Below are 57157 nucleotides of genomic sequence, written 5' to 3' on the forward strand. Positions count from 1 at the left end.
CAGCGGATACTGAAAAAGGTTTACTTGTCCCAGTTATCAAGCATGCAGATCGCAAGTCTGTATTTGCAGTGTCAAATGAAATCAATGAGTTAGCGACTAAAGCCCGTGAAAGTAAACTTGCGCCACATGAAATGAAAGGTGCATCTATGTCTATTACGAATATTGGTTCTGCAGGAGGTCAATGGTTTACACCAGTAATTAACCATCCTGAAGTAGCAATTCTAGGTATTGGTCGAATTTCAGAAAAACCTGTAATAAAAAATGGTGAAATTGTAGCCGCACCTGTGTTAGCATTATCATTGAGCTTTGATCATCGTATGATCGATGGAGCCACTGCGCAAAATGCTTTAAATCACTTGAAGCGTTTGTTAAGTGAGCCAGAATTATTATTAATGGAGGCGTAACAAAAATGGTAGTAGGAGATTTCCCAATCGAAACAGATACTCTTGTCATTGGTTCAGGTCCTGGAGGATATGTAGCAGCAATTCGTGCAGCTCAAACTGGCCAAAAAGTAACAATCGTTGAAAAAAATGTACTTGGTGGTGTGTGCTTAAACGTAGGTTGTATTCCATCAAAAGCATTAATTTCAGTAGGTCACCGTTTTGAGCAAGCTAAACATTCAGATGACATGGGAATCATCGCTTCTGATGTGAAATTAGACTTCTCAAAAGCACAAGCATTTAAAGACAGCGTTGTTAAAAAATTAACTGGCGGTGTTGAAGGCTTACTTAAAGGGAACAAAGTTGAAATTGTACAAGGTGAAGCTTATTTCGTTGACGCTCATTCAGTGCGTATCATCAATGGTGAATCTGCTCAAACTTACACATTTAACAATGTCATTATTGCAACAGGTTCTCGTCCAGTTGAAATTCCTACATTCAAATTCTCTGAGCGCGTACTAAATTCTACTGGTGCACTTTCTTTACAAGAAGTACCTGGTAAATTAGTAGTAATTGGTGGAGGTTACATTGGTACAGAGTTAGGATCTGCTTATGCAAACCTTGGCTCACAAGTAACAATTATTGAAGGCGGAAAAGATATTTTAGCTGGCTTCGAAAAACAAATGACTCAAATCGTGAAAAAAGGCCTTAAAAAGAAAGGCGTTGAAATGGAAGTAAACGCATCTGCAAAAGGCGTTGAAGAAACAGAAAACGGCGTAGTTGTAACTTATGAAGTTGGCGGAGAAGAGAAAAAAGTTGAAGCTGATTATGTATTAGTTACTGTAGGTCGTCGTCCAAATACTGATGAAATGGGCCTTGCTGAAATCGGTGTTGAATTCGGTGAACGCGGTCTAATCAATGTTGATAAACAATGTCGTACAAATATTTCAAATATCTATGCAATTGGTGATATCGTTGCTGGTCCTCAGCTTGCACATAAAGCTTCTTACGAAGGTAAAGTTGCTGCTGAAGCAATTGCTGGTGAAAAATCAGTTGTTGATTATCTTGCTGTACCTGCTGTATGTTTCACAGATCCAGAAATGGCGACAGTTGGTTACAACGAAGAACAAGCAAAAGCAGAAGGTATCGAGTACACTGCAGCGAAATTCCCATTCGCAGCAAATGGTCGTGCTCTTGCACTAAACCAATCAGAAGGTTTCGTGAAGCTTGTTGCTCGTAAAGAAGATGGCTTATTAATCGGTGCTCAAATCGTAGGTGCTGGTGCATCTGATATGATCGCTGAAATGGGCTTAGCAATTGAAGGCGGAATGACTGCTGAAGACATCGCATTAACAATTCATGCTCACCCAACATTAGGGGAAATTACAATGGAAGCTGCTGAAGTATTACTTGGCAACCCAATTCACATTGTAGCAAAAAAATAATGTAAAACCGTTTAAACGGCTATAAAGCGAATTGCTTTGTAGCCGTTTTTTGTATATTATCTATAATTTTGTTAAAGTAAATATATTGTTAAGAATATTCGAAAATATTTGGGGTGATTATAATGGAACTAGGCTTAAAGGGGAAAGTAGCAATTATAACAGGATCGAGTAAAGGTATTGGCTATTATACGGCCATGCAACTTGTTAAAGAGAGTGCTCAGGTTGTACTTTGTGCACGTGGAGAAAAACAGCTACAGGTGGCCGCTGGGTGTATTAAAAATGAAACAGGTGTAGATGTTTTAATTGTTCCAACAGATATTACTAAGGAAAAAGATTGTAAGAATCTAATTGAGCGTACGGTCGAACATTTTGGACACGTTGATATTCTCATTAATAATGCTGGGACAGCTTCAGCAAATCCTTTTGAATCGGTGAGTAGTGAGCTGTGGCAAGCAGATTTAGATTTAAAGGTATTTGGCGCTATACATTGCTCAAAATATGCAGCACCATATATGCGTAAGGCTGGTGGGGGTGCAATCGTGAATGTGACTGCGGTGATGGCTAAGACGCCTCCTGCTAGCTCGCTTCCTACGACTGTCAGCCGTGCTGCGGGACTTGCTTTGACTAAAGCGATGAGCAAGGATTTAGGAAAGGATAATATCCGCGTCAATTCCGTATGTATTGGGCTTATTCGAAGTGATCAAATCGAAAAGAAATGGAAAAAGGAAGATCCAAGTTTATCGTGGGAAGACTATTCTCGTAAAGTAGGGCAAGCTATTCCACTTGGTCGTGTAGGTGATACGCAAGAAGCGGCCAACGTTATTACATTTTTAGTATCTGATGCAGCAAGTTATGTTACGGGGACTTCATTGAATATTGATGGTGGCTCTGGTCACGCATTATAGAGAAAAATCCACTATACTTCCATTGATAGAATGTGTAGTGGATTTTATGATTATCCTTCTTCATTAATCAGAACATTTTTACCACGCATTTTCATGAACAGTGGTATAAGTAACCACGAAATAGCAGCTACTAAAAATAGTAATGACAATGGCTTTGCTACAAATATAGAAAAGTCACCATTAGATATAGTTAATGCACGACGCATATTATTTTCAATCATTGGCCCTAGTACAAGTGCAAGTACTAAAGGTGCCACTGGATAGTCATTTTTGGCAAATAGATAGCCGAGCACACCACAAGCTAATAATAAAAATAAATCAAAAGTGGCGAATTGTACGGCATACACACCAAAAATTGAAATTGCAACAATAATGGGCAATAAATATTTTTTCGGTGTTTCTATGATTTTTGCAAAGATACGAACGAGAGGCATGTTTAATGCTAATAACATTAAGTTTCCTATAAACATACTGGCAATTAATCCCCAAGCGACTTGAGGATGCTCTTCAAATAATAATGGACCTGGCTGAATATTATACATAATAAGTGCACCCATTAAAATAGCAGTTGTACCTGAACCGGGGATACCTAATGTTAGCAATGGAATCATTGCGCCTCCTGATGCAGCATTGTTCGCTGATTCAGGTCCAGCAACACCGGCAATATGGCCTTTTCCAAACTTCTCAGGTGTCTTACTGAATTTCTTTTCGGTAATATAAGAAAAGAATGAGGCAAGTGTTGCGCCTGCACCAGGTAAAACGCCAATGAAAAATCCTAGTAGTGAACCGCGAGCAATAGGAATAGCGCTTTCCTTTAAATCCTGCTTTGTTGGTAATACACGATTAATTTTTGCTAATTGACCATCTTCTTCATCTCTTTCAAGAATCGTTTTAAATACTTCCCCTAACGCGAATAAACCAACAGCAATTGTTAAAAATTCAATACCCGAGAACAGCATGGGCTGACCAAATGTAAAGCGTTCGATACCAGATACGGCATCAATACCAACTGTCCCGAGCATCAGTCCTAAGGCGGTCATAATTAAAGCTTTTGTAATAGAGCGGCCTGCAAGTCCACTTACTGCAGCAAGCCCTAGTAGCATTAATGAAAAGTATTCTGCTGGTCCAAATTTAAGTGCTAATTTTGATAATGGATTCGCTAATAGTATTAGACCAAGTAATGCTATAACACCAGCACAAAATGAACCAATGGCTGCAATGGAAAGAGCACTTCCGGCACGTCCTTGCTTAGCCATTTGGTAGCCATCCAATGTTGTAACAACTGATGAGGATTCACCAGGTGTATTTAATAGAATCGAAGTTGTTGAACCACCATACATGGCTCCATAGTAAACCCCTGCAAGTAAGATAATTGAGCTCGTAGCGGCGGCCTCCGTAGGTAATCCCGCTGTAATGGTTGCCGTTACTGGGATTAATAAAGCAACGCCGCTCATTGGACCTATGCCAGGAAGGACACCAACCGCTGTTCCAATTATGACACCGACAAGAGCGAATAAAAGATTTTGCCATTGAAAAGCAATCGCAAATCCATCAGCTAAAAATTGCAATGTCGACATATGTTCACTCCTTTACATTAAAAAGTTGGGAAGCTAGGCAATGAACCGCCTAGTAAACTTGTAAATAAATAATAGACACCAATTGAAAATCCAGCTGCAATAATGATTGAATAAATAAGCTTTGCTCGTTCCATCGTTTGGAAGCTAATACATAAAAATAAAAACGTTGTGATCACATAGCCTATTTTTTCTAGGAAGAATACATAGGCAATCGCACTACCAAAAATGATTAAAAATTTCTTGAGCTCAGTAGAGGAGGTTTTAGAAGGTGCAGTGGGTCCTCCTATGATTCGCTCCCTTACAGCATTTTTCCATGATTCATAAAATAGTTGAAGACTTAATAAACCTAAAATAATACCTAAACCTAGTGGAAATATTTTAGGACCGACTGTAGATCCATAAGCACTATCAGAAATTTGCGTTGCTTGAAATATAAATAAAATGCTAACAGCTAATAGGATAATGCTAAATGTTTTATCAAATGTGTAATTCAATCGTTTACACCTCCGTTGATAATAAATGTAGGTTGCACAAGTAGATCTTATTGGATGGAAATACTTGTGCTCTTTTGCAACACAGTCTATTCTTTACTTTTGCATACCAAGAGCTGTCAGTAGTTCTACGATGATTTTATTTTGATTGTCTAGATATGTGGTAAATTCCTCTGCATTTCGGTATTCTGCTTGCCAGCCATTACGTGTCACCTCAGCTTGCCATTCTTCTGATTCAGACATTGCTTGTAATTTTTCGGACCAGTAGGTAACCGCATCTTCACTCATATTTTTTGGACCAAAAATACCACGCCATATAGTAAATTCTTCATCAATACCAGCCTCTTTAAATGTAGGAACTTCTGCTAGCTCACCTTCTAATCGCTCAGAGGAACTTACGGCTAATACGCGTACATCTCCTGATTTAACATAAGTAGCGATTGTGGAAGCATCTGTTGCTATGACATCAGCGTTGCCGCCTAGTAATGCGGTTACAGCTTCACCACCACCATCGTAAGAAACGTATTTAATTGTTTTTAAGTCTATACCGGCTTTATAGGCGGGGATAATCCCCACTAGATGATCCATAGAGCCTGGTGCAGAGCCACCTGCTAACGTAACATCTTTTGGCGAATCTTTTAGGGCATTTAATACATCTTCAAGCGTTTGGAATGGCGAATCCTCTTTAACAACAATTGCACCATAGTCACGCGTTAATTGTGCTAAAGGCGTAGTGTCCTTGTAGCCAAATTTACTATTTCCTTCAGCTTTTTCATGATTAATAAGAATTGGCGGTGATTTAACCATTAACATATAATCATTGCTTGCTTCCTTTGTAGCAAATGTTGCCATAAAGGCAGCGCCACCACCACCAGGCTTGTTTTCGACTTGAATCGATTTATTAATTAAACCTGTATCATTCATTGTTTTTGCTACTGCACGAGCTGTTAAATCCCAACCACCGCCCGCACCTGATGGAGCAACAATGGTAATATTACTTTTCGGATAATTACTTGCTTGCTTTCCATCAGCTGTTTCTCCATTTGATGAAGAACAACCAACTAAACTAGTAAATAGTAAGCCAGCTATCATAACTTTTGAAATCTTTCTCCACATAAAAATCCTCCTTAAAAATAAAATGATAGCGCTATCAATCGAGCGCTATCATAACTATAACTTATATCAGAATTGTTAAAATATTGTGGTGATATTGTGGATTAACGTCATTTTGTGCATAAAGTTTATGAGAAAATAAAGTATCGTCGTTCAGGACGACCAACTGTGCCATAAGTTAGCTCAATATAGGCCTGCTTTTGTGTGACTAAAAATTCTAAATAACGGCGAGCAGTGGAACGACTTACACCAATATTTTTCCCTAACAGTTCAGCTGTACTACCACCTTTCATTGTACTTAAATAGTTGATGACATGATTCATCGTTGTTAAATCAATGCCTTTTGGTAATAGTAGCTGTGTATCTTCAGAGATGGATGAAGTCGCTTTTGGCCAAAGGTATTGAAGCTTTTCTTGTGTAAATTTCTCATTATTTTGGAGTAGTAGATGTTTGTAACGGAATTTTTCTATACTTTCTTTTAATTGATCAAATGTAAATGGCTTTAAAATATAGTCTGTAACATTTTTACGATACGCTTTTTGTACAATGTGAGCCTCTGTGGCAGCAGTAATCAAAATAATGCTACTAGTTGGACTAATTGTATTGATTTTATCGATTAAATCCACACCTAATATATCTGGTAAAAATACATCGAGTAATATTAGCTGTGGTGAAAATGATTGTAGCCAATCTAAAGCTTCTTCTCCAGTGTTTGCACACGCAATTACTGTAAATCCTTCAATTTTATCTAAAAAACGACGATGTACATCTGCTACACGTACATCGTCTTCAATTACTAGTACTTCGATATTAGTCATTGTTAATAATCCCCCTTTTACTAATAGATACGATAAATAGGGCACCTCCTAAATCGCCTTCCCCAAGAGCGAGTGTGCCATTTAAATCTTGGATGCTGGAAATTACTTTCCTTAACCCATAGCCTCGATGCTTCCTATCTTTTGTTGAAATATTTTCTGAAAACAATACATCTAGTTTTTCTTGTGCTATGCCATTGCCAGAATCCTCGACCTCAAAAATGATTTCTTCTCCATTATCAAATATAAAAAGCCTTACTATAGGCCGTTGCTCTTTATTTTTTTCGACCTCTTCAAAAGCATTGGTTAGTAAATTACCCATAATCGAAATAATAAGGCCTTTTTCTATATTTTCAGGAAAGATATCTAAATAACTATCCTCATCAAATATCAGCTGAATCTTTAATTCACGCGCACGATTAAAAAATCCGATAATTAAACCATTTAAGAATGGGTCTTTAACACGATTTGTAATAAATTGTGTTAAAGAGGAATGTCCTTGTACCTCTTTATGAATAATTGTTAAAGCCTCATCGGATGCATTTAATTGAATAAGGCCAGAAACGGTATAAAGGATATTATTAAACTCATGTGTTTGTGCACGTAAAGCTTCTGTATATTGTTTTACTTGTGATAATTCAATCGCCATTTGCTCAATTTCTGATTGTAGCCGGAAACTTGCTACAGCACCGACAATTTTACCTTTCACCTTCATAGGAACGCGGTTGACAATAATTTCATCACCGTTGACAATCATCAATTTATCAAGCTGTTTTTCACCATTCATCAATACATTCAGTAGATGTGTATTTGGAATATGTTGCTTAATATTATCGCCAATAATAGAAGCAGCATCGGGTAAATTTAAGATATTGGCGGCGGCGTTGTTTAACGTTGTAATTTCACCTTTATCATTGACCGTAATAATAGCTTCCCGCACGGATTCTATTAAAGTATTTTTTTCTGTTAATAGATTGGCAATTTCATTTGGCTCCAAATTAAAAATTTGCTTTTTAATATTCCGGGATAAAATAATGGAGCCGATAATTCCAATGGTGAGTGCAATAATGATCGTATAAAAAATATTATCCAAGTATAAAAAATATAAGTTATCTAATTCACTCGTTAAATAGCCAATGGACACAACTCCTAAAATGGCTCCATTACTATCAACGATAGGCGCTTTTCCACGAATAGATTGTCCCATTGAACCATCGGCAATTGAAATATAAGATTCACCGTTGATCAATGCTTTGTCGTTATCATCACCAACCATCGATTTGCCAATACGATCGGCGAGAGGGTGGGTGTAGCGAATGCCATTTTTATCACCGATTACAACATACGTGGCTTTTGCAGCGTCCATAATATCATCGCTAATTGTTTGCAGACTTTTTGACGGGTTGTCAGTGTGAAAGGCTTCTATAACGTCGCCCCTACTAGCAGTTGTTTCCGCCAAGTATAGTGCTCGATTACCAATTTGTGTTTGCAGTGCATCAGAAATCGTTACGTAAAAAAGTAAACCAGCTAAAGTGACGATAAGAAAAATTAAAAAGCTACTGTAATAAGCAAAGCGAGTTTGGAGTTTTAATGTTTTAAGGATAATAGAAGATCCCACCTTATTGTGTATTATGGAAATTATAGTATTGTTTGAAAAATGAGTATCTTTTGTAATTTTCGATTATATATAAAATTTCTGAAATTTGCTAGCTAGTGATGAAAATTTAAAGGCGATAGGTGGTGGATATTCATAATAAGGAAAGAACGCTATTTGAATAGTCCGAGTGACAAATTACCCTAAATATCGATGAAAACACTATATATGTATACATGTGATTTTTGGGAATATGGAACTTAGCTCTTTCTGATGCTGATTATTATTTTTCTAAAATTACAATAGACAGAAAATTCCTACAGATGTAGAATGAACGATATAGGGGGTGAAAAGTAGCGAAATGTTGAACGAAAATTTTGCTGCGATGTTGTTGAGAGTTGTTCGGATTATTGTTCAAATCGGCATACTGACCATTTTTTATTATATGGGAGTAGGAATTGTTACTTATTTACACATACCGCTTCCAGGAAGTGTCATTGGATTACTGTTATTAGTACTTTCACTCATTTTTAAAATCATTAAGGTTGAATATATTCAAGATGGTGCAAGTTTTTTAATTGGCGTTTTAACGCTGTTTTTCATACCAGCAACAGTGGGCGTTATTGATTACCCAGAACTCATGTCAATCACTGGCTTGCTTATCATTCTAGCCGTTATTGCTAGTACATTAATCTCTATTTATGTCACAGGATTACTGACGCAACTAATTGAGAAGAAAGAATTAAAGAAAAAGGAAGGAACGGAGTCTATTCTTGAAGAAGGAAAGGGTGAGTTAACGGTTGATTGAAGCAATTGTTGTCCTGAGCACCATCATTATGTTCATATTATTTACGAAGCTTTATCAGCGATTTCCGCATCCTATTATGATTCCTTTAGTCACGACTACAGTTGTTAGTGCAGTGATTTTACTAATATTTAATATTCCATATTCTACATATATGGTGGGTGGAGAATGGCTTCAGAAAATGCTTGGGCCAGCTGTAGTCGCACTTGCCTATCCTCTTTATAATCAACGAGCTACTATTATCAAATATAAATATTCTATTTTATCAGGGCTCTTCATCGGCATGGTGACAGGATTAGTGACTATTTTCGTGCTGTTAAAATGGATTGGTGTAAAATCTAGTTGGATGCTGACAGCCTTGCCTAAATCTTTAACGACGCCTGTTGGAATGCAGGTCAGCGAAACAATAGGGGGTATTCCGCCACTAACAGCTGTTTTTGTCATGATAGCAGGGTTTGTAGGAGCTATTATTGGTCCTTTAGTTATTAAATATGGCAAAATCGACTCGGCCGTTAGTAGAGGGGTGGCAGTGGGCAGTGCCTCGCATGGTGTAGGACTTGTGAAATTAAGGGAATATGGAGAACAGGAATTATCAGTTGGTTCATTATCAATGGGCTTAACGGCTATTATTGGGGCATTTTTCTGTCCATTATTTGTGTATTTATTTTTATAAAAATTTTCACTTTAGGAGTTGTCTCAACTGTTTAGAGACAACTCATTTATTTTTTCTCAATAATGAATTGAATGGTATGGGCTAGTCCAGTGTGTAACGCTCCTTCATGGCGTATTTGCTCACCTGTAAAGAAATGGATAATTTTGTGTGGCTCACACCATTGCAGGATATCTTTTGGGTCATATAAAAAATCAAGCTGCTGTGGACCACCAGACGCATAGGCGAGCTGATAAATAGAATATAATTCCATCATAATCCGTCCGCCTTGCTTCACTGAATCGATAATCTTTTGGATGACTGCCTGCTGTTGTTGCAATGGAAAATGACCAAAAACCATAATAGCCGCATCATATTTCTCCACAGGAAGCTCATCCAGTAGTAAATCGGTTAGCCTAGTTTGAACTGACACATGCTGTTTCTGGGCTAATTCTTCTGTTTTCGCAAGACCACTTTGTGCATAATCATAGGCAGTGACAGTATGGCCCTTAGAGGCTAAAAAAACAGCATTGCGCCCTTCACCTTCAGCATAGGCTGCGATATTAGGGGATTCTTTCAAAAAAGATACATAATCTTTAATAAAGGCATTTGGTTGTTCGCCATAAACGTATTCAGATTCTAGAAAACGTTGATTCCATGTATTCATGAATCATTCCTCCTTTTCTCTATTGTAGATAATGTGCATTTGTTATTCTAACTTTTAGCTTATAAAATCAACTAATAAATGCTCGTTGCATATTTAATTGCGATCTATTTTGTAATAAATAATACGGATGATTTTGAAAATCGTTTAAAGAAATTAAGGGAACAGCATCACTATACTCAGGATGAAGTGGTAGAGTATTTATAATATTTCAAGGCAGGCTGTGTCTAAATGGCAGTTAGGAAAAGGTTATCCTGATATAGATAATTTTATTAAATGTGAAAGAGAAATTTTCTAAAGTAGCTACGGTTTTCGTTAAAACAGTTGGAGATTTTTTATGGCATTATTGGTAGTTAGCTTTTCCGATTATATTGATACTAACCTCTGCTTTTTATAAATAATGAAAAAGCTAGCTCTTCAAGAAGAGCTAGCTTTTAAGATTAAATAATAGGTTTTCTTTCTTTAATAACACGAATCGTTTTTAATGTTGAATCCTCTGGTCCCTGAACGGGTAAACCCGCCTCAATATTCATTTGAATATAATGAATATTTTCTTGAGTAATTATTTCCCCGGGAATAAAAATTGGAATTCCAGGAGGATATACCATAATAAATTCTGCACAAATACAGTTATCTGCTTCAGCAAGTGGAACTACCTCAGTATCAGCATAAAATGCATCACGAGGTGACATAGCTAGCGCTGGAATATCTGGGACATTCACGACAGCTTCTGTGATAGCCGCTTCTGAATCAAATGCTTTTGACATACGAGATAATGCATTGACTAAAAGATTAATTTCTTTTTTCGTATCTCCTAATGTCACTAAACATAAAATATTGTAAAGGTCAGACAATTCTACTTCGATATTGGCGTTATAACGTAACCATTCCTCAGCTCTATGCCCAGAAATACCCAAATCCTTGACGCTAATAAGAAGTTTCAAAGGGTCCATATCATAAGTAGCGGATGAATGTAGTTTTTCCTTGCCTGCACATTTTAAATGTGGGATTTGGTTGATTCGTTTACGAGCATCCTTTGCTAAACGTAATGCATCGTCAATTAAATCATATCCGTGAATCGCTAATTGACGTCGAGCTGTGTCAAGGGAAGCGAGCAATGGATAAGATGTTGATGTCGTTGTTAGCATAGAAAAAACAGCTTGTACGCGTTTTGCTGAAACAAGTCCTTCTCGAACATTTAAAATGGACGTTTGTGTCATAGAACCACCAAGCTTATGAACACTTGTAGCAGCCATGTCGGCACCTGCCTCCATTGCTGAATAGGGAAGGTCATCATGGAATTTAATGTGTACACCATGTGCTTCATCTACTACTACTGGAATATCACGGCTATGAGTGATTTCGACAATGCGTTTTAAATCTGCTGTGAAGCCATAATAAGTTGGATTAATAACTAGCACAGCTTTTGTATCAGGATAAGCATTTAATGCTTTTTCGACGGCCTCAGGGGATATGCCATGAGAAATCCCGTATTCACTATCGACTTCAGGATGAATAAAAATTGGAATTGCACCAGCGAAAACTATCGCCGACATAATAGATTTATGGACATTCCGCGGCACTAGAATCTTATCACCTGGACCAACGACGGTCAGAATCATCGTCATGATGGCGCCACTAGTACCTTGAACGGAAAAGAATGTATGATCAGCACCAAAAGCTTCTGCTGCAAGATTTTGCGCTTCTTTAATAGCACCCTTTGGTGAATGTAAATCGTCTAGTGGAGCAATATTAATTAAATCAATTGATAAAACGTTGTCGCCGACGAATTCTCGGAAAGCAGGGTCCATCCCTTGCCCTTTCTTATGGCCTGGAATATGGAACTGAATAGGATGTCTGTTCCGATGTTTAAGTAATACGTCGAACAATGGAGTCTCTAGTTGTGACAACGCAGGTACCACCTCACTTTAAATTATCTAAGAAAACAAATGAATTATAGCACCTAACGACACGAAAAAATAGACTTTTCATAAAAAATAAAAGGATTTTTTAAGGATATCGAGAAATTAATACCGAATGAAGGGGGAGGTATTATGAGTTGGAATACACGGGTGACAGAGCTTTTACAAGTGAAATACCCAATTATTCAAGGCGGTTTAGCGTATTTAGCCTATGCTGATTTAGCGGCGGCTGTGTCGAATGCTGGAGGGTTAGGTCAAATCACAGCTATGAGTTTACGAAGCCCTGACTTATTGCGAGCGGAGATTCATAAAGTACGAACATTAACAGATAAGCCTTTTGGCGTAAACTTTGCTATTGGTATGCATGGTACAGGCTATGAGGAAATGGTTGGCGTTGCAGTGGAAGAAGAAGTACCTGTTGTAACGATGACTGGTGGTAATCCTGCACCCATTTTTGATTTATTAGCAGAAACAGATATTAAAAAATTGGTACTTGTAGCTGCACGTAGACAAGCGCAAAAAGCTGAACAGCTTGGAGCAGATGCTGTAATGGTTGTTGGACAAGAGGGTGGCGGACATCTTGGTAGGGATGATGTAGGTACGATGGTGCTCGTCCCACAGGTTGTTGATAGTGTGAAAATCCCAGTGATTGCTTCAGGTGGAATTGGCGATGGCCGAGGCTGGATGGCTGCCCATGCACTGGGAGCTGAAGGAATTGAAATGGGTACTCGTTTTATTGCAACAAAGGAATGTGTTGATGCTTCCGCAGCTTATAAAGAGGCACTATTAGCAAGCACAGAGGCTGATACGACGATCATAAAACGTACTATCGGTGCACCAGCTCGTGCTTTACGTAATGAGTTTACGGCAAAAATTTTAGAAATTGAAGAAAAAGAGCCAACCTACGAAGCGTTAAAGGAATATATAAGTGGTTCAGCGAATAAGCGTTTTATTTATGATGGTGAACAAGAACAAGGCTTTGGTTGGGCTGGACAAGTGACAGGGATGATTCATGATATTCCTACTGTTGAGGAATTAATCAATCGAATGGTTGCAGAAGCGGAAAGTATCCGGTTAAAATGGGGGCAATAATGTAAAGGTGGTTTTGTCGAATGGAATATTCTTATCCGTTTTCAACAGATTGGTCTACAGAGGAGATTGTGGACGTTGTTCAATTTTTTGAAGGGATTGAACAAGCTCATGAAAAGGGCATCAAGCGTGAGGTCATGATGGCTAAATATCGTCGCTTTAAGGAAATTGTTCCTTCACAAGCGGAGGAAAAAACAATATTTCGTGAATTTGAAGAGGCGAGTGGCTATATAAGCTATCCTGTTGTTAAGCAAACAAAAGAAGCCGCAGATGGTACAATGATAAAAATAGTCCCTAAAAAAAATCGATAAAAAAGTGGATGTGAGAACAACTCACATCCGCTTTTTATTTTTTTGTGTTAAAAAACGACATTTTGCATACACTACTTCAACAAATAACATGAGATTAAAGCTTATTTTAAATCCTTACCAACAATGACGTTGTAAAAAGGTAGTAAGCTGTTGAATGTTTGCTCCGTTAACTGGTGGAATTCACTGGCTGATAATTTTATTGCTTGCTCTTTTGGAATATGACGACCAATTAAAAACTCACCTTTTTTTACATCTCGCAGACGTAAAAGTAGTGCCTCAAGCTTGTCTTCTTTCGCTTCTTCAAGTGAAATGGCCTCTGGGGACATATGGTCACCTGACACAATAAAGTCACCAGGTAGCTGCTCAAATAAGGATTGATGAGCGAGTAAACGTTCAGCCATCACATTTTTTTGAGGAGCTTCATAAATAATAGCTAAGACGATGAATAAATGTGAGTGCCATAGACCAATCTGAAAGTGAGGCAATGATTTATAACCTCTTTTATATGGTGCGAAGGCAACCCAACTATCTTTTGGAGGGTTGACAGTTCTTCTAGCGTGTTTGGCAACATGAGGGAAGAATTCTTCAACTAGCTGGCTTGAGAAATAGGCAGCAAAATCATCACCAAGCTGATGGAATTTTGGGCGTACATGATCGTTTAATGCATCCATTCTTTGTTCTAAACCATCTATTTTAAAAACATTAAAATCTTTGTTTGTCCACTTTATTTTCGGCAATTTTATTTTGCTCCTTTCGTTTTATAAGGTTTATTTTACGCTGATTTTGGGAAAAAATCTTATAACAAGAACTTTATCGAATTTGAAAAGTTTTTGTAAAAAAATTTAAAAAAGGAAGTGTTTTTATGAAACCAATCGTAAAAATTATACGTAAAGTTGACATTGAAAAGCAATATGAACACATTTTACAATTAGAATTAGATTATGAATTAGCTTCGCTTTTTGCAGCGATGAATGAAAAAAATGATATTGAAATTGAAAAAAGTAAAAAACGTCTTGGAGAAATCCAGATGGAACTTGAAAGCTTCCACGCCTATGCGTAATCAAAATTTTATACCCATTTAAAAAATCACTTGCTGAATATTCCGACAGCAGGTGATTTTTATTGTAACAAAGGGTAAAATAGATACTATATCATAGCGTAAAGAATTTCAGTATTTTTTGAAGTTCATGTTGTATATCGCATTAAAGACAATGGACAAGGTAAAATTTATGAATAAAGTGTGAGGAAAGTAAAGGCTTTTTCTTATATTCGAAGGGTGGGTTTTAATTGGATTTACAACAAATGGATGAATTTGCGAAAAGTATAATCTTTGAAGCTGGAAGACGTATTCGAGAAGCTTTTTCGTATAATTTAGTGATCGAGACAAAATCAGGTGCCAATGACCTGGTAACAAATATTGACCGAGAGACCGAGTTATTTTTTATCGACCAAATTAAAGCTTTTAATCCTGCCCACAAAATTTTAGGCGAAGAAGGAATGGGGGAAAAGGTAGAGTCATTAGATGGTGTAGTTTGGATTATTGACCCTATAGACGGCACGATGAATTTTGTTAAACAGCATCGTCACTTTATGATTTCTATTGGTATTTTTATTAATGGGGTAGGTAAGTTAGGGTACATATTTGATGTCATGCGCGAGGATTTATTTTATGCGATTGAAGGCCAAGGCGCGTGGTATAACGATTCTCCACTGCGGAAACTTCAATCTGTTACGATGGAGGAATCAGTCATTGGTATCAATGCACATTGGGTAGCTCCTAATCGACATATTCATCACGAAAAGGTCATTGAGATGGTCCGCAAAGTTCGGGGCACACGTTCATATGGCTCAGCTTGCATGGAAATCGCATTTGTTGTTAGTGGGAAGTTGGATGCTTATGTTTCCATGCGTCTATCACCGTGGGATATAGCAGGTGGTACCATTATTGCTCAAGAGGTTGGGGCCATTGCCACAAACTTGCACGGAGAAGGCTTTGACTTCTTACATCAAGATACTTTTATTATCGCCAATCCTTCCATTCACAAAGAATTATTGGAAAAATATATTGTACCTTATGAATAAAAAGGAGCCGTCTATTTACTAGACAGCTCCTTTTTTTAACTACAGTAACCCTTGCATACGCAGTTTTCGCTTCATTTTAAAGGCTGTCATGAAAATGACACAAGTAGCCACAATACCTGCTATTGCACCAAATACACTACTAGCCGCCACTGAATAGCCAATTGAGCACATTGCTAAAACAGCTGCTAATGCATAAATAGCCATTACGAATTTTGCACGATTCATAGCCTAGCCTCCTATATAAAAAATTTATAATTCATATATATTTTTTAGAATGATGTAAATTCTAATAAGGACATTTCTATCCTTCTTGTGCTATAATATCACAGTTAAACATTCGAAAAAAGAATATGGAGTGGAATAATGACAAACTTACGTCAAGATCTTCGCAATATCGCAATAATCGCCCACGTTGACCATGGTAAAACTACCCTAGTCGACCAATTACTAAAACAATCAGGTACATTCCGTTCAAACGAACGTGTTGAAGAACGTGCAATGGACTCTAATGATATTGAACGCGAACGTGGTATTACGATTTTAGCTAAAAATACAGCAGTAAACTATGAAGGAACTCGTATCAACATCCTTGATACGCCTGGACACGCTGACTTCGGTGGTGAGGTAGAACGTATTTTAAAAATGGTAGACGGCGTTTTACTAGTTGTCGATGCGTATGAAGGTTGTATGCCTCAAACACGTTTCGTATTGAAAAAAGCATTAGAACAACGTCTAACACCAATCGTAGTCGTAAATAAAGTAGACAAAGATTCAGCTCGTCCACTAGAAGTAGTAGATGAAGTACTTGAATTATTTATCGAGTTGGGTGCAGATGACGATCAATTAGACTTCCCTGTTGTTTATGCTTCAGGTGTAAATGGTACAGCTTCTTTAGACGCTGATCCATCTAAACAAGAAGAAAATATGAAATGTCTATTTGAAAAAGTTATTGAATCTATCCCAGCACCAGTTGATAACTCAGAAGACCCATTACAATTCCAAGTAGCTTTACTTGACTATAATGACTTCGTTGGACGTATCGGAATTGGTCGCGTATTCCGTGGAACAATTTCTGTAGGACAACAAGTTGCACTGATGAAGTTAGACGGTACAGTGAAAAACTTCCGTGTAACGAAAATCTTTGGTTTCTTCGGTTTAAAACGTGAGGAAGTAGAGACAGCAAAAGCTGGTGATTTAATCGCCGTTTCAGGTATGGAAGATATCAACGTAGGTGAAACAGTTTGTCCTGTTGAGCACCAAGAAGCACTTACACCATTACGTATCGATGAGCCAACTTTACAAATGACATTCTTAGTAAACAACTCTCCATTCGCTGGTCGTGAAGGGAAATGGGTTACTTCTCGTAAAGTAGAAGAGCGTTTACGTGCTCAATTACAAACGGACGTATCTTTACGTGTTGAAGATACTGATTCTCCAGATGCTTGGACAGTTTCAGGTCGTGGTGAGCTTCACCTATCAATCCTTATTGAAAATATGCGCCGTGAAGGTTTCGAATTACAAGTATCTAAACCTCAAGTAATCGTGCGTGAAATCGATGGCGTAAAATGTGAACCATTCGAACGCGTTCAAATCGATGTACCGGAAGAAAATGTTGGTTCAATTATTGAATCAATTGGTACACGTAAAGGTGAAATGCTTGATATGGTAAATAACGGAAGTGGTCAAGTTCGTTTAACGTTCTTAGTACCAGCTCGTGGTTTGATCGGTTATACGACTGAATTCATGTCGATGACAAAAGGTTTTGGTATTATTAACCATACGTTTGATTGCTACCAACCATTACTACCAGGTAAAATTGGTGGACGTCACCAAGGTGTACTAGTTTCTATGGAAACTGGTAAATCAACAACTTATGGTATGATGCAAATTGAAGATCGTGGTACACTGTTCTTAGAGCCAGGTACAGATATTTACGAAGGTATGATCGTTGGAGAAAATACTCGTGACGCTGATATCACTGTAAACATCACAAAAATGAAACAAAAAACAAACATTCGTTCAGCGAATAAAGACCAAACGAATGTTATTAAAAAACCACGTATTTTATCTTTAGAAGAAGCACTTGAATACCTAGGTGATGATGAGTATTTAGAAATCACACCAGAATCTATTCGTCTGCGTAAAAAAATTCTAGATAAAAATGAACGTGAGAAAGCAGCGAAAAAATTACGTAACGCAGAACAATAATTTTCGCTGACATGAAAGGAAGAGGAGTCTTGGATATTAAGTCCGCTTTATTGGGTGAACTAAATGTTATTCAAGTTGCTGCACAGACAAGTTCCGAGGAAACAACAAGAGTTTTTGGAAGAATGGCGGGTATAACGAGATTTTTATATGAAAATTTACCAAGCTATGAAATTGCAGGCTATGTTGTATTTCTTCTTGTATTTGCACTTTCTGCCATTGTCTATAAGCTAGGCTTTGCCAAGAAATTAAAACTATCTCAAAACATTATTATTTATGCGTTCCTCTTTGTAGGTTGTATCATGCTAACCTTCTTTGCTCTATTCTTGCCAATGATTGAAGGTTTGATTGTAGCCGCCTTAATTTTAATAGTTTATAAAACAAGATTATGGCGTGAAAAAAGAGAAGAGCAACAAGCTGCCAATCAATAAAAGGTAGTACGTATTTTATAATAAGAACTTTTATCGTTTATCAAACAGCCTTAGCGCAATAGTCGCTAAGGCTGTTTTCTTATATAACTAAAAAACTTTTTCAAAAATCCTATTTGGCATAGCTGATCCTACACAATTGTAAAATCAACATAAATTGGTTGGCACCGAATTCTTCTGATGTGAATAAGTTAATGTCGATAGGCTTATTTTCATCACATCAAGGAGGAAAGGGAATGCGTTGGCTTACAAAAGGTTTTCTATTAGGTGTCATTGCTTTGTTACTCCTTTCTTTGACGGCATGTAATAAAGCAGAGCTAGAAAAAGTCAAAGTTGGAGAAGTAACTCGTTCGATATTTTATGCGCCTCAATATGTAGCGCTTGAAAAAGGATTCTTCGAGGATGAAGGTCTTTCTGTAGAGCTACAAACGATAGCAGGTGGCGATAAAACCATGACGGCATTGCTGTCAGATGGTATTGATATTGCTTTAGTTGGTTCGGAAACTTCAATCTACGTCACATTACAAAGGGCGAATGATCCCATTCAGAATTTTGCTCAGTTAACTCAAACTGACGGTACTTTTTTAGTTGCAAGGGAAAAAACGGATAATTTTTCATGGGATCAATTGAAGGGTTCTACATTTTTAGGGCAGCGTAAAGGTGGGATGCCGCAAATGGCAGGTGAATTTGTGCTGAAGAAGCACGGCATTGACCCTGTTCATGATTTAACCCTTATTCAAAATATTGATTTTGCAAATATAGCCACTGCTTTTGCTTCAGGTACTGGTGATTATGTACAGTTATTTGAACCAACTGCTAGCGTATTTGAAAAAGAGGGGAAAGGCTATATTGTAGCATCTTTCGGTACAGAGTCTGGTAATTTGCCTTACACGTCCTATATGGCGAAAAGTAGTTATTTAAAGGATGATGAGAAGACAGTTCAAGCCTTTACAAATGCCTTACAACGGGCACAAGATTTTGTACAGAATGAAAGTGCCGCAGAAGTGGCAAAAATTATTCAACCTTATTTTGAGAATGTAGATGTTGCGGTTATCGAAACAGTAATCGAGCGTTATAAAGCACAAGGCTCCTATGCATCAGACCCTATCCTCGATGAGGGGGAGTGGGATAACTTGCAAACAATTATGGAGGAAGCAGGTGAACTTCCTCAACGCGTGGAGTATGAAAAACTTGTGAACACAACCTTTGCTAAAAAGGCTGCTGAGTAATATGGAATTTTTACAGCTAGAAAATATTCACCATAGTTATTTTTCAAGCACACAGGCAAAGGAAGTATTACGTGATATTAGTTTAGCCATTCGTGAAGGAGAATTCGTGTCGTTTATCGGGCCTAGTGGCTGTGGGAAAACGACCTTATTATCAATAATCGCTGGTTTGTTTCCATCAACTGAAGGCAAGGTCTATATTGATGGTGATGAACTAGCAGCACATAATCAATCAAGCATTGGCTATATGCTTCAGCAGGACTATTTATTTCCATGGAAAACCATTGAAGAAAACGTCACGATTGGTTTGAAAATTATGGAGCGGAGCAATAATTCACATAAAGTAACGGCCAATGCTCTTTTGCAAGAAGTAGGATTACCACATGTGGGGAACAACTATCCACGAGAATTATCAGGAGGTATGAGACAACGTGTGGCACTTGCTCGTACTTTAGCGGTAAATCCTAAAATTTTATTGTTAGATGAACCATTTTCGGCTCTTGATTATCAATCGAAATTAAAGCTTGAGGATCTAGTGGTAGAAACATTAAAGACCTATAAAAAGACAGCAGTTCTTGTGACGCATGATATTGGAGAGGCAATAGCTATGAGTGAGCGTGTCTTTTTATTTTCTGCCAATCCAGGGACATTGCATAAAGTGTTTGAAATACCTGAGGCACTTCGTGAATTATCACCGTTTGATGTAAGACAGCATCCTACCTATGCAGATGTATTCCAAATGATTTGGAAGGAGCTGGAGAGCCTTGGATAACACATTATTTAAACAATATCAGCAAATGTTAAAAAAAGAAAAACGCTTTGTACGGCTGTATCAGCTTATTATTCTGCTTCTGTTCTTTGGAGGATGGGAGTTGCTTTCTAGATTAGAATGGATCGACCGTTTAATTTTTAGTTCACCCACACAAGTCTGGCATACATTTATCGAAAAAGTAACTGATGGAACTTTAACTTTGCATGTTGGTGTGACATTAATGGAGACGGTGATTGGCTTTATTGCGGGGACTTTACTAGGGACGTTCATCGCTATCCTTTTGTGGTGGTCACCATTTCTGTCGAAGGTACTGGACCCATATTTAGTTATTTTAAATGCGATGCCAAAAGTTGCGTTAGGGCCTATTCTTATTGTTGCGCTAGGGCCAGGTTATTTTTCCATTATTGCAATGGGGGCTTTAATTTCTATCATTATTACAACCATTGTGGTATATACGGCTTTTAAAGGTGTCGATCCGAATTATAGTAAGGTCTTACAAACATTTGGTGCATCTAGGTGGCAAATCTTTCGTGAAGTCATCTTACCAGCATCTTTTCCGACTATCATTTCAACATTAAAGGTGAATGTAGGATTATCGTGGGTTGGGGTTATTGTAGGTGAGTTTTTAGTGGCCTCAAAAGGTCTTGGCTATTTAATCATCTATGGCTTCCAAGTGTTTAATTTTAACCTCGTGCTCATGTCCTTGCTCATCATTGCATTTTTTGCAACAATCATGTATCAGGTGGTTGAGTTGATAGAAAAGTCGGTTATTAAAAATAACGGCTAATAAAGAAAAGAGGTGTCTCCCGATGGAGGCACCTCTTTTGGGTTCATTCAATATTAAAATTCTTTATCCATTTGTGGTGAAGTTCTATAAAAACGGAAATTCCCTGTTTCTAATCGTGCAACCGTGTTTTCTTTAATACGATCATGGCAATTTTCACACATATAAGTATGGATTGGACGATTACGTAATTTTTTAGCTAAAGGTAAATTATCGTCTATACTTTGAATCGTATCGCAAATTACGCATTTAACGCGCATTGCATTCCCCCCTATTCAGCGCGAATGGCTATTACGTTTTTAATAGGATTATCAATATTTGAACCATCTCTCATTAATACATGAATGGGACCGTCCTCTAAGAGTGGCTTGCCATCTTGGCTATATTTTAAAATAAGTGTAGATGCTTCTTCAATAGAAAAAGGATATTCCTGACCAGTTTCACATTCAAAGATAATTTTTGTTGCTTCAGGTTTAATTTCAGCATTTTTCAAAAAATGACCTAATTCGATACCAAATGTCCCTGTTTCCATTCCTTTACGGTCAAACTTACGCTCTGATTTTAATGTAGGCGGGAATGTAGCTCCCTCCATAATCTCACGAGACCAGTGAGCACCAACCTCACGCATATATTTGATGTCTGAATCTTCCTTAACATCTTGTGTCGTGAAATATGTTTTTAAATCTAATTTACGATCATCGAAAATCCAAACAGTGGGATCTAATGTTAATTGATATGTTACTGCGCCCTTGATAGGAATTATTGTTTCCATGTTAGAAATCCTCCTCAAATCTTGTATATCCATGACATAGTATAACGCTAATGCCTAAAAATAATAAAGAAATAAAATTTGAATTCGGTATTTTCCAATGAAGACACTTGCAATTTTAACGACTAGAAGATAAACTTTATTAAGATAGAATCGAAGAAATATCAGATAATGGGGGCGTCCTCATGGATACGAAATCACAAACTTCTTTTCAAGAAAAGGCTTTGGAGCTTTTAGTTGCTGATGCAGATAAGATTGCTCGCCTTATTCGAGTACAAATGGATCATTTAACAATGCCACAATGCCCTTTATATGAGGAAGTATTAGATACACAAATGTTCGGCCTGTCTCGTGAAATTGACTTTGCTGTGAAGCTAGGTCTGATTGAACGTGAAAAAGGCAAGGAAATTCTCGATTCACTCGAGAAAGAGCTTTCTGTACTACACGATGCGTATACAGACAAATAAAAAGAAAAACTCAAACGCTTTTTTGCGCTTTGAGTTTTTTTACTAGAACGAGGTTTTTCAGATGAAACAATACTTAAAACGATATGCACAAAATTTTGATTACCCTTTATTTTTTACTGTCCTATTATTGAGCTTATTTGGATTAATCATGATTTATAGTTCAAGTATGATGGTCGCTATTGCACGAGAAGGAGAAGCACCTGATTATTTTTATCGAAAGCAAATCACCAATTTAATAGTGGCCTTTTTAGGTTTTATTGTGGCAGCATTTTTCCCTTATAAGCATTATGCGAATAAGAATATTATGATGTTGCTAACCATCGTATTAGCTGTTCTATTTACTTGGCTAAAGATAGCAGGGCATGGTGCAGAAGATGTAGGGTCACAAAGTTGGATACATGTGCCTGGTTTAGGGAACTTTCAGCCATCTGAATATGCAAAGCTATTTATAATTTTATATTTTGCGGCTGCATTTTATCGAAAATCACAAAAATATACATTTGAAAAACTTCAACCGACAGAAATTTTTTATCCCATTTTTCTATGGATCCTAGTAGTTGCTGGTGTTGCATTCGAAACAGATTTAGGGGCAGTAATCATTTTATGTGGAATTGCCGTATCTGTCGTTGCTTCCAGTGGCATTCCTTTTAAGACGTTTTGGAAATTTTTTGGTGTGTTGGCAGCATTCGGTGCAGCAATTCTTGGTATACTTTTGTTATTCAAGGGAGAACTATTAACGGAGAACCGAAAAGGGCGGATTTTATCTTATTTAAATCCGTTCGAGTATGAAAATGGTAGTGGTCACCAAGTGGCCAACAGTTATTATGCAATTGGCGGAGGCGGTTTAGAAGGTAGAGGGCTTGGTCAATCCATTCAAAAATTAGGATATTTACCTGAACCACAAACAGACTTTATTATGGCTATAATTATGGAAGAATTAGGCATTTGGGGAGTTATCATTGTCCTGACTGGTTTAGGGTTTATTGTATATAAAGGCTTTTCTATTGCATTGCGAACAAAGGATCCAATGGCACGCATGATTGCGGCTGGTATTGCGAGCTGGATAGGCTGGCAATCGTTTATCAATCTTGGGGGTGTAACCGGGTTAATCCCGTTAACCGGTGTAACGTTACCTTTTATAAGCTATGGCGGTACATCTATAATCATTCTATCTTTAGCGATGGGAATATTAATCAATGTTTCTATGTTTGAAAAGGTAGAGAGGAAAAAAACAGAATCATAAAGGGGGATACCTATGGAATCAATCAACAAAATCCTTGTAGCCAATCGAGGAGAAATTGCAATTCGTATTTTCCGTGCTTGTACGGAGCTGAATATCCAAACTGTTGCTATCTATTCAAGAGAAGATAGTGGAGCTTTTCATCGCTTTAAAGCCGATGAAGCTTATTTAGTGGGAGCGGGCAAGAAACCAATTGATGCTTACTTAGATATTGAAGGTATTATTGCCATCGCAAAAGATGCAGATGTTGATGCGATTCACCCAGGGTATGGTTTTTTATCTGAAAACGTTGAATTTGCACGTCGCTGTGAAGAAGAGGGTATTATCTTTATTGGACCAACTTCTCAGCATTTAGATATGTTTGGGGATAAGGTTAAAGCACGTTCGCAGGCGATTGCGGCTGACATTCCTGTTATTCCTGGTACAGATGGCCCTGTAGCCAATTTAGCAGAGGTAGAGGCGTTTGCTAGCACTGTTGGCTATCCAGTTATGATTAAGGCAGCGCTTGGCGGTGGTGGTCGCGGTATGCGTCTTGTACATGCAGCTGAGGAGCTTGCATCAGCCTATGAACGTGCAAAATCAGAAGCAAAAGCTGCTTTCGGCTCTGATGAGGTGTATGTAGAAAAGGCCATTATTAAACCTAAGCATATTGAAGTGCAAATTATTGGTGACCAGCAGGGCAATATTGTGCATTTATATGAACGTGATTGTTCAATCCAACGTCGTCACCAAAAGGTAGTTGAGATTGCTCCTTCTCATTCGATTTCCGAAGAGTTAAGAAATCGTATTTGTACTGCTGCTGTGAAAATAATGAAGAATGTCTCGTACATAAATGCAGGGACAGTGGAATTTTTAGTCGCAGGGAACGATTTTTATTTCATCGAGGTAAACCCTCGCATTCAAGTAGAACATACGATTACAGAAATGATTACAGGTGTAGATATTGTTCATACCCAAATTAAGGTAGCAGCAGGTTATGCTCTGTTTAGCGAAGAAATTCATATGCCGAAGCAAGAAAATATGCCAATGATTGGCTATGCGATTCAGGCACGTGTAACAACAGAGGACCCTGCTAACGACTTTATGCCGGATACAGGAAAGTTAATGGTTTATCGCTCTAGTGGTGGCTTTGGAGTCCGTTTAGATGCCGGCAATGGTTTCCAAGGCGCAGTTGTCACACCATACTACGATTCCTTACTCGTAAAAATCTCTACATCTGGCATGAACTTTAAAGAAGCTGCTGCGAAAATGGACCGAAATTTAAAAGAATTCCGTATTCGCGGCGTCAAAACGAATATTCCGTTTTTAAATAATGTTGTGACACATGAGAAATTTTTATCTGGTGCTTTTGATACAAGCTTTATTGACACTACACCAGAGCTGTTCCATTTCCCAGTACGTCAGGACCGTGGGACAAAGCTGTTAAGCTATATCGGTAATGTGACGTTAAACGGATTCCCTGGTGTGGAAAAGCAATCAAAGCCAATTTTTGTTCAACCAAATATTCCTAAAATAGACCGTTTAATTGTGCCACCAGCTGGTACGAAACAAATTTTAGATACCGAGGGTGCAGACGGCTTAGTGCAATGGATTTTAGCCCAAGATGATGTGCTATTAACAGATACTACTTTCCGTGATGCTCACCAATCACTTCTTGCTACTCGAGTACGCTCGCATGATATGTATCAAATTGCAGATGCAACAGCTCGTATGATGCATCAATTATTCTCTTTGGAAATGTGGGGCGGTGCTACGTTTGATGTGGCGTATCGCTTCTTAAAGGAGGACCCATGGGAGCGTTTAGCAAAGCTACGTGAGCAAGTGCCAAACGTGTTATTCCAAATGCTGTTGCGTGGTGCTAATGCTGTAGGTTACACGAACTATCCTGATAATTTAATCCGTGAATTTATCGCAGAATCAGCTGCATCAGGTATTGATGTATTCCGTATTTTCGATAGCCTGAACTGGATTAAGGGAATGGAAGTAGCTATAGATGCAGCCCGTCAATCAGGAAAAATTGCGGAAGCGGCAATCTGTTATACAGGCGACATTTTGGATGATACTCGTGCGAAATATTCTGTGCAATATTATAAAGACATGGCCAAAGAACTGGAGTCATCTGGTGCCCATATTCTAGCTATTAAAGATATGGCTGGTTTATTGAAGCCTGAAGCAGCGTATCGTTTAATTTCCGAGTTAAAAGAGACGACAAGTCTGCCAATCCATTTGCATACCCATGACACTAGTGGTAATGGTATTTACTTATATGCTAAAGCCATTGAGGCAGGTGTTGATATCATTGATACAGCATTAGGGTCCATGGCGGGTCTCACATCTCAACCAAGTGCAAATTCACTTTACTATGCCATGAAGGGTAGTAAGCGTGAGCTACGTGCAGACATCGATGCATTGGAAAGATTGTCTTATTATTGGGAAGATGTGCGTAAATACTATAAGGATTTCGAAAGTGGCATGATCAGCCCGCATTCTGAAATTTATGTACATGAAATGCCTGGTGGACAATATAGTAACCTACAACAACAAGCAAAAGCTGTTGGTCTTGGCGATCGCTGGGAAGAAGTCAAACGTATGTATTCCCGTGTGAACCTATTATTTGGGGACATTGTTAAAGTAACACCTTCTTCAAAGGTAGTAGGGGATATGGCACTCTTTATGGTACAAAATGATTTAGATGAAAACACTGTATTAACAAGGGGCAAAACGATTGATTTCCCAGACTCTGTTATTGAATTATTCCAAGGCTATCTAGGACAGCCACACGGTGGGTTCCCTGAGGCATTGCAACAAGTAGTGCTAAAAGACCGTAAAGCTATTACGGTTCGACCTGGTGAGTTATTAGAGCCTATTCAATTTGAACAATTGGAGGCAGTGCTAGAGGAAAAATTAAATCGACCGGTGTCGAAAAAGGATGTATTGGCATATGCCCTTTATCCAAAAGTTTTTGAAGAGTATGCGAAAACGGCAGAATCCTTTGGCAATATTTCAGTTCTTGATACGCCAACATTCCTTTATGGCTTAAAGCTTGGCGAAATCATTGAAGTTGAAATAGAAAAAGGAAAAACGCTCATTATTAAACTGGTCTCTATCGGCGAACCACAACACAATGGAACGCGTGTCCTGTACTTTGAGCTAAATGGTCAATCCCGTGAATTGGTCATTCAAGATATGACAGTAGAGGTAGATGGCAATTTATCATTAAAGGCAGATTCAAGTAATCCAAATCAAATTGGTGCTACAATGCCTGGTACTGTATTGAAGGTCGTTGTGTCCAAAGGAAGCCCTGTCAAACGTGGTGATCACCTATTGATCACAGAGGCAATGAAAATGGAAACGACTGTTCAAGCACCAAAGGATGGTATTATAAAAGAGGTTTATGCTAGTGCAGGAGATGCTATTTCAACAGGTGATTTGCTGATTGAAATTGAATAACTGGTAGTGAAAACAGGGTATGTAGATGCATTTTTAACATCTACATACCTTTTTTATTGTGGAAATGAGAAAAATTGCATAAAATTTGATTAAGTGATCAAAAAAATATTTGAATAATCAAATGGAGAGTTTATGGAAGCTAATAAAAGTACCTTTATTCAGGAAGCAAGGAAACAGCAAATTATTGATGCGACTATAAGGACTTTAAGTGAAATTGGCTATGTAAAGTCGAGTTTAGCCCAAATTGCAAAACGTGCTTCCATCAGCACAGCTTTAATTTCGTATCATTTCGCAGATCGACAAGATTTAATTGAACAAAGTCTGCAAGCACTGATTGAGCAATCGGCTACATATATTTTGACGAAAACATATGCTGCGGATGAACCAGCTTCGCAATTAGCTAATTTTATTGAGGCGAGTATTGCTTATCAAGCAACACACCCAGAAGAGAATATAGCGCTACTAGAAATTGTTTTTAATGCTCGTACTGCAGATGACATTCCTTTTTATAAATTGCCAGATGATGGAGAGGATCCTTTGTTAAAAGCCTTGTGCAACATATTAACGAAGGGAAAGGAACAAGGGAGATTTACTATCACTTCGGTCCATGTAATGGCAAAGGTTATTCAAGGAGCAATTGGGGAGTATATGTTAATTGGGGGACCACTTTCTATAGAAGTAGAACAATATAGTGCAGAGGTCATCAACATCATCTGGTCAGCCATGAAAGTAGAGGAAACTAACAATGCTTAAAGCTTTATTTAATTGGATGTTTGTCATTGGTTTGATCCTATTAGGCGGCCGTCTTGTAACGGCAATTTGTCGATATTTTGACATTCCATTTACAACATTCTTTAAAGACTACGCCCTAGTATCTATGATTATTTTAATAGTAGGAATTATAGGAACTGAATCTATGAAGAAACAACGATAAGCATAAAAAAGATTCGTTACAATATGGTAACGAATCTTTTTTATTTAACTATTTCACTTTTTCATTGTAGTTACTACGAGCAACGAGCATGATCATGTAACATAATAGACCGAACAATAGAGAAATTAATAATGAATGCATTAAAGCGACTGTTAAGTTCAGCTTCGTTAGGACTACTAACATACCAGCGATCACTTGTAAACATACTATAGTAAAAGCAATAATCCAACCATAGTAAACCACACGTTGGTTTTTATATTCTTTCACAGCGTGCCAAGTTATGTATGCAATCCAAATGAAAATAATAAGAACAGCTAAACGATGTCCCATTTGCACCCATTCGTACATGTTATTTGGGGATGCTAACGGTGTTTCGTTATAGCAAAATGGCCAGTCTGGACAAATTAAGCTCGAATCTGTATGTCGAACTAACGCGCCAGTATAAACGACCAAATAAGAATAAATTGTGACAGCAATTGTATGCCAACGTAACTTTTTACCAATAAATACTTTATCGGCATCAAATTTCCGATCAACTTCAAATACAATCATAGAGAGAAGCAGAACCGCGGCAAAGGAAATAAGAGAAATACCAAAATGAAGTGCTAAGATGAAGTCACCTTGCCCCCATAGTACTTGAGCAGCTCCAATAAGAGCCTGCGCAATTAAGAAAAACATTGCTAAGAAACCTAAAAGCTTTACTTCACGAACATGTCCGAGCTTACGCCATGTCCAAACTGTTAACACAAGAATTGAAATAGATACGACTCCAGTAACAAGACGATGTGAGAATTCAATAAGGACTTCCGGTGTAATCTCCTTTGGAATAAGAGATCCATTACAATCAGGCCAGTTTCGACCACAGCCTAAGCCACTATCTGTTTTAGTAACGAGAGCTCCACCGAGTAATATAAGGAGCATCCCTAGCGTAGCGGCAACAGCAAACCACTTCAAATATCTGTTGTGTTGCATAAAATGAGTCACCTACTTTATCTATCAACATTACAAGAAAGTAATGTTTCTGCTACTAGATAATATCGAAAATACGTTTAAAAAACAACTTGTAAAGGGAAGGGAGTACTAGATGTCGATTCCATTTCACAAATTGTTCATAATTTCGTGCTTTAACCTTCACAATTCATTTTAGAAAATGTTTTACTATAGATATGTTGATTTTAATTATATTTCTAGACAAAACTAATTTTTACAACTTCATCTAAATTTCACTTAATGTCTAGAAATCAATCGCAAATTTCGCTATAGTTATTGTTAGCGGAATATGCTTACAAAAATGAAAGGAGAGGTAGTATGTCAAACGGTCGTACACTGGCGGCTACTAGAAATACTGGTCCAGAAACAACATCAGTTGTAAAAGATTTCTTAGCACTAATAAAAATTGGCATTGTAAACTCGAATCTTGTCACAACGTTTACAGGGATGTGGCTGGCTTTTCAATTTACTAGTAGACACTTCTTGCAAGAGCTGGATGTCATCTTATTCACCATGCTGGGTGCGGCATTAATCATTGGTGGCTCAGGTGCAATGAATAACTTTATTGATCAAGATATAGATCCGATCATGAAAAGAACGAAGGTAAGACCGACAGTGACTGGCAGATTCAAGCCGAATTTTGTATTGACCATTGCCCTCTCATTTTTAATTGTAGGTGAAATTTTGTTATTTGCGGCATCGTTTGCAGCCGGCATGTGGGGACTAGCAGGAATATTTGCTTATGTCGTTCTGTATTCAATGTGGTCAAAGAGAAAGCATGTTAGTAACACGGTTGTAGGAAGCATTTCAGGGGCTATTCCTCCTATTATTGGATTTGCAGCAGTCGAGCCTGCTTTAGGTCCAGGAGCACTTGCCTTATTCCTAATTATGTTTGCATGGCAACCACCACATTTCTACGCGCTTGCTATGAAACGTACAGAGGAATACCGTGCAGCTAAAATACCAATGCTACCTGTTGTAAAGGGATTTAAACGTACAAAGTACTCAATGTTATTCTGGATTCTTTTATTATTACCGTTACCTTTCCTTTTACCGGAGCTTGGAATTGGCTTTTTAACTCTTGCTACTACATTGAACCTGGGTTGGTTAATACTAGCTCTGAAAGGCTTTACAGCAAAAGATGATATGAAATGGGCAAATAGAATGTTTATTTATTCATTGAATCATATGACCATACTATTTGTATCCATCATAATATTTGCGGTGTTTAGCTAAATTTAGGAATTCTTTCTTTTTCTAAAGAATTCATATAGACAGAACTAATGTCCTATGTACACATGAAAATACAACAAAGAAAGAGGGGTTTAATTAAGCTATGATGAAAGGGCTTAAAAAATGGCGTCTTTTTTCACTTCTAGCAGTGATGATGGTTTTCCTTTCAGGTTGTGGTGAAGATTATCTTTCTACACTAAAACCATCTGGAGAAGTAGGTAAACAACAATTAAATTTATTACTGTTAACTACTGTAATTATGACGCTAGTAGTGGTAATAGTATCCGTTATTTATTTAATTGCATTCCTGAAATACCGTCGTTCACGCGTTGGTGAAAACGTTATCCCTAAGCAAGTAGAGGGTAGTCATACGTTAGAAGTGATTTGGACAGTTATACCAATTATTTTATTATTAATTATTGCTGTACCAGTTGTTACAACTACTTATAAATTTGCAGATGTTGCTGCAATGGATGATGTAGATGAAGAGGGGAATAAAACTGCCCTAACAATCAATGTAACAGCTAAATTGTACTGGTGGGAGTTCGAATATCCTAACCAAGGTATTATAACGGCTCAAGAGCTAGTAGTACCAACAGGTGAAAAGGTTTACTTTAATTTAAAAGCTGCCGATGTTAAGCACTCATTCTGGATTCCTGCTGTAGGCGGTAAAATGGATACAAACGTAGAAAACTTAAACAAATTCTACTTAGTATTTGATAAAGAATCTAAAGATCTAAAAGATGGCGTATTTTATGGTAAATGTGCTGAGTTATGTGGACCTTCACATGCTTTAATGGACTTTAAAGTAAAAGCTTTAAGCCCAGATGCATTTGACGCTTGGGTTGATGCGATGAAAGCAACAGAAGGACAAACTGCGGACAAAGCTTCAACAGATCTTGGCGAAGCAACTTTTGCTAACAGCTGCTTGGGCTGTCATGCTATCTCTGGTTCAGGAGCAGGCGGTACACCAGGTCCAAACTTAACTACGTTTGGTGACCGTAACCGTGTTGCTGGTTTCCTAGAACACAATGAAGAAAACTTACAAGCTTGGATTAAAAACCCTGAGGAATTTAAACCAGGTAACTTAATGATGAATGCTGAAGGTACTGCACCTATATACGGCGATTTATCTGACGAAGAAATTGAAGCTCTTGCAACTTATATCATGGGCTTATCAGTTGAAAAATAATTTCCGTTCTATGTAACAAATTTTTGAGGGAGGTAAAAGTTGTGAGCTCATACACACAGAAAAAGGGCTTTGGAGCAACTGTCTGGGATTACATTACTACTGTTGACCATAAAAAGTTAGCAGTCATGTATTTATTAGCCGGTACATTGTTCTTCGCTATCGCTGGTTTTGAAGCGTTATTAATGCGTATTCAGTTAATGAAACCAAATAACGATTTCGTGTCAGCTGGTTTTTTCAATGAATTATTAACAATGCACGGAACAACAATGTTATTCCTAGCTGCTACTCCATTACTATTCGCATTTATGAACATGCTTGTACCATTACAAATTGGTGCACGTGACGTTGCATTCCCGTTCCTTAACTCATTAGGGTTCTGGTTATTCTTCCTAGGTGCAGTATTCCTTCACCTGTCATTCTTTATGGGTGGCGCTCCTGATGCGGGCTGGACTTCTTATGCATCATTATCTTTATATTCTCCAGGACATGGTATTGACTTCTATGTTCTTGGTTTACAAATTTCAGGGGCAGGTACTTTAATTTCGGGTCTTAACTTCATCGTTACGATTATCACGATGCGTGCTCCTGGTATGACATTCATGCGTATGCCATTATTCACATGGACAGCTCTTGTATCAAGTGCATTAATTTTATTCGCATTCCCTCCATTAACAATTGGTTTATTAATGATGTTATTTGACCGTATGTTCGGTGGTAACTTCTTTGACCATACAATGGGTGGTAACACAATTATTTGGGAACACTTATTCTGGATCTTCGGACACCCAGAAGTTTATATCTTAGTATTACCTGCGTTCGGATTATTCTCTGAGATTATCCCTGCGTTCTCTCGTAAACGTTTATTCGGATACTCTTCAATGGTATTCGCAACAATTTTAATCGGTTTCTTAGGGTTCATGGTTTGGGCCCACCACATGTTTACAGTTGGTCTTGGGCCAACAGCAAACGCTATCTTCGCTGTAGCAACAATGGCAATTGCCGTTCCAACAGGTATGAAGGTATTTAACTGGATCCTAACAATTTGGGGCGGATCAATTAAAGTTACAACGCCAATGCTTTATGCACTTGGTTTCATCCCGTCATTCGTTGCGGGTGGTGTTACAGGGGTTATGCAAGCATCTGCACCTCTTGACTACCAATTACATGATTCTTACTTTATCGTAGCTCACTTCCACTATGTAATCGTTGGTGGTATCGTTACTGCATTATTTGGTTCAGCACATTTCTACTGGCCAATTTTCTTCAACCGTATGTTAAACGAAACGCTTGGTAAAATTACTTTCTGGGTATTCTTTATCGGATTCCATTTAACGTTCTTCGTTCAACACTTCCTTGGTTTAATGGGTATGCCACGTCGTGTATTCACTTACATGGAAGGTCAAGGTTGGGATCAATTCAACTATATCTCTACAATCGGTGCATTAATGATGGGTGTAGGGGTTATCTTAATGGTAATCAACTGCTTAATGTCTATCAAAGGCAAACCAGCAGGTCGCGATCCATGGGGCGATGGACGTACATTAGAATGGTCAATTCCACAACCAATTCCATTCTACAACTTCCGTCAAACACCTCTTGTTCGTGGTTTAGATCCATGGTGGATTGAGAAACAAGAAGGCAACAAAGAAGTTACATTTGCTGAGCCACTAGGCGATATTCATATGCCAAATAACTCAGCGATACCATTCGTTATTTCATTAGGTATGTTTATTGCAGCATTCGGTGCGCTTTATAATCCTGATGCTGATAAACCTTGGTCAATCTATATTTTAATTGCTGGTCTTGCAATTACATTTGGTGCAATGATTGTCCGTTCTGTTAAAGATGATCACGGCTTCCATTTACACAAAGAAGAAATTATTGAAATTGAAGAACAACTTTATGGCAAAGGGGGAAATAAATAATGGATTTCAATACTAAATTTACTCCTCATACTTGGCCAGATCATCCTGAACAAGCAACGCTGGAAGGTAAAAACAAAGTCGTTGGTTTCTGGATTTTCCTTGCCTGTGAAGTTGTACTTTTCGCAAGTTTATTCGCTACTTACTTAGCGCTTAAGAACAAAGGGCCAGCTGGCATGGAGTTCACAACTCAAGGGTTATTTGAATTACCATTGGCATTTGCTATGACGATGTTACTTTTAACATCTTCACTAACATCTGTTTATGCAATTTACCATATGCGTAACTTTAACTTTAAAGGGATGCAAACATGGTTAGCCATTACTTTAGCTTTAGGTCTTGGTTTCTTAGCTCTTGAAATTTATGAGTTCCAACACTATGTGCATCTTGGTTTTACATTTAACCAATCTGCATTTGCAACTGCATTCTATTCTTTAGTTGGTACACATGGTTTCCACGTAACTTTAGGACTTGTATGGATCGCAACTTTAATGATTCGTAATGCTAAACGTGGTTTAAACTTGTACAATGCACCTAAATTCTTCGTAGCTGCTTTATATTGGCACTTTATCGACGTTGTTTGGGTATTCATCTTTACAGTAGTTTACTTGATGGGAGTGATCGGATAATGTCTTCACACGATACACCTATAGTTGCTAAATCACAGGCACAATATGAGTATGATCGTCATCATAATGCCGTTCATATGCGTAAACAAGTACTCAACTTTGCAATTATGATTTTCTTTACTTTTATCGCATTCGCAGTAGTTGCAGCTGATTTTTCTAAATACTTAATTATGCCATTCGTTTTATTATTAGCGGGTGTTCAAGTTGTACTTCAACTGTATTCTTTCATGCACTTAGAAGACAAAAAAACACACTACGGTGGAGTTATTGGATTCTTCATGTGGATGGGGATCTTAATTGCATTTACATTCTTCTTAGCATTCTTAACAATTATTTGGTGGTAATCACCAAAAAAAGCACGTTCGTCACTTTGTACGAACGTGCTTTTTGTATTTTAATTTTTAGTGAGGGTTGCAAAAAGAAGCAAACACTGGCAAACTTAACATTTGTTCACCTTTCGTTCATTGCAGTATAGCTGTAAGCGTTTTATAATAGGAGTACTGAAGTTTAAAGGAGTGCGTTCTATATGCCACTTAGTATATTTGGTTTCCAAGCGTTATGGAGCCCATATTTGATAGGGGTTCTTGTTTTTATAACAATCGTCTATTTTTTAGTCACAGTAAAGTGGCGTCAGGATTTTAAAGAAAGCGAACCTTTAAAAAAGGGACAAGCGATTTATTTTGTATTAGCAATGATTACCATTTATATTATTAAAGGGTCTCCAGTTGATTTAATGGCTCATATTATGTTTACGATGCATATGGTTCAGATGGCTATTTTATTATTGCTTGTACCGATTTTCTTAATTAAAGGAATACCTTGGTGGGTTTGGAAGGTTGCGATTGAAGCACCAGTTGTTAGAACTATATTTAAAGTACTAACATTACCAGTAGTTGCAGTGTTTGTGTTTATTGGTCTATTTTCCTTCTATCACTTACCGGATGTATTAGATTATATTAAATTAAATGAAACACTACATGGTACCTATACATTTGTCTTATTTCTATCAGCTGTTTTCATGTACTGGCCTTTAATTCAAAATATGCCAGGTAAAGAACAAATGAAGCCCTTGCATAAATTAGGCTATATTATTGCCAATGCCGTTTTAATAACTCCCGCCTGTGGATTAATCATTTTTGCACCTAATGCTATGTATGAAACGTATACGAATGGTGATGCTTGGTTAAAGGCAATGGAGCTTTGTGTTCCGGCCTCTACGTTGTCGGGACTATCATTATCAGGACCTGAGCTATTTACGGATATGAAACCTGTTGCTGATCAGCAGTTAGGTGGCGTGCTTATGAAAATTATTCAAGAGCTGATTTTTGGTATATTATTAGGTGCGATCTTTACAAAATGGTATCGTGCTGAACAAAAAGATCCAGATAAAATTACTGCTGATGCATTAGCTGCCCATCAAAAAAAATGGGAGAGTCAACAGCAACATTAATTATAAAATAGAAATTTACTTTGTATAAGGGGTTTTGATAATGGAATTACAAATTTTGCCTACTATTAGTACATCGTTTATCGTTATTAGTGCTGTACTAGTAGCAATAGGATGGGGCTTAATTATAAAAAGAAATGTAGAAGGGCATAAAAAAGTAATGCTTGCTGCAGGTGTTGCTGCACTGATCTTCTTTATTATTTATGCTTCCCGTACAGTGTTTATTGGAAATACTGCCTTTGGTGGTGGAGAACATTTAAAACCTTATTATACGTTCTTCTTGATTTTCCATATTATTTTGGCAACTTCTGGGGCCGTATTTGGGATAGTTAGTATAGTTTCGGGTCTTAAAACGAATTTAAAATTACACCGTCGTATTGGACCGATTACAAGTATTATTTGGTTCTTCGTCGCTATAACAGGTGTCCTTGTTTATTTATTATTGTATATTTTATTTGAACCGGGCGAAACAACATCGGTTATTAAAGCCATTTTAGGCATATAACAAAAATCTCCCACCTTATTTTTCAGTAGGTGGGAGATTTTTTGTCGTTGGCTGAATTAATGAGAGAACGACTACAAAAAGTAATGGTCCAATTAAAATACCTGAAAATCCAAAAATTTTAAATCCGATAAACATCGCAATAAAGGTTGAAAGAGAAGAAAGTCCAATTTTATCACCTATTATTTTTGGCTCAATCATACGACGAACTAAAAATTGACCTACTGTTAATACAATTAACACAGCGGCGTAAATATAATCCCCAGCAAAAACTTGATAGATTGCCCATGGGACTAATAAAATAAATGAGTCAAGAAAAGGAATAAAGTCTAAGACGACAAGCAACAATGCTAATAATAGAGGAAATGGCGTTTTGAGAAAATAAAAGGCTGCGATAGCTAAAGCAAAAATACCTAATCCGACAAGCAATTGTGCTTTCAAAAATCCAAATAAGGCTAATTTAACTCGTTCACCAATAAACACAATTTTCTGATGGTAGTGGAAAGGGACGGGCATTAATATTTTTTGATTGATGGTCGGCAATTCCAAAAGCAACATATACAAGACAATCCAATAGACAAAAATATCAAATAATCGTGTAGGGATATACGTTAATAAGGCAGACCAGACATCGATGTTTGTTAAGGAATGTGCAAATTTTTCAGTGGAAGCTAAAGCTCTTGCAATCATGGATTGAATTTGTGAAACTAGTTCTACAGGTAAATGATAGGTGTGGTTACTTAGTTTAGATTGCATTTGAATCCATAGTGCAGAAAGTTGATTCAAATAATCTGGAATATCAATAATAAATGATGAAAATTGTTTCCAGCTTACATAAATAATAAGCGTACATAATAATAAAGAGATACTTAGGAAGAATAAAAAAAAGATGGAAACCACTATTTTACGCTTTTTTCGAAAACGTTTGCTCATCCGAACTATAATAGGTTCTAAAAGTAAGGCAGTTAAGTAGGCAAGTAAGATCGGCAATGATATTGAAATAAACCAGAGGAGAAAAATCCCAATCGCGATAACGATAATGGGATGACGAAAAAAAGGACGATTAAAAAATGACAACAATTTTCTCACCTACATTTTGTTCTAGATATAGGTAGTATGAGAAGAAATCTAATTTTTACTCAAAATAAAAAAGACTGGACTACCAGTCTTTTCGTAACTATGAAGCTATTTAATGCTATACTTGCTATCACTTTTCAATTAATAAAGATTAGCGTGCGTTAACAGGTTCAAAGTTATTTTTATTTGTAGGCTCGATTGAGAATTGATCTAATTCTAATTTAACCTTTTTTAAGATTTCTTCACATTTTTTCACAATATGTGCTGGGAAAACTTCATCTTCTCCATATTCAACACCATGTGGATAATAGTACTTACCAAGTGCTGGTTTCATTAATGTAAGGATGGCATCATGAGCACCAACATCACCAGAAATGGCATATGCGAAAACGCGTAGGTAATAACGACCTTCACGAGTATCGAAACGTTTATCGAATGTCATACGTTCATAATCCCAACCGCCATCACATTCTAAACCATGTTTTTTCATAATGCTGACAATTAGCTCTTGATCAGCGGTTAAATTTTCAAGGTTAGTATTTTCAAAATACATGTATAATCCTCCTTTAGGTTCTCGTACAAAGTATACGCTCATTTTTATAATAGAGCATATTCGACATTGTTGCAATGACAACATTGTGTCAACCCAATTACAATTGATATAATAACTTACAATAATGGTGATGAAAGGAGTCCTATATGAAAGCGTTATTCCGCATATTAATGATTTGTGGTGCAATTGCATTAATCGGCTTTATGTTTTTTAATACCCCTAAGGAAAATGAACCACTAGAAGGCCCAAATACCAATTCTAATATAATCCCTCAAACAGAGCTAAAACAGCCCGATATAGGAGCAATGACACGACCACAATCGGGTATTTCAACATTAATAGGGAAAGGCACACAAACCGTTTTGGAACAATATGGAGAACCAGAAAGGAAGGAACCCTCCTCGTTTGGGTATGAATGGTGGGTCTATAATAAAGATGTTTCAACTTTTTTTATGATTGGTGTTGAAAATAACGTCGTTACGCAAGTTTACATAGCAGGGCAAGATATCAATGCATTTCCTTTTAAAGTTGGGCAAAAACGAGATGAAATTTACCGCATGACGATTATTGATTATGAGGTAGCCGCTAATGTTGGTGATAATATTTACATATTCTCCATGAATGAAGAAGATATGCAAACAAGATTACTGATCAAATTTGATGGACTATACGCGCAGCTTTATATTGACCGGGAAACGAGTGAATTACAGGGGATACGATATACCAATAGTAAAACACTTGTCCTTCATCAGCCATATGAAATGAGTTATCAAGGAGAGCTTGTTAGACGTACCCCGCCTTCTTCATTTTTACAGCAGGAAATTGATAGGGCGAATGCCAAACAGCTCGATGATTTACTAAATGTAACGCGAGAGCATCATGGGTTGCCGCCTGTAGAGATGAATGAATCATTGGAAAATACAGCGAGAATGCATAGCGAAGATATGAAGGTGCAAAATTTTTTATCACATGAATCTCCCAAATATGGAGATCTTAAAAAGAGGTTACAAGCGCAGAGCATTGACTATAGCGATGCGAATGAAAATCTAGCAACTGCCTATTTTGATGCGATTGAGGCAATGCATGGCTGGACAAATTCTACCGAACACCGGAAAGTTCTATTAAATGATAAATATTCACAAGTTGGTTCAGGCGTTTTCGTGGATTATTATACACAAATTTATATAGAACCTGCTTCACTGAAGATGGATAGTGAGGATTCAAATAATGAAGAGTCTGAAAGTGAAGAACCCGTAGAGGAAGAGAAAACCGATCAATCGCCATAACATAATAAATTTACATGAAGACAAGCATTCGCTGAATGGACTTGTCTTCATTTTTTTTGTGCTTCCAGTTGCCCCAAGTGGCTTCTACATTTTTCGTCACACCGTTACAAAGGCCGTCATATGATAGAGAACTGAAAGGGGGAAGAGGCTTGCAATTAGCTGAGTTATTGAAAGACTGGCCATGTAGCGTAACGGGAGGATCGATTCGAACAGAAATTACAGGCGTAGAGGATTATGCACAGGCTGTACAACCTGGCGACATTTTTATTGTACGAAAAGGCAAAAAAACTTCAGGAAGTCGTTTTGTCAAAGAAGCATTGGCCCGTGGAGCAGCAGCAATTGTCTCGGAGGAAAGTATTTCCTTACCAATTATTGATAAAGAAATTCCTTTTGTATGGGTTCCTAATACAGCCTTATTCCTATCGTATGCAAGCGCGAAGTTAGCAGCTTTTCCAGCAGAAGCATTAAGTGTTATTGCCATAACGGGGACAAACGGAAAGACGACAGTGAGTCATTTTGTCAGTCAGCTTTTAAACGCTCTACATAAAAAAGCGGCGGTTATAGGAACAATTGGGTTTTATCTTGATGGCGAAAAGCAACAAACTTCTTACGAGGAACTTACCACATTGCAGGCGAAAGAATTGCATCCGATATTAAAACAATGTGTACGCAAAGGTGTGTCACATGTAGTGTTAGAAGCATCTTCAATGGGGTTACAGCAACATAGACTCGATCATTGTGACATTGATTGCGGCGTGTTTTTAAACTTATCTGAAGATCATTTAGAAGATCATGGAGGATTAGAAGCCTATAAACGGGCAAAGAAAAGATTAGCTGATTTATCTAAAAAACTAGTATTAAATGGCGATGATAACTTTTGTCGCTCTGTTGGAATTTATGATAAGAAAAAATCCTGCTCATTTGGCTTTGATAATCACAATGATTTACATATCCAAATTGTCAGTGAAACAGTTGGCAAAACAGTGCTCTGCTTACAAACATCTGCGAGTGAGCATATTATAGAAATTCCTTTTGTAGGGAAGTACCATGTACAAAATACGGTTGCAGCATTGATGGCAGTATGGCGCTTAGGAACTCCAATGGATGATATAGTTGAACATATGTGGTCCCTAAGGCTTCCTGAAGGCAGGCTCGAGAAGATTGATAACCCAGTAGGAGTTGATGTGTATGTAGATTATGCCCATACGGCTGAAGCCCTCCAAGCCGTGTTACAAACATTCGATCGCTCGAAAACGATTTATCTTGTCTTTAGTTGTGGTGGAAATCGGGATAAAGCGAAACGTTTTGCTATGGGCGCTGTAGCAAGTAAATATGCAGACGTTATCTATTTAACAACGGATAATCCTCGAGATGAAGATCCGATCATTATTAACGAAAGTATTATTGCTGGTTTTACAGAGCAACAATACTATGAAATCTATTTAGACCGTAAAGTTGCAATCCATCAAGCATTAGCAAAGGCGAAAAAAGGGGATATTGTCCTTGTTGCCGGAAAAGGGCATGAACAAACACAGCAAATTAAAAATCAAAAATTCCCTTTTTCCGATCAACAGTGTATTAAGGACTATTTTACAGGTCTACTTACCGACGCTGAATAACAAAAAATGATCCTGTAGCAATGGCTAGCTTGCGCCCTGTCTCATCTTCGATATCACATTCCATTACTAGTGTTTGCCGCCCTTTATGGACAAAACGACCACGCGCAATTAATTCTTTATTTGTTGTTGTGGCAATATACGTGACATTCATATTTGTAGTTACTACATTAAATCCTTCTGGTACAGAACGGGAAGCAAGTCCCCCCATTGCCGCATCGGCTATCGTCGCAATGATGCCCCCGTGTGGCACCTTAATTGTGTTATGAATAACTGGTGTAATTGGAATACGTACCTCACTGACTTCAGGCTCAAACTTGCCAACCATATGTAAGGCGGCGTTAATATAACGACGATGAATACCTTGCTGTTTTTCGCGGAGTCCAGTTAAAAGATGTAAAAGAACTTCTTCATCTTCCTCCGTACTATCTTGTAAAATTGCCCCTAATAATAGATCGATTTTTTCTTTGGGTGTTGTCATCAATTGGAAAAACCTCTTTCATTAATAATCTCAATAATGTAAAATTACCATAAAATCTGTTATGATGGGTAAGAGATTGGGGGAATTAAAAATGATGATGACCTCTGACTGGGTATTCATTTTAGATGAGGCGGAAGCGCTTTGTGAAATGATTGTTTCCTCAGAACCAGCGATGGCGCTTCAGCAAGCGTATGATGCCGTTTATAGTGATTCACAAATTGTAGAAGCTATTTACGCGTTTAATCGCATGAAAGAACAGTACGAAGATGTACAACGTTTCGGAAAATATCATCCGGACTACCATACAATTATGAAGTCGATTCGCCAACAGAAAAGGGCGCTCGACTTAAATGAAAAGGTTTCAGCTTTAAAAATTGCTGAAAACGATTTTCAGGACTTGCTTGATGAGATTAGCCTACTTGTAGGGAAAACAGTCTCTGAAGCGGTAAAAGTCCCTGTAAGCAATCCATTCTTTGCATCTGGCTCATCTTGCGGAGGAGGATGTGGCTCGGGCGGTTCATGCTCTTGCTCAGCGTAAATTAAGATGTGTTCAAACACATCTCTACTAGACTGTACACAACTCAAAGGTAAAACTGAGTTTGTTTACAGTCTTTTTCTATACAATTATGAAAGGAGGCAACATACATGAAAACATATCGGATTGCAGTCATACCAGGAGATGGGATAGGAAAAGAGGTAGTACCAGCTGCCATAGATGTACTCAATAAAGTGGCATTATTGGATGGTCGTTTTCAATTCGAATGGACAACCTTTCCATGGGGCTGTGATTATTATTTAGAGACGGGTAGTATGATGCCTGAAAATGGGATAGAGATTTTAAAGCAATATGACCAAATTTTTTTAGGAGCGGTGGGCATGCCGGAATTGGTGCCAGACCATATATCCTTATGGGGGCTACTTATAAAAATACGTCGAGAAATGCAGCAATCTATTAACGTACGACCTGCAAAGCTACTACAAGGTTTACCCTCACCTTTACGTCAACCTAATGGGTTTGATTTTATTGTTGTTAGAGAGAATTCTGAAGGGGAGTATGCGGAAAGTGGTGGGAGAATACATAGTGGGCAAGATGAAATTGCAATCCAAAATGCCATTTTTACTAGAAAGGGTACAGAACGTGCGATGCGGTATGCATTTGAGCTTGCTAAAGCCCGTCGACAACATGTGACAAGTGCCACAAAATCAAATGGTATCACCTACAGTATGCCATTTTGGGATGAAGTATTTTCGGAAATAGGGAAAGAGTATGAAGACGTAGGGAAAACATCCAATCATATTGATGCATTAGCGGACTTTTTAGTCATGAAGCCGGACAACTTTGATGTCATTGTTGCCTCCAATTTATTTGGGGATATTTTAACAGATCTAGGAGGTGCTATTATGGGGAGTATTGGAATAGCGCCTGCAGCCAACATAAATACAGAAGGCGTGTTTCCTTCTATGTTTGAGCCTGTTCATGGTTCTGCCCCAGATATAGCAGGGCGAGGGATTGCTAATCCAATAGGGTAAATATGGACGGGAAAAATGATGCTTGATTTTCTTGGCTACGAAGAAGCAGGAACACACATTTTGAACTCTATCGAATCAACATTAACGCAAGGTATAAAAACCCCTGATTTAGGTGGAACAGCAACATTACGAGAAGTAACTGATGCAGTATTACAATATTTAGAATCTGTTTATCAATGAAAACAGGGCAAGTATTGTTTGAATATTACAAAAGCCAACTAGTAATGAACTGCCCCGTAAAAGTTAGACACTAAAACTCCTGTATCTACAAGAATTTAAATCCATGGCACATTTTGAACAGGAACTCAAAGACTATATTCACTACTACAATCACAAACGAATGAAATTAAAAGACCTAAGCCCGGTGGAGTACCGAACTCAGGTCTTAGCAGTTGCTTAACTAAATATGTCTAACTTTTTTGGGTCAGATCAAATCCCTATGGCTTTTGTCTATAGTAGGTGGGAAGGACTTATTTAGAGCATTAACCCTTCCATGGACTGATTTATTAAGACTCTTGCGTTTGAAATAGCTCTACGGCTATATCTGGGCGATCTGTGATAATTCCTTTTGCGCCGTTATTAATTAATTTTTTCATTGTGTCTAAGTCATTGATTGTCCAATAATGAACAGGAATGTTAAGATTATTTAAAAACTGAATAAACTTTGGAGAATCTAAAGCGATAACCCCTGATTTAGGAGGAATTTGGAACACATCTACTTTTGGATGATATAAATGTCCGAATTGACTGGAGAAGGAAGCAAATGCTTTTCTCACATCTGATTCTCCTGCACCAAGCGCTACCTGATTTTGAGCATATAAGTTAAAGCGATCTATTTGCTCCCCGTAAAAGCTTGTTACAACGACACGATCCTCTGCGCCTAGTTCTTCAATTAAACGCCAAAGCTTAGAAGGCATTAGACTTCCTTCATAAGTTTCAGGGGCATCTTTAATATCAATATTGATCAACATATGTGGATACGCCTCAAGTAGCTCTCGTAATGTTACAACTTGTAATTTATCCTCACGGTATGGGAAGGCTCCATCCAAATCTTCAAAATGATAGCCGTGATTCAAGGCATTGATTTCTGCCAATGTCATATCAGCTATAAGGCCATAGCCGTCTGTTGTTCGTTCAACTGTATCATCGTGAAAAACAATAATTTCTTCGTCTTTTGTTAAACGTACGTCTATTTCAAATCCATCAACGCCTAACTGCGCTGCTTTGTCAAAGGCGATCATAGTATGTTCAGGTGCTAAATGAGCTCCGCCTCGGTGTGCAAGAATGATTGTGCGATCAAATTGTAATGCTTGTTTACCTTCACGTTGCTGTGGTTTAGAAATAGCTTTACTACCTGCCCAAGCTGCCGCACTTGCAGCTGCGATTGCAATTGCTATTTTAGTTTTCTTCCCCATATTCGTCCTCCTTAACAATTTTTTTACCTATTAAAGTAAATGGTGAATTCATTGTGTAATGACTAGCTCCCACATCCGTCCGAGAGCTTTATAAAACTAGTAATTAGTTAAGTGATTGATGATTCTTTCATGCTTCCTATGATGGAGGTATGAGGCATTATCATCCTTCAGCAAAATGTACATTGATTCCGTGGAAAAATAATCATGTAAGCTATTTAAAACAACTGATTCGAATTCCTACGATGTTTAACGTAGTATGCTTTTCCATTATAACGGAAAATCGAGTGTTCTGTCAGCTAAACTCTGTTGCTATCATTTTCTGGTCTATGGTATTCTTTTAGGTAAGAAATGAGGGAATCCAATATGAACGAACGACAAGGGCTAATCGTTTACGTCCATCAATTAAAACATGCGAAGTCTCTTCGGAAATATGGTCATGTTCTTTATATTTCTAGAAGACAAAAATACGTAGCGCTGTATTGTAATCGTGAGGATATTGAAATGTTGACAATAAAACTACAACGCCTTCCTTTTGTGAAAGACGTTGTTGAATCTTATCGTCCATTTGTCAAAACTGAATATGAAAATGCAAAGCCGGATAAAGCAAAGGAATATGACTATAAAGTAGGTCTATAATATTATGCTAATGTAGGCATATAGTTATTTAGTCTTAATATGCCGATTAAGTATTGATAAAATAGTTTTGATTCCGAAAATATAGATGAGTGCTTTATTTCTACAACAACTGCTTTTCGGTCTAGTTGTTCAATTTGTGCTTCAAACATTTTTTGTCGCTTAGTTGGTTCCCCATCATGATAAGGGATGCCTTCGCGACAAATATATATGGGCATGAATTTACTTTCGCCAACTGGTTTGAAGGCAACGGCTAAGGAGATTACCTTTTTATCTCCTTTTGTAGATGTTAGTAAAAAGGCCTGATGAAAGCGTTCCTGATTGGTTTTAATAATTTCAAGTAGCTCGTATACATCACCATAGCCTTCTCCTAATTCTATAAATTGTTGTGGCATAATAACTGCACATCCTTTCCAATACTCATAGTATCATGCTGCGGGAGGTCAAGCACATGAAATTTGCATTAAGCTTTTTTTCTATTTTAGTACTTATTATTTCAGGAACGTTATTTTTCCAGTATCATGCATACTCATCTGATTTAGAAACCGGCATAGGGGATTTTCATTACTCGCAGGAAATAGAGATTGTTTATCGTGAAAATAGCTTAGATATTCGTCAGCATTTTAAAAATTTACCCAATCAAAAGGTAAAAATTAAATGGCCAGAAAAGGCAACAAACCCTAGTTGCTTTATTGAGAATGAAAAAAGCTGTGATCGTTTATCAGATGAGGTCTCTTATTTTGCAAAAGGGGAAACAAAATCACAATCTGTGTCATACATAATCCCGATTGAGGGTGGCTTGAAAAATAAGATGCTCCTTCAAGATGTTTTTGCTACACTAATAAATGGTGAAGCGTCCTATTCAATTGTTCATATTTCTACAGATAGTAAAATTAATGGACAATGGATTACAGGTTTGCCATTAGTAGGTCAACAACAGCTATCACTCGTTAACTATACGATGTTTAGAGGCAACGGCACTGTTCATGACCTTTATTGGCAAGCAGGAAAACTCAAAGTACAAGAACAAACGCCTGTATTATCGATTTATGCACAACAGGCTATTCCGAATGATTTCCTAAAATCATTGGAGAATTTACAGTTTTTAAATGATGAACATATTGCAATTATTCAAGAGAAAAGTCCTGTCCCAGTACATGATGAAAGATTATTATTTTTACCAACACTTACAGCACAAGCTGTTGAACAGGAAGTCATTTTGTCCCAAATAAAATCGCAATATACATTTGTAGACTCTCCAGAATGGTTGCTTGAAGTTATGGGATCCTATTTAGTAAACGATCCAATTGGTGGAGACAAAGCAAAGAAAATTGTGAAGACATTAAATGATTACATGACAGATAGTCAACAGCAGGCTTGGCAGGATAAGTTGAAAAAACTTGGAGATGACCCTCTATCACCAAAAACAATGGATGAGTATTTATCACAAGTGTTAGATGCTAAAACATCTTACTTTACGTTAAATGCAGCCCAGAAAGACGGAACGTACCCATTATTATTTGAGGATTCTCGTGATGTGTATGTAAATGATGTATTGAAGGAAGACGTTCATGTTATTCTATATGAAGGACAAGCGTTATATACAGCAGATACGTTATTACCTTATCTTGGGTATACAGTTGGAGAAGGGAAGAACGGCTATTATGTAAATAGCGAGCATCGCACATTCCGATTCCCTAAAGAACCTGGTTTTTATGTATTTAATCAGCGAAGATATCCAACTATTTCAGAGCCAATTATTAAAATTGCTAATCAATATTATGTGGAAGAGGCTTGGTTACAGCGTTTATTCTTAGTTGAATTACAAAAGAAAGAGGAACGTATTCAAGTATTAACACAAGAGCAACAATAACTTTTGCAGCGGAGGGCTTTCCTTTCGCTGCAAAAATACTTTATATGGATGAAAGTACGGTGATAGCTTATATGAGAGTGGTAGCAGGAGAGCGTAAAGGAATGCCGCTAAAGGCGATAGCTGGGAATACGACGAGACCTACAACTGATAAGGTGAAGGAATCGATTTTTAATATGATTGGTCCTTTTTTTGATGGAGGTACTGCACTTGATTTGTTTGCAGGAAGCGGTGGTTTAGGTATTGAATCACTAAGTCGTGGGGCAGAGCGTGCTATTTTTATTGAAAAAGATGCAAAAGCCTTTCAGGTGCTGCAAGAAAATATTAAAAAATGCCGTTACGAAAAACATACTGAGCTGTTTCGCATTGATGCAAAGCGTGCTGTGAAAGCGCTATTAAAACGTGATATTACCTTTTCATTAGTTTTTTTAGATCCGCCTTATCATCAAAAGGAATATTATGACTTAGTGCAATTACTCGTTGATAATGAAAAAATTCAACAAAATGGTATTATTTTATGTGAACATGCAAAAGAAATAACATTACCTCAAAGTTTTGGTGAGTTTGTTTTAAAAAGACAAGAAACATATGGCGGAACAATTATTTCTGTTTATCGCTGTACAGAGGAAGAGGGAGAATAAGTTGTCAGAGAAAATTGCTGTAGTTCCTGGAAGTTTTGACCCTGTGACATTTGGCCATTTAGATATTATTAAACGTGCAGCCGATGTGTTCGATATCGTCTATGTAGCCGTATTAAACAATTCAGCAAAAAATCCGCTGTTTTCTGTAGAGGAACGTATGGCTTTAATGGCTGAAGTAACGAAAGCGATACCTAATGTTCGGATAGAAAGTTCTTCAGGTCTTCTTATAGACTATGCTAAAGAAAAAAAAGCTAAGGCCATTGTACGTGGCTTACGAGCAGTTTCAGATTTTGAATATGAAATGCAAATTACTTCTATGAACCGTTTCCTAGATGAAACAATCGAAACATTCTTCATTATGACGAAGAATCAATACTCATTCCTAAGTTCCAGTATTGTAAAAGAGGTTGCGAAATATGGAAGTGATGTCAATGAGTTAGTTCCAGATTGTGTTGTACAAGCTTTAAAAGAAAAATATGGTTTTATCCAATAGTGGTTGAAGAGGATGTCGGTACTATACGCTGAACATCCTCTTTTTTATCGATGAAAACTAATTATTTCAGAAAAAATAGAGCATAAATAGTTGGTACAATGATTATGCTAAGGAGGCGAAATTTTAGATAAGGTCTCACAGAAAGTTTGGCGGATTTAGCAATCACAAAAATTTGTAAATGAATACTTATACTTTGCATCGTTAACAAAATGACGACTAGTAAAGAGGTATACGGGAAATCAGGGAAGGCCGTGACGGTCATTTTAAGACCATTTGTCACTTCTAGGATGGCGGCTAAGGACAGTTCAATCGTATAAGGTAGCTTCGGTATTAATTGATCTAAGCCCTGTTGCACGATAGTCTGAATGGTTGTGAAAAAGATAATGGTTGTACCCACTAATAAAATGGTTGGGGCAGTTTCTTTAATACTTTCTGAAAAGGGAGCTGTGTACAGTGTAGTGTTGTGTACAGTGATGGTTGGTGAATCCGTTTTGCGGTATAAAAAGTAACCAGTTACTAAGCAACAAATATTAAACATATGTAGTAAACATAAAAACAACCATCCAAACGTATTACTGTGTAGTAAATCAAGGCTTACAAACCCTAACACGAATAATGGACTTGGTGCATGACAAACGGCTAGTAGAAAATTTGCTTCCTTAGGATGTAATTGTCCACTGTTTTTTAAATAAACAATAGTGGTCGCTCCAGTAGGATAGCCTCCAAGTGCGCTAATAATGTAGGCTTGTACGTATAAAGAAGCTCTTTTTGTTTTGGTACGCATAGGGGCTGTTAAACGCAGGAGCCATTGTGTTAACACCAAATACGGTAGTAAATACGGAAATAGCGCCTCCATGAAAAGAGATAAGCCTAAATCAGTACCACTATGAGCGGTTTGTGGGAATAACAAGAGTAAGAGAATTAGAATTATGCAGAGCGCTATTTGAATTGTAGCAAACATATGATCATCTCGTTTCAACTTTTTGTCATTCACATAGGCAAATGCTAAAATTAATATATGTGTGAAAGGCAAAAACATGAACGTATGGTTTTGCAAGCGTCCTAGGAGGTGTATTCAAGTGAAGAGAAAAATTGGCATTTATGCGGTGTTAATAGTCGTGATTTGTTCTATGATGTTATACCGACTAGACGCGTATATTATGAAACCTGGTAGTGCCTATGATGTCAGTAAATTTGTTACGGTCGATAGCAAGGAGGCAGATAGTTTAGGATCTATGAGTTTGATGACGGTCGCCATGCAGCAAGCCACACCATTTTCATATTTATGGGCTAAAACTCAAAAGTATCAAAAGCTCATGGATATTGAACAAGTCCGAAATCCATTAGAGGATGATGAGGAATATAATGTTCGACAGTTAAAATTAATGTCGGATTCCCAATTTAATGCTAAATATGTAGCTTTCCAAAGAGCTGGATTAGAGACAAAAGTTCATTTTAATGGTGTCTTTATCTTAAATGTATTGGATGGTGGCGCTTCAGATGGCATCTTAAAAGCTGGGGATGAAATAATTGAAGTAGATGGACAAAAAATAACTAATCAGCAAATGCTTGTTGAGCTTTTACAGCCTAAACAGCTCGGGGATCAAGTATCGATTCAATTTATACGTAATGAAGAACAGCAGAAGGCAACAATTACATTGAAAGAAATACCAAATGCACAGGAGCATAGAGCCGGTTTAGGGATTTCTTATACAGAAAGCAAATCGATAGAAACCGATCCACAGGTGACAATGAAGACAGAGGATATTGGTGGTCCTTCTGCAGGATTGATGTTTACACTTGAAATATTAGATCAACTTCTGGATGAGGATTTAACGAAAGGTTATGCCATCGCAGGTACAGGAGAAATGCTAGTTGATGGATCTGTTGGCCGAATTGGCGGAATTGACTATAAGATTATAGCAGCTGATCGTGATGATATGGAAATCTTTTTTGCCCCTGATGATGAAATTTCTCCAGAAATGAAGGCGAAGTATCCAGAGTTAGAATCCAATTATACGACTGCTGTAAAAACAGCGAAGGAAATTGGGACAAAGATGAAAATTGTACCTGTGAAAAACGTGGACGATGCCATCAATTATTTAAAGCAGCTACAACCAAAATAAAAAACAATAAAGGGATGCTAGAACCCATCTAGCATCCCTTTTATGACTTTAATAACGGATTGGTGGTGTTTGATAATCTTTTGGAAGACTTAGCGCTGTAACGCCTTGCTCTATACTTAAATTGTATAGCTCTGCTGCATGAATATCGATGGCCAGCATAGCATCTTTTGCAGCTGCAACACGGCTTATTAAAGGTAATTCGATATCTTTTTTACGCTTTCCTATATAAGCTTGGCCAGTTTCGCTCATGCCTAGTAAACGGATAAATGATGGGGCTTCAAAGCTGTGTAGCTGTTCCTTTGTAAATCCTGTATAAATATGTGTAATCATACGTTGAAGGCGGGTCCAGGTATAACGTTTCGATTTTATTTTTTCCATAAAGCTATTAAAGGATGAGCTGCTTTTGGCTGCTTTCATAATAGCATTCTCAATCCCCTCAGTTACTTCTGCATAACGAGTGAGCTCAGAAGTCGTGTGTCTCATAATCGTGAACTGTAAAAGTGGCCAAAATGCTTCCCAGCTAGCAAATTTTTTATAGTGTCTATGCCAGTCTGCCAAATAATTAAAAGATGCCTCCGGAACAACCTTTTGAACACTCTGTAAAGAACTTGTAGTTGCTAGGGCTTTACGTATTCCCGTAGCGCTTGCGATGGATGCGTCCTCTTTAAGTGCATCATGATAGCCTGCTGCAATACGAGGGATGGTAAGTGGCTGGATGTTACTGTTCAGCGTTCTCGCCGCCTCTAGATAATGAAAGCCAAGAATATTATTGGGTTGTGCAAGATCGATGTATGGAGCAGGGAACTTCTGAGTAAGCTGTTCATAGGCGTAATATAGGCTTTTAGGATAGCTAGCGCCTGTTTTAAGGCTGTCTTTAATAAGTGCGTCATACTCTGTACGATTATTGTCGATCAACTCAAACGTGTTCAAGAATGGTTGGATAGAGCCATCTTCACTACCAAAAGCAAACGAGTCGCAGCCAACAGCAGTTAATAATGAAATCGCACCCTTGGCGAAATCAGTAGCAGGGGCTGTACTATAGACATAAGGTAGCTCAATGACAATGTCTACACCACCTGCGAGTGCCATTTTTGTACGTGTCCATTTATCTACCATAGCTGGTTCACCACGTTGTAAAAATGTTCCACTCATAACAGCGATGACAATATCTGCTTTCGCTACTTTTTTAGCCTGTGTTAAATGATAGGCATGTCCGTTGTGAAAAGGATTATATTCAACAACAATTCCAACTGCTTTCATGCTTTCCCTCCTGATCATTTATGTTTTATGGTAAGCTGTTTAGAGCAAATATACTTCTTATAGTATATAATTATAGGTAGGTTTTAAAGAGGTGACAAGAAATTATCTTGACATCTATTTTTACACATTATATAATCAACATTGTTGTCTCGAGGTGATTAAACGAATGAAATGGTCAATTCATCAATTATCTAAATACCGCCAAAACGGGATGCCAATCGATGCCTTTGTCCAACTGGACGAAGTGATGGAGCGAAACCAGGATATTCGAGCAATTTCGCCCGTTCATGTAAAAGGGCTATGTACTTTTGGTGCATCGCAAATGACATGTCAGTTAACTGTGACAGCGACGTTAACGCTACCATGTGCTCGCACGTGGGAGGATGTTGAGTTTCCTATCGATGTTGAGACAGTTGAAATTTTCAGCTGGATTGACGAAGATCAACGAGGAGACGATGACGGAGACATTCACTATATTGACGGTGAAGTCATCGACATGAAACCAGTTCTTGAGGAGCTAGTGCTGCTCGAGGTACCTATGCAAGTGTTCAAGGAAAATACCGAAGGACAAGTGCAAGGCGGTAAAAGCTGGTCTTATGCAACAGATGAAGACGTAGAGCTACACAAAAAAGCTGACGAACAAAAAGTGGATCCAAGACTAGCTGCTTTAGCTAAGTATTTTGATCAAACAGACGAATAGACGATCTGTAAGGAGGTGCCATCAATGGCTGTACCATTTAGAAGAACTTCTAAAACTGCAAAAAGAAAGCGTCGTACGCATTTCAAATTATCTGTACCTGGTATGGTAACTTGCCCTAACTGTGGTGAGGCTAAATTATCACACCGTGTTTGCAAAGCTTGCGGACAATACAAAGGTAAAGAAGTAGTAAGCAAATAATACAGTGTTTGCTCACTTAAAAGGCTAGTAGAGAGACCATGGCTCTTTACTAGCCTTTTTTTGATGGCTTAAAAACAGAATATTGCGTTGATTGCGAAATTTAATATAATAGTGAAATAATTGTATGATACAATTTATTCATGGAGACAAAGGGGGTAATAATGTGAGTTATACAATCGACAATCATGATGGTGTTATGACTTTTACGATTAATCGAGAAGAGAAGCGTAATGCTGTCAATGATGAGGTTATGAATGGTCTTCAGGAAGTCATTACGTATATTCGAAAACATGAGGATGTGCGTTTTTTAGTAGTGACAGGTGCTGGAGATAAATCATTTTGCTCTGGAGGGGATTTATCTGAGTTTCATTCGCTGGAGACGGAGGATGAGGCATTTGGTATGTTAAGTAAGATGGGGAAAATATTATATGACCTTGCAACACTCCCGGTACCCACTATAGCGCTTATAAATGGTACCGCAGTTGGTGGAGGTTGTGAGATTGCCACAGCTTGTGATTTTCGTTTAGTGGCAAACCATGCGAAATGTGGTTTTATTCAAGGAACCTTAGCCATTACGAGTGGTTGGGGTGGTGGTACATATCTTTTTGAACGAGGTTTACGTCATGACCGTGCATTAAAAATGCTTGTGGATGCGAAGCCGTATCCTGCGCAGTTGCTATATGAAATTGGATGGGCAATGCGAGTTTTTGAAGGCTCAAAGGATGAGGCGTTAAATGATTTTATTGAACATATGCGAAAAATTCATCCTTCTGTTCATAAAGCTTATAAGGAAATCGAGCTTCGTAAATGGCGAGAACGAAATATGTATGAGCGGGTGATGGAGGAAGTTCGTACGTGTGCAAAATTGTGGGAAAGTGAAGCGCATCATCTGGCTGTTAATAATTTCTTAACAAAGAAGAATAATAAGTGATGTATAAAGGCAGTGATGAAAGAAAAACATAATCACTGTCTTTTTTCATGCAATGATTCTATTTTGCTCGCTACTGCATATAGTAGTAAAAAATGCGAGGGTGATAGATTATGGAATTGAAAAAAAGAAAAGATCAATGGACAAAGGAAGACGATGAAAGACTAGCAGAAATTGTCTTGCATAATGTGCAAAATGGCAAAACGCAGTTGGAGGCTTTTGAAATGGCAGCTATGGAACTGGGCCGTACAAAGCAGGCGTGTGGCTTCCGTTGGAATAAAACATTACGTGGTCAATATAGTCAGTCATTATTAGCTGTACGAAATCAACCCCAACAATCTATGCGAAGTCACTTGAAATTGGCATTGACAAGTTTTGACGAATTAACAGATGCTTATCAAACCCTTGAAATGAGACATCGTGAGTTGCAAAATGAACATGAGAAATTAGTGAAGTGGCTGCAGCAAGGTTATTCGTTAATGAAAGATTAAACTTCAGTAACTATGAAGAGCATACAATATTTATCTTTCCTAGTGATAAAACCCTTTCTGTATATCGTCAATAAACAGCCAATCTTGTATAATAGAAGAACCTACTTAGGGGTGCCTTAGAATTTATTCTGAGGCACCTTATTCTTATAGCTTCATAATGTGGAGAGGAAAGGGTGTAAAATGAAATGATGAAGGTAGCAGTTATTGGTGCTGGAGCGGTTGGTCAATTAACAGCAAGCTTTTTAGCAGAGTCGGGAATGTCAGTATCGTTAGTGACAAGAAAACAGAAGCAGGTAGAAGAGCTAACTACCAATCAATTAACGCGAATGAATATTGATGGAACTAAAACTGTACAAAAAATTGCTTCTACAACAAATTTAACTGCATTACCACCTCAAGATTTAATTGTGATTGCTGTTAAATATGTTCATTTACAAAATCTCTATGACCAATTAGCGTCACTATCAAATGAAATACCTTTGCTCTTTATGCAAAATGGCTTGGCTCATTTTGAGGAGGCACGAAGTTTACCTCAAAAAAATATCGCGTTTTGCTCCGTTTCTTTTGGTGCACAATTGCGGAATCAAACAACTGTTCAACATAGAGGGATTGGTCCTTGTAAAATAGCTATCGAACGAGGGAAACAACCTGTTTTTCTAAAGTTATTACAATTACAAAATCCATTGTTTCCTGTTGAAATGGCCGATAATGCAGAGAAGATGCTATTTGAAAAAGCAATATTTAATAGCTTAATCAATCCATTAACTTATGTATTACAAATAAAGAACGGGGAACTAGTGACTAATACACGAGTGTATGCCCTTTTGAAGAATATTTATCAGGAGTTAACGATTGCGTTCGAAGATATTGAGCGCACTATATCTTTTGGAGATGTGGTAGACTTATGTAGGCAAACAGCCGAAAATACATCTTCCATGCTTGCAGATCGTATGCAGGGAAGAAAAAGTGAGATTGAAACAATTGTTGGTGCCATTTTGGATAAGGCTTTAACAAATGGTCATCATTTGCCTACTTTGCGTACTTTATATCTCCAAGTACTTGCGATAGAGGAGAGCGGTGAACAAAGTTGAAAGACCTTTTACATATTATTGTTAGTATCGTTATTTTTTGCCCAATTGTTCTTTTTATTATAGTCTATCTAATTAGCCGGAAAGTTAAAATACGTGGTACCCATGCATTTGGTGCGGCGTCTGATGTGACAACCTTCTGCTTGTTCTTTTCAGTCCCCTTAGGCATTGGAGTACTGTGGCAAGTAAATGTAGGGGGACTTTTAGTCATCCTTGCAATAATGATGGCTATGATTTTTACATATATTGAATGGCGGACCAAAAAAGAAATAGAAGTGAAGCCGTTATTAAAGAAAATTTGGCGTTTTTTATTTTTATTACTGAGCACCGCGTATGTTGTGATCTGTATAATCGGTGTCATTCAGTCCCTTGTAGACTATTTACAGGTTGCCTAAGCATTTTCTTTTCATGTTGGAGCTATAAGGGTTAAAATAATAGCATTATAAAGTAGATATAAAAAATCATTCTTTATGGATGGGAAACTGATTAAATGTCATAAAGCCTAGTGCTAAAAGAATAGTTCAGTAATATTGCACAGTGCTATGTTCATGGTGGGGGAAATGCAATATGGGCTAAAAACATTTACAGCCTCAAGTGCATAATATGTGAGGAATCAATTTCTCGTTATAAGTAAAATAATGATTGAGTGAGTAGAGGAGCTTATATTAAATGAAACTGGAGTCTATCCAAGTACCTATAAAAAATAATGTGCTAGCCGATTACTGGTCGCCAAATACTGCCATTCATCAGTTTTTTGAATACGATTTTAATGATCAGGCTTTTGAGGAAAGAGCGAAGCATTTAGCACAACATGCCAGAGATCAAAAAGAGCTGACAGCCATCATCCGTCAATTTATGGAGCCACTAGGGTTATCACAAAAAGCGAATGAACATTTACAACAACTAGAACAAGGAGCTATGGTCATAATCGGTGGCCAACAAGCAGGTATCTTAACTGGCCCTCTTTACTCCGTTCATAAAGCGATTTCAGTCATTGTGTTAGCAAAAGAACAAAGTGCGAAGCTTCAAAAATCTGTCGTACCTGTTTTTTGGATAGCTGGAGAAGATCATGATTTGGAAGAAATTAATCATACTTATACGGTGCATGGAGAGTTATTAAAAAAACGAGCATACAGTGAGCGCTCTAGACGTAAAACAATGGCATCGGCAACAATGCTCAATAAAGAGTCGATGACACAATTTATCAATACCATTATTAGAGACATTGGGGAAACCGAGTATACAGAGGCCCTTATTAAACAATTAGTAGATGTGCTAAACGAAAGTGAGACATTTACTGATTTCTTTGCGCGGTTAATGAACCAATTATTTAAAGATGAAGGGTTACTGTTCATTGATGCAGCGGATTATAATTTCCGTCAATATGAAAGTGACAATTTTGCACACATCATTCAGCATAGCGAAGAAATTGCTAGAGTTGTAACAGAAAAGGAAGAGCTGTTAGAGCAAACGGGCTACGGTAAACCTATTTTAGCGACAAGAGATGCAGCTAATCTATTCTATGTAGAGGACGGAGAACGTCATCTTTTGGAAAGAAAAAATGATCTATTTATTAATTTAGCGGCAAACCTTAAGTTTACTCGTGAAGAGCTACTAGAGATTGCCAAGAAATATCCAGAGCGCTTGAGTAATAACGTGGTGTCCCGTCCATTAATGCAGGAAATGACGTTCCCTGTACTGGCATTCGTCGGTGGCCCTGGTGAATTAGCTTATTGGGCAACATTAAAAAGTGCATTTTCTGTACTAGACCTACAAATGCCTATTTTTGCCCCGCGCCTTCATATGACGATTGTGACGCGTCATGTAGAGCAATTATTGTGTGAACATCAATTGACTGTTACGGATGTTTGGAATGGCAAAGCTTTAGAAATGAAAGAGCGTTTTATTGATGATGTGCAGGATAGTGAGGCTAAACGCCAAATTCAGGCTATGGAGCAGTTGTTAGCAGAAAAGTACAGTGAGCTTGCATCGTATTTAGAGGAACAGCATTTAACTTTAGATAAAATCCTTGTGAAAAATCAAGAAAATCATGCAAAACAATTTGACTACCTGCAGCAAAAAATTGAGCAAACTGTACTCGACAAGCATGAAACTACTATCCGCAAATTTACGACGCTACAAAATGAGTTGTATCCAAACGAAGGTTTCCAGGAAAGAACTTATAATCCATATCAATATTTTAATGAGTTTGGACCTATGTTGATTGCTGAAATGTTAAAGCAAAACTATAGTATTGGCAAACACCACTATTTACTTTATTTATAAACCTATCTGCCAGGTTCTTTATACCCAGATGATTTTTTGATACAATATTGATTTGATGAATTTTGTCTATAAAAATAGTATTTAGAGAGCTATCCTCCTAAGGATAGCTCTTTCTTTGTGTCATTTAGCATATATCAAAAATTTCCATCAAGGTCTAATTGCACATTAAGAGATAAAATGTCAAGTTTTTTTTAAAAAAAGTGGAGGAAAGTGGGGGGATGTGGTACATTATTTAATAAAGTGGGGTGAGTAGTATGTTCATGGGAGAATATCAACACTCCGTTGATGCGAAAGGGCGATTAATCGTGCCGGCAAAATTTCGTGAAGCTTTAGGCGAAGCGTTTGTTGTCACAAGAGGTCTCGATAACTGTCTATTTGGCTATCCTATGAATGAATGGCGAAAACTCGAAGAAAAGTTAAAAGATTTACCGATGACCAAAAAGGATACACGTG

61 protein-coding genes and 2 pseudogenes (2 of these 63 only partly in view) are annotated in these 57157 nt (G+C 37.6%); 44 read left to right on the forward strand and 19 right to left on the reverse strand.

Translation table 11 applies throughout. The annotated features are described in order from the left end of the window. The 3 genes from MKX57_RS04215 to MKX57_RS04225 form a co-directional block, all read left to right on the forward strand. Positions 1-404: the final stretch of a dihydrolipoamide acetyltransferase family protein gene (locus tag MKX57_RS04215; protein WP_089985246.1), read on the forward strand. The gene continues 934 nt to the left of window position 1, outside the view; only the last 404 of its 1338 coding nucleotides appear in the window; the start codon falls outside the window, past its left edge; it ends in the stop codon at positions 402-404. Between the two features lie 5 nt (positions 405-409). Continuing rightward, on the forward strand, positions 410-1825 hold the full coding sequence (gene lpdA / locus MKX57_RS04220) for a dihydrolipoyl dehydrogenase (protein ID WP_089985247.1): 1416 nt from the start codon (positions 410-412) through the stop codon (positions 1823-1825). A 122-nt stretch (positions 1826-1947) separates the two neighbouring features. Further along, entirely contained in the window at positions 1948-2730 is a 783-nt protein-coding gene (locus MKX57_RS04225; RefSeq protein ID WP_342550816.1) for an SDR family oxidoreductase, read from the forward strand. Between the two features lie 50 nt (positions 2731-2780). On the opposite strand, the gene MKX57_RS04230 is transcribed toward MKX57_RS04225, so the two are convergent. The 5 genes from MKX57_RS04230 to MKX57_RS04250 form a co-directional block, all read right to left on the reverse strand. Then, complete coding sequence (locus MKX57_RS04230; RefSeq protein ID WP_089985249.1) at positions 2781-4307, reverse strand: tripartite tricarboxylate transporter permease; 1527 nt, start codon at positions 4305-4307, stop codon at positions 2781-2783. A gap of 17 nt (positions 4308-4324) precedes the next feature. Continuing rightward, on the reverse strand, positions 4325-4801 hold the full coding sequence (locus tag MKX57_RS04235; protein WP_089985251.1) for a tripartite tricarboxylate transporter TctB family protein: 477 nt from the start codon (positions 4799-4801) through the stop codon (positions 4325-4327). 93 nt (positions 4802-4894) lie between these two features. Then, the gene (locus tag MKX57_RS04240; RefSeq protein WP_089985253.1) at positions 4895-5914 is read right to left on the reverse strand and encodes a tripartite tricarboxylate transporter substrate binding protein; all 1020 of its coding nucleotides are present in this window, start codon (positions 5912-5914) and stop codon (positions 4895-4897) included. A 125-nt stretch (positions 5915-6039) separates the two neighbouring features. Beyond that, complete coding sequence (locus tag MKX57_RS04245) at positions 6040-6729, reverse strand: response regulator (protein WP_008174005.1); 690 nt, start codon at positions 6727-6729, stop codon at positions 6040-6042. Beyond that, complete coding sequence (locus MKX57_RS04250; RefSeq protein WP_171366056.1) at positions 6722-8344, reverse strand: ATP-binding protein; 1623 nt, start codon at positions 8342-8344, stop codon at positions 6722-6724. The genes MKX57_RS04245 and MKX57_RS04250 overlap by 8 nt, the downstream gene beginning before the upstream one ends. 337 nt (positions 8345-8681) lie before the next feature. Between MKX57_RS04250 and MKX57_RS04255 the strand changes: the two genes are divergently transcribed. Further along, on the forward strand, positions 8682-9128 hold the full coding sequence (locus tag MKX57_RS04255) for a CidA/LrgA family holin-like protein (protein ID WP_342550817.1): 447 nt from the start codon (positions 8682-8684) through the stop codon (positions 9126-9128). Then, on the forward strand, positions 9121-9798 hold the full coding sequence (locus tag MKX57_RS04260) for an LrgB family protein (protein ID WP_342550818.1): 678 nt from the start codon (positions 9121-9123) through the stop codon (positions 9796-9798). Before MKX57_RS04255 ends, MKX57_RS04260 begins: the two co-directional genes overlap by 8 nt. Before the next feature lie 46 nt (positions 9799-9844). Here the strand turns inward: MKX57_RS04260 and MKX57_RS04265 are convergent, their stop codons facing one another. Beyond that, positions 9845-10441, reverse strand: coding sequence for a class I SAM-dependent methyltransferase (locus tag MKX57_RS04265; protein WP_089985257.1), 597 nt, complete (start codon positions 10439-10441; stop codon positions 9845-9847). Positions 10442-10878: 437 nt separating this feature from the next. After that, on the reverse strand, positions 10879-12348 hold the full coding sequence (locus MKX57_RS04270) for an aminotransferase class I/II-fold pyridoxal phosphate-dependent enzyme (protein ID WP_036123694.1): 1470 nt from the start codon (positions 12346-12348) through the stop codon (positions 10879-10881). Between the two features lie 144 nt (positions 12349-12492). Here MKX57_RS04270 and MKX57_RS04275 point away from each other — a divergent pair, with 144 nt between their 5' ends. Both MKX57_RS04275 and MKX57_RS04280 read left to right on the forward strand, forming a co-directional pair. Continuing rightward, the gene (locus tag MKX57_RS04275; RefSeq protein ID WP_090001968.1) at positions 12493-13452 is read left to right on the forward strand and encodes a nitronate monooxygenase family protein; all 960 of its coding nucleotides are present in this window, start codon (positions 12493-12495) and stop codon (positions 13450-13452) included. A 20-nt stretch (positions 13453-13472) separates the two neighbouring features. Beyond that, the gene (locus tag MKX57_RS04280) at positions 13473-13760 is read left to right on the forward strand and encodes a UPF0223 family protein (RefSeq protein ID WP_008173990.1); all 288 of its coding nucleotides are present in this window, start codon (positions 13473-13475) and stop codon (positions 13758-13760) included. 101 nt (positions 13761-13861) lie between these two features. Here MKX57_RS04280 and MKX57_RS04285 read toward each other — a convergent pair whose 3' ends face one another. Further along, the gene (locus MKX57_RS04285) at positions 13862-14497 is read right to left on the reverse strand and encodes a DUF1054 domain-containing protein (protein ID WP_090001966.1); all 636 of its coding nucleotides are present in this window, start codon (positions 14495-14497) and stop codon (positions 13862-13864) included. Positions 14498-14622: 125 nt separating this feature from the next. Between MKX57_RS04285 and MKX57_RS04290 the strand changes: the two genes are divergently transcribed. Together MKX57_RS04290 and MKX57_RS04295 are read left to right on the forward strand one after the other, a co-directional pair. Then, a complete protein-coding gene (locus MKX57_RS04290) occupies positions 14623-14820 on the forward strand; it encodes a hypothetical protein (protein ID WP_008173987.1) in 198 nt (65 codons plus the stop codon). A gap of 227 nt (positions 14821-15047) precedes the next feature. Then, positions 15048-15842 (forward strand): inositol monophosphatase family protein, encoded by a 795-nt coding sequence (locus MKX57_RS04295; protein WP_008173986.1) that lies wholly within the window; start codon positions 15048-15050, stop codon positions 15840-15842. Between the two features lie 39 nt (positions 15843-15881). Here the strand turns inward: MKX57_RS04295 and MKX57_RS04300 are convergent, their stop codons facing one another. Then, positions 15882-16067, reverse strand: coding sequence for a DUF5325 family protein (locus MKX57_RS04300; protein ID WP_008173985.1), 186 nt, complete (start codon positions 16065-16067; stop codon positions 15882-15884). Between the two features lie 138 nt (positions 16068-16205). On the opposite strand from MKX57_RS04300, the gene typA reads away from it, so the two are divergent. The 5 genes from typA (at position 16206) to MKX57_RS04325 (ending at position 21260) form a co-directional block, all read left to right on the forward strand. Further along, on the forward strand, positions 16206-18050 hold the full coding sequence (gene typA, locus MKX57_RS04305; RefSeq protein ID WP_008173982.1) for a translational GTPase TypA: 1845 nt from the start codon (positions 16206-16208) through the stop codon (positions 18048-18050). A gap of 29 nt (positions 18051-18079) precedes the next feature. Further along, entirely contained in the window at positions 18080-18478 is a 399-nt protein-coding gene (locus MKX57_RS04310) for a YlaH-like family protein (RefSeq protein WP_025113802.1), read from the forward strand. 233 nt (positions 18479-18711) lie between these two features. After that, positions 18712-19704, forward strand: a complete 993-nt coding sequence (locus tag MKX57_RS04315; RefSeq protein ID WP_043989678.1) for an ABC transporter substrate-binding protein — start codon at positions 18712-18714, stop codon at positions 19702-19704. 1 nt (position 19705) lies between these two features. After that, entirely contained in the window at positions 19706-20473 is a 768-nt protein-coding gene (locus MKX57_RS04320) for an ABC transporter ATP-binding protein (RefSeq protein WP_008173976.1), read from the forward strand. Continuing rightward, a complete protein-coding gene (locus MKX57_RS04325; RefSeq protein WP_036123716.1) occupies positions 20466-21260 on the forward strand; it encodes an ABC transporter permease in 795 nt (264 codons plus the stop codon). The genes MKX57_RS04320 and MKX57_RS04325 overlap by 8 nt, the downstream gene beginning before the upstream one ends. A 53-nt stretch (positions 21261-21313) precedes the next feature. On the opposite strand, the gene MKX57_RS04330 is transcribed toward MKX57_RS04325, so the two are convergent. After that, positions 21314-21517, reverse strand: coding sequence for a YlaI family protein (locus tag MKX57_RS04330; protein ID WP_008173973.1), 204 nt, complete (start codon positions 21515-21517; stop codon positions 21314-21316). 11 nt (positions 21518-21528) lie between these two features. After that, positions 21529-22029 carry a hypothetical protein gene (locus tag MKX57_RS04335; RefSeq protein ID WP_008173970.1) on the reverse strand — a complete coding sequence of 167 codons (501 nt, stop codon included), beginning with the start codon at positions 22027-22029 and terminating at the stop codon, positions 21529-21531. A gap of 182 nt (positions 22030-22211) precedes the next feature. Between MKX57_RS04335 and MKX57_RS04340 the strand changes: the two genes are divergently transcribed. The 5 genes from MKX57_RS04340 (at position 22212) to MKX57_RS04360 (ending at position 28117) form a co-directional block, all read left to right on the forward strand. Further along, the gene (locus MKX57_RS04340; protein WP_004224778.1) at positions 22212-22493 is read left to right on the forward strand and encodes a YlaN family protein; all 282 of its coding nucleotides are present in this window, start codon (positions 22212-22214) and stop codon (positions 22491-22493) included. A 61-nt stretch (positions 22494-22554) separates the two neighbouring features. After that, a complete protein-coding gene (locus MKX57_RS04345) occupies positions 22555-23736 on the forward strand; it encodes an FtsW/RodA/SpoVE family cell cycle protein (RefSeq protein WP_008173966.1) in 1182 nt (393 codons plus the stop codon). 12 nt (positions 23737-23748) lie between these two features. Then, a complete protein-coding gene (gene pyc / locus MKX57_RS04350; RefSeq protein WP_090001958.1) occupies positions 23749-27183 on the forward strand; it encodes a pyruvate carboxylase in 3435 nt (1144 codons plus the stop codon). A 132-nt stretch (positions 27184-27315) separates the two neighbouring features. Beyond that, positions 27316-27936, forward strand: coding sequence for a TetR/AcrR family transcriptional regulator (locus tag MKX57_RS04355; RefSeq protein ID WP_008173962.1), 621 nt, complete (start codon positions 27316-27318; stop codon positions 27934-27936). Next, positions 27929-28117, forward strand: coding sequence for a hypothetical protein (locus MKX57_RS04360; RefSeq protein ID WP_008173961.1), 189 nt, complete (start codon positions 27929-27931; stop codon positions 28115-28117). Before MKX57_RS04355 ends, MKX57_RS04360 begins: the two co-directional genes overlap by 8 nt. Positions 28118-28165: 48 nt before the next feature. On the opposite strand, the gene MKX57_RS04365 is transcribed toward MKX57_RS04360, so the two are convergent. After that, on the reverse strand, positions 28166-29089 hold the full coding sequence (locus MKX57_RS04365; RefSeq protein WP_043989675.1) for a heme A synthase: 924 nt from the start codon (positions 29087-29089) through the stop codon (positions 28166-28168). 336 nt (positions 29090-29425) lie between these two features. On the opposite strand from MKX57_RS04365, the gene cyoE reads away from it, so the two are divergent. The 7 genes from cyoE (at position 29426) to MKX57_RS04400 (ending at position 36035) form a co-directional block, all read left to right on the forward strand. Then, entirely contained in the window at positions 29426-30343 is a 918-nt protein-coding gene (gene cyoE, locus MKX57_RS04370; protein ID WP_342550819.1) for a heme o synthase, read from the forward strand. A gap of 100 nt (positions 30344-30443) precedes the next feature. Further along, on the forward strand, positions 30444-31532 hold the full coding sequence (gene coxB / locus MKX57_RS04375; protein ID WP_008173955.1) for a cytochrome c oxidase subunit II: 1089 nt from the start codon (positions 30444-30446) through the stop codon (positions 31530-31532). Positions 31533-31573: 41 nt separating this feature from the next. Then, the gene (ctaD, locus tag MKX57_RS04380) at positions 31574-33457 is read left to right on the forward strand and encodes a cytochrome c oxidase subunit I (protein ID WP_342550820.1); all 1884 of its coding nucleotides are present in this window, start codon (positions 31574-31576) and stop codon (positions 33455-33457) included. Next, the gene (locus tag MKX57_RS04385; RefSeq protein ID WP_008173951.1) at positions 33457-34083 is read left to right on the forward strand and encodes a cytochrome c oxidase subunit 3; all 627 of its coding nucleotides are present in this window, start codon (positions 33457-33459) and stop codon (positions 34081-34083) included. Before ctaD ends, MKX57_RS04385 begins: the two co-directional genes overlap by 1 nt. Beyond that, on the forward strand, positions 34083-34427 hold the full coding sequence (locus tag MKX57_RS04390; protein WP_008173949.1) for a cytochrome C oxidase subunit IV family protein: 345 nt from the start codon (positions 34083-34085) through the stop codon (positions 34425-34427). Before MKX57_RS04385 ends, MKX57_RS04390 begins: the two co-directional genes overlap by 1 nt. A 182-nt stretch (positions 34428-34609) precedes the next feature. Then, a complete protein-coding gene (gene ctaG, locus MKX57_RS04395; protein ID WP_036123734.1) occupies positions 34610-35533 on the forward strand; it encodes a cytochrome c oxidase assembly factor CtaG in 924 nt (307 codons plus the stop codon). A gap of 40 nt (positions 35534-35573) precedes the next feature. Then, complete coding sequence (locus MKX57_RS04400; RefSeq protein ID WP_008173945.1) at positions 35574-36035, forward strand: DUF420 domain-containing protein; 462 nt, start codon at positions 35574-35576, stop codon at positions 36033-36035. A gap of 15 nt (positions 36036-36050) precedes the next feature. Here MKX57_RS04400 and ytvI read toward each other — a convergent pair whose 3' ends face one another. Both ytvI and MKX57_RS04410 read right to left on the reverse strand, forming a co-directional pair. Next, a complete protein-coding gene (gene ytvI, locus MKX57_RS04405) occupies positions 36051-37109 on the reverse strand; it encodes a sporulation integral membrane protein YtvI (RefSeq protein WP_225316250.1) in 1059 nt (352 codons plus the stop codon). Between the two features lie 151 nt (positions 37110-37260). Beyond that, positions 37261-37662 carry a YugN family protein gene (locus MKX57_RS04410; RefSeq protein WP_042737480.1) on the reverse strand — a complete coding sequence of 134 codons (402 nt, stop codon included), beginning with the start codon at positions 37660-37662 and terminating at the stop codon, positions 37261-37263. Between the two features lie 146 nt (positions 37663-37808). On the opposite strand from MKX57_RS04410, the gene MKX57_RS04415 reads away from it, so the two are divergent. Together MKX57_RS04415 and MKX57_RS04420 are read left to right on the forward strand one after the other, a co-directional pair. Beyond that, complete coding sequence (locus MKX57_RS04415) at positions 37809-38948, forward strand: CAP domain-containing protein (protein ID WP_008173938.1); 1140 nt, start codon at positions 37809-37811, stop codon at positions 38946-38948. 149 nt (positions 38949-39097) lie between these two features. Continuing rightward, positions 39098-40567: a UDP-N-acetylmuramoyl-L-alanyl-D-glutamate--2,6-diaminopimelate ligase gene (locus MKX57_RS04420; RefSeq protein WP_089985266.1), complete on the forward strand. Its 1470-nt coding sequence runs from the start codon at positions 39098-39100 to the stop codon at positions 40565-40567. Here MKX57_RS04420 and MKX57_RS04425 read toward each other — a convergent pair. Further along, on the reverse strand, positions 40551-41045 hold the full coding sequence (locus MKX57_RS04425; RefSeq protein WP_008173935.1) for a PaaI family thioesterase: 495 nt from the start codon (positions 41043-41045) through the stop codon (positions 40551-40553). The genes MKX57_RS04420 and MKX57_RS04425 overlap by 17 nt on opposite strands. 91 nt (positions 41046-41136) lie before the next feature. Here MKX57_RS04425 and MKX57_RS04430 point away from each other — a divergent pair, with 91 nt between their 5' ends. The 3 genes and pseudogenes from MKX57_RS04430 to MKX57_RS04440 all read left to right on the forward strand — a co-directional run. Continuing rightward, complete coding sequence (locus tag MKX57_RS04430; protein WP_043989672.1) at positions 41137-41583, forward strand: YlbF family regulator; 447 nt, start codon at positions 41137-41139, stop codon at positions 41581-41583. Between the two features lie 107 nt (positions 41584-41690). Beyond that, positions 41691-42755 (forward strand): annotated as a pseudogene (locus tag MKX57_RS04435) (tartrate dehydrogenase). A gap of 73 nt (positions 42756-42828) precedes the next feature. Further along, positions 42829-42975: pseudogene (locus tag MKX57_RS04440) on the forward strand (IS3 family transposase); the annotation flags it as partial. Positions 42976-43081: 106 nt separating this feature from the next. Here MKX57_RS04440 and MKX57_RS04445 read toward each other — a convergent pair. After that, positions 43082-43990 carry a glycerophosphodiester phosphodiesterase gene (locus tag MKX57_RS04445; RefSeq protein ID WP_008173929.1) on the reverse strand — a complete coding sequence of 303 codons (909 nt, stop codon included), beginning with the start codon at positions 43988-43990 and terminating at the stop codon, positions 43082-43084. 363 nt (positions 43991-44353) lie between these two features. On the opposite strand from MKX57_RS04445, the gene MKX57_RS04450 reads away from it, so the two are divergent. Continuing rightward, the gene (locus tag MKX57_RS04450) at positions 44354-44626 is read left to right on the forward strand and encodes a YlbG family protein (RefSeq protein ID WP_008173927.1); all 273 of its coding nucleotides are present in this window, start codon (positions 44354-44356) and stop codon (positions 44624-44626) included. A 2-nt stretch (positions 44627-44628) separates the two neighbouring features. Here MKX57_RS04450 and MKX57_RS04455 read toward each other — a convergent pair whose 3' ends face one another. Further along, positions 44629-45018, reverse strand: a complete 390-nt coding sequence (locus tag MKX57_RS04455) for a methylthioribose kinase (protein WP_342550821.1) — start codon at positions 45016-45018, stop codon at positions 44629-44631. A gap of 56 nt (positions 45019-45074) precedes the next feature. On the opposite strand from MKX57_RS04455, the gene MKX57_RS04460 reads away from it, so the two are divergent. The 3 genes from MKX57_RS04460 (at position 45075) to coaD (ending at position 47627) form a co-directional block, all read left to right on the forward strand. Beyond that, a complete protein-coding gene (locus MKX57_RS04460; RefSeq protein ID WP_342550822.1) occupies positions 45075-46496 on the forward strand; it encodes an RNA polymerase II in 1422 nt (473 codons plus the stop codon). A 71-nt stretch (positions 46497-46567) separates the two neighbouring features. Then, a complete protein-coding gene (rsmD, locus tag MKX57_RS04465) occupies positions 46568-47134 on the forward strand; it encodes a 16S rRNA (guanine(966)-N(2))-methyltransferase RsmD (RefSeq protein ID WP_342551109.1) in 567 nt (188 codons plus the stop codon). Between the two features lies 1 nt (position 47135). Continuing rightward, positions 47136-47627 carry a pantetheine-phosphate adenylyltransferase gene (gene coaD, locus MKX57_RS04470; RefSeq protein WP_008173919.1) on the forward strand — a complete coding sequence of 164 codons (492 nt, stop codon included), beginning with the start codon at positions 47136-47138 and terminating at the stop codon, positions 47625-47627. A 61-nt stretch (positions 47628-47688) separates the two neighbouring features. Here the strand turns inward: coaD and MKX57_RS04475 are convergent, their stop codons facing one another. Then, on the reverse strand, positions 47689-48588 hold the full coding sequence (locus MKX57_RS04475; protein ID WP_237068726.1) for a hypothetical protein: 900 nt from the start codon (positions 48586-48588) through the stop codon (positions 47689-47691). Positions 48589-48706: 118 nt separating this feature from the next. Here MKX57_RS04475 and MKX57_RS04480 point away from each other — a divergent pair, with 118 nt between their 5' ends. Further along, positions 48707-49753, forward strand: a complete 1047-nt coding sequence (locus MKX57_RS04480) for a SepM family pheromone-processing serine protease (protein ID WP_083796468.1) — start codon at positions 48707-48709, stop codon at positions 49751-49753. 48 nt (positions 49754-49801) lie between these two features. Here the strand turns inward: MKX57_RS04480 and MKX57_RS04485 are convergent, their stop codons facing one another. Continuing rightward, positions 49802-51013, reverse strand: a complete 1212-nt coding sequence (locus tag MKX57_RS04485) for a nucleotidyltransferase (protein ID WP_239354239.1) — start codon at positions 51011-51013, stop codon at positions 49802-49804. A 166-nt stretch (positions 51014-51179) separates the two neighbouring features. Between MKX57_RS04485 and MKX57_RS04490 the strand changes: the two genes are divergently transcribed. The 8 genes from MKX57_RS04490 to mraZ all read left to right on the forward strand — a co-directional run. Beyond that, positions 51180-51713, forward strand: a complete 534-nt coding sequence (locus MKX57_RS04490; RefSeq protein WP_008173911.1) for a YceD family protein — start codon at positions 51180-51182, stop codon at positions 51711-51713. Between the two features lie 24 nt (positions 51714-51737). Next, entirely contained in the window at positions 51738-51911 is a 174-nt protein-coding gene (gene rpmF, locus MKX57_RS04495; protein ID WP_004224819.1) for a 50S ribosomal protein L32, read from the forward strand. A 163-nt stretch (positions 51912-52074) separates the two neighbouring features. Beyond that, positions 52075-52842, forward strand: coding sequence for an enoyl-CoA hydratase/isomerase family protein (locus MKX57_RS04500; RefSeq protein ID WP_043989670.1), 768 nt, complete (start codon positions 52075-52077; stop codon positions 52840-52842). A 110-nt stretch (positions 52843-52952) separates the two neighbouring features. Further along, positions 52953-53330: a transcriptional regulator gene (locus tag MKX57_RS04505; RefSeq protein WP_008173900.1), complete on the forward strand. Its 378-nt coding sequence runs from the start codon at positions 52953-52955 to the stop codon at positions 53328-53330. A 185-nt stretch (positions 53331-53515) separates the two neighbouring features. Further along, positions 53516-54421: a 2-dehydropantoate 2-reductase gene (locus MKX57_RS04510; RefSeq protein ID WP_008173899.1), complete on the forward strand. Its 906-nt coding sequence runs from the start codon at positions 53516-53518 to the stop codon at positions 54419-54421. Continuing rightward, positions 54418-54813, forward strand: a complete 396-nt coding sequence (locus MKX57_RS04515) for a DUF3397 domain-containing protein (protein WP_008173897.1) — start codon at positions 54418-54420, stop codon at positions 54811-54813. Before MKX57_RS04510 ends, MKX57_RS04515 begins: the two co-directional genes overlap by 4 nt. Before the next feature lie 274 nt (positions 54814-55087). Next, entirely contained in the window at positions 55088-56704 is a 1617-nt protein-coding gene (bshC, locus tag MKX57_RS04520) for a bacillithiol biosynthesis cysteine-adding enzyme BshC (RefSeq protein WP_089985273.1), read from the forward strand. A 254-nt stretch (positions 56705-56958) separates the two neighbouring features. Beyond that, positions 56959-57157: the start of a division/cell wall cluster transcriptional repressor MraZ gene (mraZ, locus tag MKX57_RS04525; protein ID WP_008173894.1), read on the forward strand. It continues 233 nt past the right edge of the window; 199 of the gene's 432 nt are visible here — the first part of the coding sequence; it begins with the start codon at positions 56959-56961; its stop codon lies beyond the right edge, outside the window.

The organism is Lysinibacillus sp. FSL M8-0216 (assembly GCF_038595555.1).
GTDB classification, from domain to species: Bacteria; Bacillota; Bacilli; order Bacillales_A; family Planococcaceae; genus Lysinibacillus; species Lysinibacillus fusiformis.

What these genes read in the sequence shown, in the direction of transcription:
- lpdA (WP_089985247.1), top strand. Translation starts at nt 410, where the DNA reads ATGGTAGTAGGAGATTTCCCAATCGAAACAGATACTCTTGTCATTGGT.
- MKX57_RS04225 (WP_342550816.1), top strand. Translation starts at nt 1,948, where the DNA reads ATGGAACTAGGCTTAAAGGGGAAAGTAGCAATTATAACAGGATCGAGT.
- MKX57_RS04230 (WP_089985249.1), bottom strand. Translation starts at nt 4,307, where the DNA reads ATGTCGACATTGCAATTTTTAGCTGATGGATTTGCGATTGCTTTTCAA.
- MKX57_RS04240 (WP_089985253.1), bottom strand. Translation starts at nt 5,914, where the DNA reads ATGTGGAGAAAGATTTCAAAAGTTATGATAGCTGGCTTACTATTTACT.
- MKX57_RS04245 (WP_008174005.1), bottom strand. Translation starts at nt 6,729, where the DNA reads ATGACTAATATCGAAGTACTAGTAATTGAAGACGATGTACGTGTAGCA.
- MKX57_RS04255 (WP_342550817.1), top strand. Translation starts at nt 8,682, where the DNA reads ATGTTGAACGAAAATTTTGCTGCGATGTTGTTGAGAGTTGTTCGGATT.
- MKX57_RS04265 (WP_089985257.1), bottom strand. Translation starts at nt 10,441, where the DNA reads ATGAATACATGGAATCAACGTTTTCTAGAATCTGAATACGTTTATGGC.
- MKX57_RS04275 (WP_090001968.1), top strand. Translation starts at nt 12,493, where the DNA reads ATGAGTTGGAATACACGGGTGACAGAGCTTTTACAAGTGAAATACCCA.
- MKX57_RS04280 (WP_008173990.1), top strand. Translation starts at nt 13,473, where the DNA reads ATGGAATATTCTTATCCGTTTTCAACAGATTGGTCTACAGAGGAGATT.
- MKX57_RS04290 (WP_008173987.1), top strand. Translation starts at nt 14,623, where the DNA reads ATGAAACCAATCGTAAAAATTATACGTAAAGTTGACATTGAAAAGCAA.
- MKX57_RS04300 (WP_008173985.1), bottom strand. Translation starts at nt 16,067, where the DNA reads ATGAATCGTGCAAAATTCGTAATGGCTATTTATGCATTAGCAGCTGTT.
- typA (WP_008173982.1), top strand. Translation starts at nt 16,206, where the DNA reads ATGACAAACTTACGTCAAGATCTTCGCAATATCGCAATAATCGCCCAC.
- MKX57_RS04315 (WP_043989678.1), top strand. Translation starts at nt 18,712, where the DNA reads ATGCGTTGGCTTACAAAAGGTTTTCTATTAGGTGTCATTGCTTTGTTA.
- MKX57_RS04320 (WP_008173976.1), top strand. Translation starts at nt 19,706, where the DNA reads ATGGAATTTTTACAGCTAGAAAATATTCACCATAGTTATTTTTCAAGC.
- MKX57_RS04330 (WP_008173973.1), bottom strand. Translation starts at nt 21,517, where the DNA reads ATGCGCGTTAAATGCGTAATTTGCGATACGATTCAAAGTATAGACGAT.
- MKX57_RS04335 (WP_008173970.1), bottom strand. Translation starts at nt 22,029, where the DNA reads ATGGAAACAATAATTCCTATCAAGGGCGCAGTAACATATCAATTAACA.
- MKX57_RS04340 (WP_004224778.1), top strand. Translation starts at nt 22,212, where the DNA reads ATGGATACGAAATCACAAACTTCTTTTCAAGAAAAGGCTTTGGAGCTT.
- MKX57_RS04345 (WP_008173966.1), top strand. Translation starts at nt 22,555, where the DNA reads ATGAAACAATACTTAAAACGATATGCACAAAATTTTGATTACCCTTTA.
- pyc (WP_090001958.1), top strand. Translation starts at nt 23,749, where the DNA reads ATGGAATCAATCAACAAAATCCTTGTAGCCAATCGAGGAGAAATTGCA.
- MKX57_RS04355 (WP_008173962.1), top strand. Translation starts at nt 27,316, where the DNA reads ATGGAAGCTAATAAAAGTACCTTTATTCAGGAAGCAAGGAAACAGCAA.
- MKX57_RS04360 (WP_008173961.1), top strand. Translation starts at nt 27,929, where the DNA reads ATGCTTAAAGCTTTATTTAATTGGATGTTTGTCATTGGTTTGATCCTA.
- MKX57_RS04365 (WP_043989675.1), bottom strand. Translation starts at nt 29,089, where the DNA reads ATGCAACACAACAGATATTTGAAGTGGTTTGCTGTTGCCGCTACGCTA.
- cyoE (WP_342550819.1), top strand. Translation starts at nt 29,426, where the DNA reads ATGTCAAACGGTCGTACACTGGCGGCTACTAGAAATACTGGTCCAGAA.
- coxB (WP_008173955.1), top strand. Translation starts at nt 30,444, where the DNA reads ATGATGAAAGGGCTTAAAAAATGGCGTCTTTTTTCACTTCTAGCAGTG.
- MKX57_RS04385 (WP_008173951.1), top strand. Translation starts at nt 33,457, where the DNA reads ATGGATTTCAATACTAAATTTACTCCTCATACTTGGCCAGATCATCCT.
- MKX57_RS04390 (WP_008173949.1), top strand. Translation starts at nt 34,083, where the DNA reads ATGTCTTCACACGATACACCTATAGTTGCTAAATCACAGGCACAATAT.
- ctaG (WP_036123734.1), top strand. Translation starts at nt 34,610, where the DNA reads ATGCCACTTAGTATATTTGGTTTCCAAGCGTTATGGAGCCCATATTTG.
- MKX57_RS04400 (WP_008173945.1), top strand. Translation starts at nt 35,574, where the DNA reads ATGGAATTACAAATTTTGCCTACTATTAGTACATCGTTTATCGTTATT.
- MKX57_RS04410 (WP_042737480.1), bottom strand. Translation starts at nt 37,662, where the DNA reads ATGTATTTTGAAAATACTAACCTTGAAAATTTAACCGCTGATCAAGAG.
- MKX57_RS04415 (WP_008173938.1), top strand. Translation starts at nt 37,809, where the DNA reads ATGAAAGCGTTATTCCGCATATTAATGATTTGTGGTGCAATTGCATTA.
- MKX57_RS04425 (WP_008173935.1), bottom strand. Translation starts at nt 41,045, where the DNA reads ATGACAACACCCAAAGAAAAAATCGATCTATTATTAGGGGCAATTTTA.
- MKX57_RS04430 (WP_043989672.1), top strand. Translation starts at nt 41,137, where the DNA reads ATGATGATGACCTCTGACTGGGTATTCATTTTAGATGAGGCGGAAGCG.
- MKX57_RS04445 (WP_008173929.1), bottom strand. Translation starts at nt 43,990, where the DNA reads ATGGGGAAGAAAACTAAAATAGCAATTGCAATCGCAGCTGCAAGTGCG.
- MKX57_RS04450 (WP_008173927.1), top strand. Translation starts at nt 44,354, where the DNA reads ATGAACGAACGACAAGGGCTAATCGTTTACGTCCATCAATTAAAACAT.
- MKX57_RS04455 (WP_342550821.1), bottom strand. Translation starts at nt 45,018, where the DNA reads ATGCCACAACAATTTATAGAATTAGGAGAAGGCTATGGTGATGTATAC.
- MKX57_RS04460 (WP_342550822.1), top strand. Translation starts at nt 45,075, where the DNA reads ATGAAATTTGCATTAAGCTTTTTTTCTATTTTAGTACTTATTATTTCA.
- rsmD (WP_342551109.1), top strand. Translation starts at nt 46,568, where the DNA reads ATGAGAGTGGTAGCAGGAGAGCGTAAAGGAATGCCGCTAAAGGCGATA.
- MKX57_RS04475 (WP_237068726.1), bottom strand. Translation starts at nt 48,588, where the DNA reads ATGTTTGCTACAATTCAAATAGCGCTCTGCATAATTCTAATTCTCTTA.
- MKX57_RS04485 (WP_239354239.1), bottom strand. Translation starts at nt 51,013, where the DNA reads ATGAAAGCAGTTGGAATTGTTGTTGAATATAATCCTTTTCACAACGGA.
- MKX57_RS04490 (WP_008173911.1), top strand. Translation starts at nt 51,180, where the DNA reads ATGAAATGGTCAATTCATCAATTATCTAAATACCGCCAAAACGGGATG.
- rpmF (WP_004224819.1), top strand. Translation starts at nt 51,738, where the DNA reads ATGGCTGTACCATTTAGAAGAACTTCTAAAACTGCAAAAAGAAAGCGT.
- MKX57_RS04505 (WP_008173900.1), top strand. Translation starts at nt 52,953, where the DNA reads ATGGAATTGAAAAAAAGAAAAGATCAATGGACAAAGGAAGACGATGAA.
- MKX57_RS04510 (WP_008173899.1), top strand. Translation starts at nt 53,516, where the DNA reads ATGATGAAGGTAGCAGTTATTGGTGCTGGAGCGGTTGGTCAATTAACA.
- bshC (WP_089985273.1), top strand. Translation starts at nt 55,088, where the DNA reads ATGAAACTGGAGTCTATCCAAGTACCTATAAAAAATAATGTGCTAGCC.